Here is a 57,671-nt window from a genome sequence, read left to right as displayed (position 1 = left end):
GCTTGAAAATCCGGAAACTCCGAGCATACCTGACTTTTTATTTAATACATCTAATACTTCATCAACCGTCTTCCCTGTCTTCTCCATTACATAAGGAATTAAAGCCGGGTCAATATTTCCTGATCTAGTCCCCATTGTAACACCCGCTAATGGAGTAAAGCCCATAGATGTATCGATTGACTCTCCGCCTTTAATTGCAGCAATACTTGCTCCATTTCCAAGATGGCATGAAATTAAACGCAATTGAGAAAGTGGTCGTTCTAATAGTACAGCTGCTCTCTCTGACACATATTTATGAGAAGTACCATGGAATCCATATTTACGAATACCATATGTTTCATAATAGTCATAAGGAAGACTATATAGAAAAGAACTTTCCGGCATCGTTTGGTGGAATGCAGTATCAAAAACAGCAATAGCCGGAACATTCGGAAGTGCCTTTATAAATTCTTTAATTCCTGTAACGTTTGCTGGGTTATGAAGAGGAGCAAGTTCTGATAAACCTTCTATTTGTTCCAACACCTCAGCTGTAATCACAGCTGAATCATTAAAAATTTCTCCCCCGTGAACGACACGGTGGCCGACACCTTCTATTTCAGATAATGAATCGATAACTCCAAGAGATGTCAGACGATCTAGAAGTATTTCTACTGCTTCTGCATGGTTTGCAATATCAGAAACTTCCTTATGGCGTTCTCCATTTACAAAAATGGTAAATACGGAATCAGGTAAACCAATTCGTTCAAACATTCCTTTTGTAATAACTTCTTCACTAGGCATATTAAAGAGCTGGAATTTTATAGAAGAGCTTCCAGCATTTACTGCAAATATTTTAGACAAAAATAATCACCCTTTATTCTTTATTTTCTTTAAACCATTTTTCCATTCCGGCCAACATTTTATTTAAAGCATCTTTATTAGATAATTTCGGGAGTGAAGCAAGTAAGACTTCTTTTGGAGCTTTTAATCCCGGCATTTTCTTTTGTAGAATCATTAAGCTTTTCGCAGCTTGTTCATCTTTAAATAAAGAAAGTGGCAACTGAATAATTCCTTGAATATGAACATTTTTTTGTAAATATTCATGTAGCTTCGGTGCTTCTTTGGACTCAAATAAACCATTAGGTATTAGAAAAAACAAATATCCACCGTGTACCGTGTGTTTAATACTCTGTTCCATGATTAGGTGATGAGCATATGCATGTCCATCTGTAGAATTCAATTCATAAGATTTCGCCTGTTCATCATTAGGATAGTAACCTACTGGCAAATCACAAATAACAGCATCAACCGGATCAATAAATAGCGGCTCAAGTGCATCTTGATAGAAAAACTCTACTCGCTGTTCTTGAAGGCTTGCTCCTACATATGCAAGCTTTAGCAATAGATCATCTACTTCAACACCGTATGCTTGGATATTTATATTATCATTGTGCCCATTAATAATTGTCGATAGTAAATTTCCTGTGCCAACAGCTGGATCCATCATTGTCAAATCAGTTCGTTTATTTAAAAACTTCCCTGTAAAGTAACTAATCATATGACCGATCGAGTCTGGAGTCATTTGATGGTTCGGTTGTACATGATGTTTCGTTCCTTTTAAAAGGGCTAGTTGATAAGCTTTGCGGATTTCTTCTGGAGAGAATGAAGCTAAAGTAACTTCTTCATATTTTTTTCGTAGACGTTTTTTCGTTAGATCATTTACATTATCCTGTAATATTTCTGCTTGAAAAAGATTTTCGCCTGTTGCAGCTAGTGCTTCTAAATATGTACATCCCAGTTCTTCCTGTAATACCTCTGCTGATTCATCAAATATTGTAAACAGTTTCTCTATTGGAGTAATGGTCACTTTCGAACCTCCTATCAATATCCATATATACATTTTATCTTTCTGCGCGCTTGCAAACAAGAAATAAGCGTCACTACAAAATAAGCTGTGTTAAAAATGTGAAGTCTTAAGATCCTTAAAGATTTCCGACATAAAAACAGCCCCGGACAACATCCAGGGCATATATTCAACTCTTTTATTTTGCTTGTTTAGCTGCCTCAAGTGCTTTATCATAATCCGGATGATTTGTTCCTTCAGCAACATATTCAGCATACACAACTTTATCATTACTATCAATCACAAAAACACTGCGAGCTAATAGTCGCAATTCTTTCATAATCACACCGTAAGCTTCCCCAAAAGAAAGATCGCGATGATCGGAGAATATTTTTGCATCATTAAAACCATTTTCTTGCGCCCAACGAGCTTGTGCAAAAGGTAAATCAGCAGAAATTGTGAGAACTGAAACATCTCCTAATTTCCCTATTTCATCATTAAAGCGTTTTGTTTGAGCTGCACACACTCCCGTATCTACAGATGGAACAACACTAATAAGTCGAACTGTACCTTTATTATCACTTAACTTCACTTCGGACAAATCGTTTGCCAACACTGTAAAATCCGGTGCGCTTTCTCCTACTTTTACTTCATTACCAACTAGTGTCATTGGGTTTCCTTTAAACGTAACTGATGCCATAAATCCATTCCTCCTTAATAGTAAGTATATATCTATCATTGTCGATAATTGCCAATCTTGCAAGGATAACGCATTATATAGAAAAGCGGAAGCGTCCGTTTAGCGACGTACAAACTGGAGGGATTCTGACGAGATAAAGGAAACACGGTGAGCCTGTAAAGGCGAGCCGATGTTGACTTATCGTAGGAAGCATCCTGAAGTTTGCTAGTCGCTGGACGCTGGAGCTAGACATCATAGAAAAGCGGAAACGCCTTGCTCACCGACGTAGAAACTGAGCCCGCATGATGCGGGTCCCTCGACGCGGCCACAGGACGTGGCGGTTTTAGTCGAGGAACCTAGTTTCTCTGGCGAAATATAGGAAATACTAGGAACCAAAGGTAATTTAGTATTTCCTAATTATGGGGATTGGCTTAATGTTTTCTAGTCTTAGGATGCCAGACCACTTTTAACTTTTTATCCACGTCCCATGATAGTTTATATGTCCTGACATTAAAAAACTCGCTGAAATTAGCGAGTCTTTGTCAAATTTCTAAATATCAAAATCTAAGCCTTTTTCATCTCTTGTAGATTGTTGATGCTTATTTTTTAATTGATTATTATTACTAATCATTTTTTGAACTTTTTCAACTGCTCCTGGTGCAAGATCAATTAATTTTTCAATCAAGTGTGTGTTTTGTTCCAAATGAAGCATATTAACGCCTTCTTTATTGACAACAAGAAATGCAATCGGTGTTATCGATACACCACCACCGCTTCCTCCTCCAAAAGGTAGTTCCCCACCTTGATCTTGCTGGTCGTTACTGCCTCCACCATTAAATTCACTTCCACCCATTGCAAATCCAAAACCTACCTTGGAGACAGTGAGGATAACTCCTCCATCCGGTGTCTCGACCGGATCTCCGACAATTGTATTAACATCAATCATTTCTTTTAAATTTTCCATTGCAGTTGTCATTAACCCTTTAATTGGATGTTCGCTCATCGCTGCTCCTCCTATTAGCCATTTCGTGTCGGATTAAATATGTTATATTTAACTTTTTCCATGTTCGATACAACTTCCAAGCTACTTTTATAGTATCCCCTGCCCTAACAGATATCATACAATCAAGTTCTGTTGTTAATGAATACTGGTTAAAATCCGTTATTACATTTATAGAATGGGACTTTTTCATTTTGAAATGGCTATCAATAAAAGCTAATGCAACCCCTTTAAAAGACCAAATAATGCCACTTGTTACCGCTGTCGAAGCTGCATTCCCCAATCCTACTTTGGTTCGCCAATTTAGCTTTCGAATTGTAATTTTTCTAAAAAACGAGAAAAGAACCTGAATAAACGGCTTTATATCCATGTAAAGTTCGATTAGCTTTTCCTTTAGACCCCCGAAGTCATTAAGTGAAATAGGAGTTTGTTTTTCCACTTCTAAATCATCCGATTCTACGTTTTGTATATTTGATAGTGGAAACTTTTTCTTCACTTTGATCAAGTTAAATAATGTTTTAATCTGAATATCTATTTCATTCTGTTTAGATCCGATACACAACCTTAGTTCCACTTTCACTTTCATCGTTATTAAAATGACGGAAATCACTATTAATATAATGACTATACTGGAAAGAACCATATTATCCCTCCAGCTATGCAGTATTTCCTTTCATCAAAAAAAATAAACCCGCTTTAAGGTAGCGAGTTCATTTTTTTCATTTTCTTAAGTTCCTCAGCAACTAGCAAACCGCTTATCTATCTAAAATAGATAAGCGAATAAGATTCATGACTATAACTAGCCACGCCCTGACGGCATTGAGGGACCCGCATCATGCGGGCCCAGTTTGTACGTCGCTAACCAGTCGCTTTTGCTTTTCTTCAAGTACGCTCATGTATGACTGCTGTATCAGCAAACATGTCATGCAGTGCTTGCTTTTTCGGTGTAAACGCAGCAATGGCATATAAAAATTTCAATGTGACAGAGATATAGCGTCCTATACCTTCCCTAAATACCACTGTCCCCCACGATAATTGAGATTTTTTTAGCGATATAACTTTTAATCCAAACACCATCTTTCCAAGTGTTTGATCTAATAATTTTGTCATAAGAATAAAGTACAAATAAAATACTAAACCCGAAATAATAGCATATGCCGAAAATACTCCTACCTTAGATAATGAAATGTCTAGCATGCGAAACACCGGTTTAATAAACATACCATTTATGCCAAAAATAACTGCACAGTCAAGTAAATACGCCCAAAATCTCATCCAGAACCCAGCATAATATGGAGTGATAGCAGGTGTTAATGGTAATTCAATATGAGGGCTATTAGTGGATAAGGCCTGATTAAAAGTCTCATCCTCTGTCTTATTGTTTTCCATAGAATAATCCTTTGTCATTATTTCACCTCCATTATTCGGAATATAAATACATTAATCTCGGGGCATTTGGATGAGATAGCAACTTCAGAATGCCTGTCATTTCCGCTTCTTTCCCCCCAATTTTTTGTGCAGCAAGACCAAATAACGAACCGAAACTTCCAGCCCCTGAAGAATATCGCACTACTTGTGCATCTTTTAGATCATAATCACTTTTCATTTGAGCAATTACATCTTCCCGATAACCAAAATCATCAATTAATCCTACTTCTTTTGCTTGACGACCATCATAAATCCTTCCGTCAGCTAATTCGCGAACTTTAGAATCAGTCATTCCACGTCCCTCTGCGATTATCCTAACAAATTCATTATAAGAATTATCTAGCATTGACTGTAAGATTGCTTTTTCCTCTTTCGTCATTTCACGATAAGAACTCATAATATCCTTGTAGGGACCACTTTTAATCGTCATAAAATCAACACCAAACTTTTCTGCAAGTTCGCCAAAATTAACCCCTTGCATTATAACTCCTAAAGAGCCCGTTAGCGTTTCTGGACTAGCAAAAATTTTATCAGCTGGCGCTGAAATATAATATCCACCTGATGCTGCCATCGCACCCATCGATACATAAACTGGCTTTTTCGTCTCTTCTCTTATTTCGACTATCTTCTTATGAATTTCAGCCGATTCATTAGTGCCGCCCCCTGGTGAATTTACATATAACATAATTCCTTTTACTGAGTTATCATTTTTAACATGATCGAGCTTTTCCATAAATTCTCTGTGCATATAACCACTTGAAAAGATAGAAGGCGTCTCACCGGTGTCTTGAATCACGCCATCCACCTCAAGAACAGCAATTTTTTTCGCAGCATTTCCAGTCTCTACTGTTTCCTCAACAAATGTTCCGCCAGAAACTAGATTATCCTCTAACACCTTTGAAAAGTCGGTAAAGAAAAAAGCGCTAGCTGAATTAACGATAATCGAAACAAATAAAACACCAGCAGCAATAGCAAGGGCTGCCCATCGTTTCCCGTTCATAAAATCTCCTCCATTTTCATACTTTCTTACTTATAGTTACGTGTCATCCTTTTAAAAAGTTTCAAACTCATGTTAATATTAAAGACACAATTATCATTGTAGCAAATATCTGAAACTTTTCCGAGGAGGGCTTTTCATGGAATCACGTAAAAACATTTTCTTTTTTCACAAAAACGAACCAACTAATATTGAAAAGATCACTGCTTTACATGAATTAGCTGAAAGACATGAATTTACAGTTGTGGAAGATCATCAATCCGCAAATATTATTGCTAGCATCGGTGGAGATGGAACTTTTTTACAAGCTGTGAGGAAAACTGGTTTTAGACAGGACTGTCTATATGCAGGCATTGCCACTTCTGGAACTAAAGGACTTTACTGCGATTTCCACATAAATAACATGCATGAAATGGTCGATGCAATGACAATGGAGCAAATTGAAGTTAGAAAATATCCAATTATCAAAGTCGATATTGATGAAGAAGGATCCTTTTATTGTCTAAATGAGTTTACCATTCGTTCGGGCATCATCAAAACACTAGTTCTCGATGTGTTCATTGATGGTCTTCACTTCGAAACATTTCGTGGCGATGGAATGGTCATTTCCACACCGACAGGAAGTACTGCTTATAATAAATCGATCAATGGAGCAATCGTAGACCCAATGCTTCCGTGTATGCAGGTAGGCGAAATGGCATCATTAAATAATAATCTTTATCGTACTCTTGGTTCACCTTTCATTTTAGGTGAAGAACGAAAACTTCTATTAAAAGTTGTTCAAGATGGGAATGACTATCCGACAATGGGGATGGACAATGAAGCATTAAGCATCCAGCATGTTGAAAAAGTTGAGATTCAATTAACTGACAAACGTATCAAAACGATCAAACTAAAAAATAACTCATTCTGGGAAAAAGTAAAACGAACCTTTTTATAAAACGATTAAAACGAGCATTTATTTAGATGCTCGTTTTAATTTATCCCATTTTTCCTAATTGCTTATTCTTTTTTCTACTTGGCCAATTCACTGTTGATAAAGTAAATAAAGCCAAAGCTGTCCAAATGAACGAAAAGGCAATTATTCGAACGGTACCGAAAGGTTCACCATATAAAAACACACCTAAAAAAAGCATCAAAGTTGGTGCAATATATTGCATAAACCCCATTAAATATAGCGGGATTTTTTGAACACCTTTTGCAAAATAAAGCAATGGCACTGCTGTTACTACTCCGGAAACCATTAGTAAACCATCAGTTACTAACGATCCAGAAAATAATGATCCAGTTCCATCGAACATTTGAATCATTAAATATATGAAAGCTACAGGCATAATGACAAGTGTTTCAAGTACTAGCCCAATTGAAGAGTCCACTTTAATCAACTTTTTCACAAGTCCATACACACCAAAAGATAATGCTAATCCAAAGGAAACCCAAGGAAATTGACCGTATGTGATCGTCATGATTAATACGCCGCCTAAAGCAAGAAAAAAGGAAGCCACTTGAATAGCCGATAATTTTTCTTTTAATACGATGACACCCAGTAAAACACTTACCAATGGATTAATATAGTAGCCTAGACTTGTTTCTACAAGCATATTCATATTTACAGCCCAAATAAATAAAAACCAATTAATACTTATTAATATTGAAGCTACACCGAGGGCAATAAATGTTTTTGGGTGACGTCTTATTTGTTTTAGGTTCGCAAATAAACTTGGAAGTTGCCTACCTATAATTAAAACGAGAAGCATGAACCAAAAAGACCAAAATATCCGATTTGCTAATATTTCTCCAGCTGATATATGATTCAATTGCTTCCAAAAAAGTGCCAATATCCCCCATAAGGAATATGCAACCCCTGCATATACTATCCCTTTACGCTCATCTTGTGTCATTACATATGTCCCCTATTATTTACTTAGAATCTCGAAATAAAATCTATTATAATGGTTTCCCAATTGTGATGCTATAGAAATTTTACAAAGGAGCTAACATCAGTATCTAAAAAAACGACCCTAAAATTTAGAAAGCAAATTTTAAGGACGTTCTTTTAAAATGGGAAAGTTGAGTGTGAAACACATTGTTTACACTTCTATCCAATTTCGACTCCATAGATCGTAGTGAAAGATACGAAAATTAATAGCCTTATTCGAACAGTTATAAAAGATTCCGGCTTGCTTTTTCGCTTAGAGTTTTTTCATCCCGCTATTCATTTCATTGAATAGACGAATGTTTTTCAGTGTTTCCTCGAAAGCAGCATATTATTGTTATTTATTTTGTTCGCGTTTCCTTAGCTCTACTCGCATTATTTTTCCAGATGTCGTTTTTGGTAATTCCTCGACAAATTCAATTTTCCGCGGGTATTTATACGGAGCTGTTGTCGTCTTCACATGGTTTTGCAATTCCAAAACGAGATCTGCTTTGTTTTGGTTAACGCCAGGTTTTAAAATAACAAATGCTTTTACGATATTTCCTCGCACTTCATCGGGGCTTGCGACAACTGCACACTCTTGCACGAATGGATGTTTTACGAGTGCGTCTTCTACTTCGAAAGGCCCGATTGTGTAGCCGGAACTCACGATAATATCGTCCCCTCTCCCTTCAAACCAATAATAGCCTTCCTCATCCTTTTTCGCTTTATCACCAGTAACATAATATTCGCCCCTAAATTGCATCGCTGTTCGCTCCGGTTCTTTATGATACTTTTGAAATAGCGCAGGTGTCTCGATATGAACAGCAATATCCCCTACTTCACCAATTTCACATGGCTCACCAAATTCATTAATAATTTCTACCCTATTACCAGGTGTTGGCTTACCCATTGACCCTGGTTTCAATTTCATACCTTTCGTAATCCCGAGTAGCAACGTATTTTCCGTTTGTCCATACCCATCACGAACATCAATATTAAAATATTTTCTAAACGTATCAATGACTTCTCTATTTAATGGTTCACCCGCTGATACTGTACTATGTAGATGACTGAGTTTGAAATCTGCTAAATTGTCTGCCTTTGCCATAATACGATATTCTGTCGGTGTACAGCATAAAACATTTACTTCGTACTTTTCTAGTAAAGTTAAATACTTTTGCGCATCAAATCTCCCATGATAGACAAAGCCTGTGGCACCCGTCCCTAACACGGAAAGGAATGGGCTCCAAATCCACTTTTGCCACCCAGGGCCTGCAGTAGCCCAAACGATATCATTTTCACTAATACTAAGCCAATTAGGTGCGGCAGTCCGTAAATGGGCATACCCCCACCCATGTGTATGCACGACAGCTTTGGGATTTCCCGTCGTTCCTGATGTATATGGCAAAAATGCAGTATCCGAGCTCTTTGTATCGGCCATTTCAAGCTCATTTGAAGCAGCTTGTGCAAGTTCCTCAAGAACTTCCCATCCTTCAACAGATGCGCCTACTGAGAACTTCATTAATCCCTTTGTATTTTCCAATTCTTGAAACTGATCAATATATGGAAAATAGCATACAATACCTTTTACATCTCCGTGCGTAATTCTATATTCAAGATCCTTTGCCTTTAGCATTTCTGAACTTGGTATAACAATAAGCCCTAATTTTAAAGCGGCAGTATACACCTCATACGCTTCAATCAAGCGCGGAACCATCACTAAAATCGTATCACCTTTTTTAAGTCCCTTTGCTTTAAAAACATTCCCAATTTTATTTGCATTTTCGAGTAAGTTTTTATATGTAATTTCTTTCGTTTCACCTTGTTCATTTTCCCACTTAATTGCCAGTTTTTGAGGGTTTTGAGCAAACTTATCCATCTCTTGGATGATATTATAATCTTCAGGTGCTATTAAATCTTCTCGTTTCATCTTCATCCTCCTCCGAGTTGATTACTCCATTATACAAAAGGATGCATGCTTTGAACATGATTAGGTTTCAGGAAAATAAGTAAGCGCCCACATTGCTATCCTTATGAGAAGAGGATTTCGGCTCTTTTCTAAATAAGAAAGAAGCGGGTTGGCACCCGCTTCCTATATCCATATATATTAAATTATTAATGTGCTTGTCCGCCTAATTGTTGTTCAGCCATTTGAACTAGACGTTTAGTGATCTCTCCACCGACAGAACCGTTCGCACGTGAAGTTGTTTCTCCACCCAATTGAACACCGAATTCAGTAGCGATTTCGTATTTCATTTGGTCAAGAGCTTGTTCAACTCCAGGTACAACAAGATTATTACTGTTTGGCATGTGTTTTCACCTCCTTGTACAAATAGAATGTGCGAAAACACATGCCTTCATGCAAATTAAATGTTGGTAATTCTTCCTTTTCTTGCTTCCTATGTTTGTATTAAATGACTTGCTCTATATTCCCGTATTGTTAACATAGCTAATCGCTTAAAACAAATCTTCTTCAGATCCTTTTTTGTTTCGGCAACTTACCATCACGGTTTCCGTTTGATCTACTGCCTCATTTAATAACGAGGTCCAATCAAACTTACTCTCAAACATAATGATCTTATCTAATTTAGGTCGTGTTTTCGGAGCTGGTGGGGTAAATATAGTACAACAATCTTCATATGGCCGATTGGAAATTTCCATTGTATCAATGTCTTCAGCAATTTTTATGATATCTAACTTATCCATTGTAATAAGCGGACGAATAATCGGCGTGCTTGTTACATCATTGATCGCATACATACTATCCATCGTCTGACTTGCAACCTGCCCAAGGCTCTCTCCAGTAACAATTGCAAGGCCTTCCCGACTCTTTCTAATTTCATCGGTAATTCTCAGCATCATCCTTCTTGTTGCCGTCATGGAATATGCTTCTGGAATTTCCTTATGAATTGTTTCCTGAATGGCTGTAAATGGAACGATATGCACTTTTACACTCCCACTATATTGGCCAAGCTTTTCCGCCAAATCTAATACTTTTTGTTTAGCGCGTTCACTCGTAAATGGGGGACTATGAAAATGAACGGCTTCTACGTTAACGCCCCGCTTCATTGTTAAATAGCCGGCCACGGGGCTATCGATCCCTCCTGAAAGCATAAGCATCGCTTTGCCAGATGAGCCAACAGGAAATCCTCCTGCCCCTTGGATAACTTGTCCTGAAATATATGCCGCTTCTTCTCTTACTTCTACGATCAAATTAATATCAGGTTTTTTCACATCCACACGAATGTCTTCTGTATTAATAAGAATATGTGCGCCAACTGCATGGTTTAAAGCATTGGAATTATATTCAAACTTTTTATCTGATCTGCGTGCCGACACTTTAAAGGTATTTCCAGGTATATGAGCTTGATCAATAATATGCAGGGCAGCAGAACGGATAGCATCTATATCTTTTTCCGTTTTTATTGCCGGGCTAAATGATTGAATACCAAAAACTTTTTTTAACGCGGTCATAACCAGTTCGGCTTCTTCTCCATTTAAAAGTACATACATTCTATCCCAATCAGCTTCAATTTTAATTTTCGTAAAGTCTTGTAAAATAAATTTAATATTCTTCTTTAATTTTGTGACAAAGTGCTTTCTATTTCGTCCTTTTAAAGACATTTCTCCATACCTAATTAAAATTCGATCGTAATTCATCATATTCGCCTCATTACCTTATTTAATCTTTGTAAAATTATGTTTAGTGCTTTAATAAATGTCTCTGCTTCGGTCAGTGTATTATCATATGACATACTGATTCGAACTGCTCCCATAGCCAACTCATCAGAGACTTTCATCGCTTTTAAAGTACCGCTTGGAAGCTTGTCTTTCGATGAACAAGCACTTGTAGTAGATATAATAATCCCTTGTTCTTCCAAAGCATGAACAAGTACCTCACCCTTTAATCCTATCGCGGAGAAGTTTATAATATGTGGAGTCGAAGTTACAGGCGTGTGGACAATAATATTAGAATTAGCTGCTAGCTTTTCGCATAAATATGCTCGCACTAGCTGCAACTTTTTTTCATTGTTTTTCCTTTGTAATTCAGCCATTCGCAAAGCTTTTGCCATCGCAACAATACCACCAGTATTCTCTGTTCCACTTCTCATTTTATACTCTTGATTACCGCCAGTAATAAGCGGCGCTAAATTAACACCTTCTTTTTTATATAGAAAGCCCGTTCCCTTCAGGCCATGAAATTTATGCGCTGAAAAAGTACAAAGATCAATGAACCTTTCATGAATAGCTATAGGAAGTTTCCCTGCACCTTGCACATAATCTACATGAAATAGAATCTTAGGATATTGTTCCAAAAGTTTACCTATTTCACCTATTGGTTGAATCGTCCCTACCTCATTATTTACATACATAACCGACACAAGCGTTGTTTCGTCCGTTATCGCATCTCGTAAGTCGGTAATAGATACAACTCCATCCTTATTAACTGGTAAATATGTGATCTCAAAACCCATTGAGCGGAGCTGTTCACATGGTTCCTTAACAGAAGGATGTTCAACCGCAGTTGTGATTATATGATTACCCCGATTTCGATGCATCATAGCAGCACCTTTAATCGCCATATTGTTCCCTTCTGTCCCACCAGAAGTAAAATAAATTTCAGTTGGTTTGACCCCACATAAATTTGCAATCTGTTCACGAGCCCGAGTGATCAACTGCTCCGATTTCCCACCAAAATTATGAAGTGAAGATGCATTTCCATACATATCGCGATTCACTTTTATATACGCATCTAACACTTCATCATAAGGCTTCGTTGTTGCACTATTATCAAAATATATCAATATAAACACCTTCTAAGTGAAAATCTTTTTGCAAATTTATATCATATCATAAATATTTATCAACGAAAACAAGCAAATATTCAGATCACTAATTACTCCTATATGAACTGCACATTACTTCCCCGCAGAATCTAAAGTATCCTTTTCTCTTTTTATCTTTCTCCACCCCTTAATAGAAAAGCCACAAATAATAAGAAGAAAAGTAATTCCGCTAAACCACATTGGTAAAATGTCACGTATATATTTTGATATTGATAAATGAAATTTATTTGTTAAGTACATAACGATAATAGTATAAAGATATACATACACAAATAAGAGAAGGATATCTCTAACGTATGCCCCTAAATTCCATTGATTTTTATCCCAACGAATCCAAGCTAAAACTAAAGCAAGCGTGATAAACATACCCCAATTCATTTTACAGCACAACTCCTTTTCTTACTTATAGTAGTTTTCCTTGATTTTAGTGAGTAATATATTACTTTTAATAGTCTAAATAGTAAAAGCAGTGAATTTTCACAAATGAAATTCACTGCTTTTACAAATTGTCATATTCCTTTTTTTCTTCATCTAACCAGACCAACGAACAGAAAACGTTAGTGCATCCTACTTATCCTCATCGAGCAATTCTTCAATACGTTTTAATGCTCCAGGTTCTACCGCCTCCACTGCCGTGGCCGCTTGTTCAAGTGCGGATTTATACTCATAATTTCGAAATGCTTGCTCTGCCTGATCTAGGCTAGAACGCAATTCTTGATTACGCGTTCTATAACGATTACCATACTGAATAACTTTTTCTGCAAAATGGGCGTTTTCAATATGTTCTACTGTTCGTGTATGTAAGTGATCCACTGTATCTCTCGCATCTGTCAAATACTTTTGTACAGAACTCATATTAAGCGGCTTTTCATTTAAACTTTTATATACATCTTCAATTTGCTCCTCCGCTTGATCATATAACGATTCAAAGTCACTCGGGAGACCTGGCATCCTACTTTTTTGTACCATCCTAATAATCTCATTAATTTGTTTTTGTAGGGATTTGAGGCTTTCTCGAGCATCTAGCTCATCTTTTCGCAAACTTTGCAGACGCTCTGTAAATTCATTTTGCTCATCCTTCATCACACTTATCTGCTTCTCAATTCCTTTTAACTCTTCACTTAATAGTGAATAAGCAGAAGTTTCTTCAGATATTTTCGCATTCAATAGCTCATAACGCTTTATCATTTCATCTAAACCTTTTTCCAATGTGTAGGGAATATCAAGATCATTATTAAGCAATTGATAGCTATTCTTTACTGTATCCGTCTCAGCTGCAATTTCTGAATTCACCTCTTTTAGTTGATCAAGAATATAGCTGATTTTCTCATTTTCTTTCACCACATAATGCTTTTCATATACTTCCTTTTCAAGCATGTCGTAGAATAATTCAATCTTATCCTTCATTTCTTCGAGACCATTTTCGACCTCATCTACTTCGGCATTTTTGAGGAATTCTTTATATGCTTCCAATTGTGTATTTATTTTTTGTAATTCCTTCTCTAATTGAAGATGTTCCAATATAAAACCTTGTTGGAGCATTTCCCGATATCCATCTGCAAGATCGTTTTTCTGGGCTGGGATAACTGTTTGACATTCCGTCAATAAATCAGGGATTTTTTCCATCTTTTCTTTTAATTGAATCAGCTCATTAGATAATGTAAGCACTAACTCTCGTGCTATTAGATAGTCCCCTTGTTTAGTTAATTCTTCATAACTAGCAATCTTCTCTGCGGCCGAATTCAATAACTCATCCAATCTTTCAGCAGCTATACCATATGTATGTCGATGTGCTAATAAACTTTTCTTCAAATGTTGATATTGTCCAAGAATCTGTTCCATTTCCGTGCGATTTTTTTCCTCACTACCGACTAATTCTGAAACCTCTTCAAGGATTATATTTATTTGTTCTTCTATATCCTCTGCGAGAGCTTCAATTTTCTCATGTGTTTCTTTCGCTTTATTAAAACGGTATTTATCCGTATATTCTTCAGCATCAAATAGCATTTCATCAATATTTGGTAGCTTAACCGTGACAATATCATCCCAAGATTTCCGCCAACCCTCGAATAGTTTTTCTGTTTCACCTGTCATGTTTAATCTCTTGACACTTCCTAATTCTTCAATGACAGGGCGATGCATTAACTCCAACTTCCTCGCTTCTAGTCGATCGATCTCTTTATAATACCTTTTCCTATATATGTATCCCACTGCAAACACGATAAGTAAAAATACTATCGCAACAATGACGATTTCCACGCCGTATTTCATTGTAAGCCCCCTGTTCCACCCGTCATTCTTATCAGCTATTTATCATAAATTCATTAATTTAAAGTTATATTCTTCTATAATACCATGAGAGCGACATTTTTTGACCAATAAAAGCATTTTTCTCATGCTTTTTAAGATATTTTTTAATAAATGATAAAAACCGCCGTTATATATGGCGGTTTTTTTATATTATATCGTATGACGAATGGGTATTGAATTTAAGTGGCAAGTTGGTTTGGAGCTACTGACTGAAGCCTCTATCCAATCTTGAATGGCCAGTAAATATTTATCGGCAAAATATCGTTCTTGCGGAATAATCCCCCACACTTCTCTAATATATTGACTGTTTAAATATGGCATCATAAGCATTCCTTTTAATTGAATAACTAGCATATCCATTGGAAATATGGTTTTCTGATCTTGAAATGCCGCTTGAATCATCTTTTTAAAGTAAAAGCGTTCCTTCATTAAATAAGAAGAAATAACTTCTCTAGATAACTGCGAATCAATTGAAACTTCTCTCCATACAAACCGTGCGAGCAAATGATTGTCACTTTGAAAGTGCAGTATCCTTTTTAATGCTTTATTCAAACACAAACGAGCATTGTCCTTTTTTAACCTTTTCGCCTCTTCTTCTAGACAAGCCACATAAGGATCAAAAAAACTAACAAGACATGCCTCTAACAAACCTTGCTTTCCCTGAAAGTAATACGAAATGTTCGCGATATTCACATCAGCTTTCCCCGCAATATCCCTTATGGTTGTTCCTTGGAAACTTTTTGTATTGAATAATGCGATTGCCGCTTCAATAATAGCTTCCTTCGTTGTCCTACCTTGTACCGTCATCGGCCCTCTCCTTCTCTTGTCTTGAATATTTTGAAATTATGTGTAAAATTAATAATAATGATACTATATGATTTCTCCATAATGTGATGGATTCCTTTGATTAGTTCTCGACAGTTTTTTTAGAAAACTGAAAAACAATGTTTTATTTGTAGGAAAGGGTGGAATTATGTTTGAAGTTAAAAGTTATAGTAAAGATAGAGTTCAAAGTTATGACCTATTAATCAAACAATTAGATGCATTATTAGAAGGGGAAACAAATCGCATTGCCAATTTAAGTAATGCATCCGCTTTGCTCGGTCAATTTTTAGAGCGGATTAATTGGGTAGGTTTTTACCTACTTGAAGAAGACGAGCTTGTACTTGGACCATTTCAAGGATTGCCAGCATGTGTAAGAATTCCACTCGGTAAAGGTGTGTGTGGAACTTCCGCAGAGCAAAAAGCAACCTTCGTTGTTGCCGATGTCAATGCTTTCCCAGGTCACATTGCTTGTGACGCTGCATCCCAGTCGGAAATTGTTATTCCACTTATTAAAAATGGTCAAACAATTGGCGTTCTAGATATTGACAGCCCAGAAAAAGATCGATTTGATGAGGTAGATAAAGAAAAGTTGGAAGAATTCACCGAAACACTTTTAAAACATATATAAACAAAAACGGGCCGTTACTGGGCCCGTTTTTTGCTTTTCTAAATTTTGCTGCGTCAATAAGCAAAACGCTTTTCTATTTTTGAATCTCTTTTACAGCAATTCTGTTTTTTCCTGCTCGCTTCGCTTCATAAAGGGCGGTATCTGCTCGCTTAAATAAATATTTCACTTCATCTTTATAGCCATATACCCAGTGAGATATGCCACAGGTAACTGTCACTTTTGGTTTTGTTGATTTAGATATAATTTCACGTAGGCGTTGAGCAATTTGAATACCGATTGCTAGTTCAACATTAGGCAAATAAACTGCCAACTCTTCCCCACCCCAACGAGCACCTATATCAGTTAACCTAAGATGATCTTTAATTAGGTTGGCCACTTGAATCAATACTTCATCACCTACTTGATGACCATAGGTATCGTTAATATGCTTAAAATCATCGAGATCCATCAAAATAAATGTCCCTTCATGATCAGCCTGCATTGAAAGCTCAATCTCATCATTTAAATAATCCCTTGCAAATAATTGTGTTAAATGATCTGTCACTACCATTTTTTCTAATTTTTCTCTTAACATAGAATTAAAAATTGCCAAGGTCGACCTATGAATAATTGATTGAAATAATTTAAACATATCGAATGTAAAACTATACGGTTCAGCGGCAACTGCTATCACTATCCCTTTCATTGCTTCACCGGCAGTCATCGGTACTGCCATTATTGTCCCATAAGGACATGACATCTCCACTTTCAGTTGTTGAGTGTCACCTATAAATATTCCATCTTTTTCGACCTGTATTACTTCATATATGTAACCAATAAATACTTTGGCTATATCCTCATGAAAAAAGTCGGAACTTTCGGCTAGCACTTCCACCTCTTCTTTTTCCAAAAAAATAAACCCTATTGCTGATGCGGAAAAAAAGCTTGTCACCTTTGCAACCAAGAATTGAATCGTTTCCTTAAGACTAGATGTAGCATTTAATTCGTACGATGTCTCATTTATAAATCTTAAATCATCAATCAGTTTCCGCGATTGTTGATAGAGCTTAGCGTTTTCTAATGCGCTACCAGCGGTATTAGCTAATAAACGAATAAAATCAATTTCTTCATTTTTTATAGGTGCGGGAGCATCCGTTTGCACTTGCAAGACGCCATATACTCCTTGCTTTCCTTTCAATGGTGCGTATAAATGAAGACAATCACCATCATTTTCTATCTCTACAGTCCCGTTCACGTAAGAAGAGATAGCCGTAAGGTTTTCCGAGTTATATTCAAGCTCTTTAATTGGTAGATCATCCGAGTTATTATGGTCATTAGACATCAACAAGCAATACTCATACTGCGGAAATACCTTTTGAAGTGTTTGAATAATCTCTGCTAATACACTTGAGATATCCATGGTTGAATGGAATTTCTCCGTTACCTTAAATAGCTCTCTATATTTTACTTCTTCAACTGATTTATAATTTATAATGGGATTTGTCCGATTAATTTTCATTTATATCCCCCTAGTATATTTATGATCATTTATACATAAGACTAAATACCCATTTACTCACATTTATAATATATACACTACATTTACATGCTTATTTATAGTAAGTATTATAACATAACTAAAACTTTTTACCCATACTTTTTTATTATGTATTTATATATTAAACTTGACTTAAGCATTTAATAATTATACAATGAGCTTTGTGTAAAATAGTGCAGCCTTAATGAATACTAGTTGTTCGTATTTTATTCCTCTAATTGAGAGGTGCATCGCGTAACCCGTCGCTGCTAGGGCGATGGTGCATGAAAATAAAATACCCTACTATGTTATCTCATATTTGGTTTTTATTTTACAACAAAATAAAAACAGAGGAGGAGACTCTTTATGTCTCGATATACTGGCCCAAGCTGGAAAATCTCCCGCCGTCTCGGAATTTCTTTGAGCGGTACTGGGAAAGAATTAGAAAAGCGCCCTTACGCGCCTGGACAACATGGTCCAAATCAACGCAAAAAACTTTCTGAATACGGTCTTCAATTACAAGAAAAACAAAAACTCCGTCACATGTACGGTGTAAACGAACGCCAATTCAAAAACGCATTCGTTAGAGCAGGAAAAATGCAAGGTAAACACGGTGAAAACTTCATGATTCTTCTTGAACAACGCCTTGATAACATTGTTTATCGTCTCGGCCTAGCTCGTACTCGCCGTCAAGCTCGTCAACTTGTAAACCACGGTCACATTCTTGTAGACGGAAGTCGCGTTGACATTCCATCTTACCAAGTAGCACCTGGACAAGTAATCGGTGTTCGCGAAAAATCAAATAACCTTGCAATCATCAAAGAATCAGTTGAAGCTACAAACTTCGTACCTGAATATGTTTCTTTTGATGCTGAAAAACTTGAAGGAACTTTCACACGTTTACCTGAACGTTCTGAACTTCCTGCAGAAATTAACGAAGCATTTATCGTTGAGTTCTACTCACGTTAATTTTAGTTCTTTTTAGAACATAGTATTAAAAAAAAGGCCCTCCACCCTTGTAAAACAAGAGTGGGGGGGCCTTTTTTTGTAAACCATTGTTATTCTCAGTATGAGAAATATTATTACTACATTAATTCTTTTATACAAATTCATAATTTACGAATTCGAGGTATTTATCTAAAAAAATTAGAGACCCTGAGCGTGATATCCTAATTTTTTTAATTGTTTAATCATCTTCTCTTTTTCATTAGCATCCAATCCAGCACATATTTCTTGCATGGCTGCTCTATGTTTAGGAAAAACATCGTTCATTAATTCAGTTCCTGCCGCTGTCATTGCAGCATATGTGATACGGCGATCTTTCGGACAAGGTTTTCTCTCTATCAAATTCTTTTTCTCTAACTTGTCTACCACATAGGTAATACTACTACTTGCAATTAATACTTTATCTCCAATTTTTTGTATTGGTTGATCCCCTTTACTATAAATCAATTCAAGAACTGCAAATTCAGTTGGATTTAGTCCCAAACACTTTATGTCTTCCTCCACACGCTTTTTTATTGATTGTAAAGCTCGGGACAAAACAACAAATAACTTTAGAGACAAATCCTCTTGTTTTTTATCCTGATTATTCATGGTTACCATTCCTCTTTATTTATCTCGAATTCATTGTAATTATATAGTTAATCACTTTCTTTTGTCAACTCATTTTACAAAAGGGTCGTTTCAAAAAATACATTGGCTGTTCATTCATCAAGAGACGACCAAGAAATTTGAGCTTGTATGATAAGCTATTAAATTGTACTTTCCTTCTTTTCAGAAAGCAAAATTTTAAGCCCCTCGAATTTGATAATTTCAACTTCGAGGGGGTGCTTTCCCGAAAAATTTCTATATTAAGTTATTTATCCTTGAGTTTGTTTAATAATACTATGTTTTGAGCCGCTGTACCTTTATAGCCACTAATGCCGTACTTTTGAGCAAGTTTTGCACGATTGGTATAGCTCGAATCCATATGATTAGTTTTCATCCAATCTACAATTGAATTGGTTTTCACTTCATTTTTCGGCTTACTTACCGATTTACTATTTTTAAGCTTATTCAGAAGTGTTATATTTTGCGCGGCGGTACCTGAATAATTTTTGATACCATATTGACCCGCTAGCTTTTTCCGATTTGCAAAGCTCGAATTCATACCCTCGCTATTCATGTAATCAACCACACTGCCTGACTTTATCGTCTCAGATTTAGAAGTAGTCGTTTTAGGTTTATATTCTTTTTTTAACTTAGATAGTAGCGTAATATTTTGTGCCGCTGTACCTTTATAATCTTTTATCCCTTGCTGTGCCGCTAACGTAGCACGATTAGCATAACTTGAGTCCATTTTATTGGCTTTCATCCAGTCAACGATGCTTTCTGACTTCATAGTGGTCGTTTGTATTGGTTTACTAGCAGAAGGCTTACTTTGAGCAGGGCCCTTTTCAGTTGTAGAAGGCATCACAGTCACAGGTTTATTTCCGTTTGGTGCCCTTTTTACAAAATCAATAAATGTATTCCAATTGACACCTTTATAACCATTTCGCAAATTATGCGGGCAATCCTTCCCGCTCCAATGATTATGTTGAACGACCTTGTTTAGCGGAATATTATGTTTTATCATTAAGTTTTTAACGAGTTCTACTGCATTTTCTACAGCTTTTTTAAAATCACTATCAAGATTGACGCAAATTTCAATGGCAATAGATTCAAGGTTCCCTTTTCCTCTTCCATCCCCAGCATGCCAACATTGTACATTATCAGGAAAAGACTGTATAACCGCTTTATCGTCTACCTGGTAATGCCAAGATGCGGAATAGCCGTTTGATTGCAAATTAGCGTGCACTTGAGCTCCCGCGCCTTTGCTATAATTCGCTGTTTCATGGATAGTAATGTAATTACAGGGATTGCTCTCACCATATGTGTTTGAGCGCGTGGAGACTAATTGTTGTTTGATTGTCATATATTTCATCTCCTTACATTATAAAATGCAAGTCGATATCATTTCGTACAGGCATCAAACCTGATTTATCAGTGTATTTTTTTGAGAATAAAAAATAGCAACGATTAGTCGTTACTCAATAGTGTTTTTTTATATAAAAACCGCCAGTCTACTTCTCTTTGTCCTCCGATAGAGGGGTGTTTTGGTGGGACAAGCAGCATTCACCTTATTTTATTGCTACAATCACCCAAAATATCTACCTTTCAATTTCCCCTTAAATTGCTTATACTTTTTGCGTTCCTCCGTATATTTTAAATCTCTCTTTACAAGAAAAGCAAAATGGATGCCTGGCTTCACTGCTAGTAGTAAAAGCAAAAATCAGCTTCTCACAAAAAGAAGCTGATTTTTTCAGTTTATTTATATTCAATTAAATGATATTTTTTCTTTCCTCTACGAATAATCGTAAATGCGCTACCTAGTTTATCTTCTTCCACCAATTCATATTGAACATCTGTGATACGCTCACCATTAATGGAGATTGCACCATTCTGGATATCTTCTCGTGCTTGACGTTTGGACGATGAAATTTTTGCTGCAACGAGCAGATCTACTAGACCGTTTTCTTCACCATGTATATATGAAGGAACATCTTTAAAGCCTTGTTCTATTTCTTCAGCAGTTAAACTTTTAACGTCCCCGCTAAAAAGGGCTTGAGTGATGCGGATTGCCTGCTGTAAAGAATCTTCTCCATGGATAAGGCGCGTCATTTCTTCTGCTAATGCTTTCTGTGCTTTTCGTAAATGTGCTTCTTCCTCTACAGATACTGCTAATGCTTCAATTTCTTCCTTGTCAAGGAATGTAAAGATTTTCAAGTATTTAACAACATCCGCATCTGCAGTATTAATCCAGAATTGATAAAATTCATAAGGAGTTGTCTTTTTTGGATCGAGCCAAATCGCTCCACCTTCCGTTTTACCGAACTTCGTCCCATCTTCTTTTGTAACAAGTGGAATTGTCATTCCGTATGCTTTTGCACCCTCACCAGCCATTTTTCTAATGAACTCTAGACCGGTAGTAATATTTCCCCATTGATCACTTCCACCGATTTGCATTTTACAATTAAAGTTTGTATATAGGTGATAGAAGTCGATCGCTTGTAGAATTGTATACGAAAACTCAGTAAATGATATCCCACTATCCAAGCGTGATGAAACGATATCTTTTGCAAGCATATAATTAACCCCGATATGCTTTCCAAAATCACGTAAAAAAGTAATTACATTCATAGAGCTAACCCAATCATAATTATTCGTCATGATTGCGCCGTTTTCGCCTTCAAAAGTAAAAATTTGTTTCAATTGTTTCTTAATACCTTGTACGTTTAAATCTACCTGCTCCGTTGTTTGTAATTGACGCTCTTCTTTCTTTCCACTCGGATCACCAATTAACCCTGTAGCCCCACCTACTAAAACGATTGGTCTATGACCATGCTTTTGAAAACGTCTTAACGTCAAAAATGGTAATAAATGTCCAATATGCATGCTATCTGCAGTCGGATCTACTCCACAATATAATGATATTTTTTCTTTCTCTAACGTTTCCTTCATACCTTCAGCATCTGTTTCTTGATATATTATTCCACGCCATTTCAAATCTTCCATTAAGTTTACCATCTTAATTCCTCACCTTCTTTTTGAAAATAAAAAAACGCCCCTTCGTATATAACGAAGGGACGATGATTTACCGTGTTACCACCCAACTTGGGAAATGAATCCCCGCTCATTTTTGTTAACGATGAAGGCTCACCGTTTGCCGCTACTAAACGTTCACAGCAAAAGCTCAAGGAGGTAATTCATCACACTGTTTGTGTCGGTTTCCACCAACCACCGACTCTCTAAAAACAGGGACAGCTGATTACTTATTCCTATCCACGCCATTTATTTTCAAATTCCGTAATATATATGTATTTTACACTTAACAAAAAAGAAATGTCAAATATCACTAAAATTATCTATTCCAAGTCTACCAAACAAACGATTTGTGCTATAATAATAGAGATTTTGGAGGGATTTTAATATATGACAACTCAAGGAAATAATAAATGGAGCCAGGTAAAAACGGCCATTTCCGCTTTAAAATACAAGAAAATTATTAAAGGCGCGCGTATCACCTACGGGGTCGTTTGGAATTTAGTTCTTCTCCTACTCATCGTTCTACTAATCGGTGGAGCATTCGCTGGAGGAGTCGGAGCGGGCTATTTTGCTTCTCTCGTAAAAGATGAAGAAATTCGACCAGCAGAAAATATGATTAAAGATATCCATCAATATGAAGAAACTTCTAAACTATATTTTGACAATGATGTTTTCCTCGGAAAACTTCGCTCTGATATTGATCGTGAAGAAGTAAGTATCGATCAAGTTTCCGATTACTTAAAAAAGGCAGTCATCGCAACAGAAGATGAATATTTTTATGAACATCATGGTGTAGTGCCGAAAGCATTACTACGAGCTGTATTTCAAGAATTTACAAATTCAGCCGTACAAACCGGTGGTAGTACACTGACACAGCAACTAATTAAAAACCAGATATTAACAAATGAAGTATCGTTTGACCGTAAAGCCAAAGAAGTATTATTAGCACTTAGAATCGAACGAATCCTTGAAAAAGACGATATTTTAGAAGCCTATTTAAATGTTTCTACATTTGGTCGTAATTCATCAGGTCAAAATATTGGTGGTGTACAAGCAGCTGCCCAAGGAATTTTCGGTGTAGATGCAAAAGATTTAAACTTACCACAATCTGCATTTATTGCTGGATTACCGCAAAGTCCTTTCGGGTATACACCTTTTACAAATCAAGGTGAAAGAAAAAGTCCTGAATTGCTAGAACCTGGTTTGAAAAGGCTAAAAACAGTTCTGACTAGAATGCATCGAGAAGGTTATATCTCTGATAAAGAATATAAAGAAGCAGTAGATTATGATATTACTGCTGACTTCATTAAGAAACAACCTAGGTCATTTGAGCAATATCCCGCTCTTACGTTTGAAATCGAAGAGCGCGCAGTTAAAGTGATGACAGAAGTCCTTGCTGCAAAAGATGGTATTAAAAAAGAAGAGTTGGAGAAAGACGATAAACTTTATGGGAAATATTGGACTCTTGCCGATCGTGATATTCGACAAAATGGTTATCAAATCCATTCAACCATTAATAAAAAAATATACGATGCTTTTGATAAAGCAAAAGATGAATATCAAAATTATGGTTATACGAAAAAAAGAGAAAAAACAAATCCGGAAACTGGGAAAGTAGAAATTGTTGATGATCCTGTTCAAGTCGGTGCCTTCCTTATGGAAAACAAGACTGGTAAAATACTAAGTTTTGTTGGTGGGCGGGATTTTGAACTTGAACAAATGAATCACGCTACACAATCACTACGCCCTAATGGATCAACCATGAAGCCACTCTTAGTTTACGCTCCAGCAATAGAACTTGGTTTAAGTGCACCTGGATCAATTGTTGCAGATGTTCCAATAACAGTTGCAAATGGTAGTAGCGGAACACATACTTTTAAAAACTATTCAACAGGTCGTTATTATGGGCTCGTTACAGCCCGAGAAGCACTAGCAAACTCTTATAATGCTTCAGCCATCTATACGTACTTAAAAATTAAAGATCAAAATCCTACGCAATACTTAGATAAAATGGGCATCAGCTCTCTCACAACTGTGGACCGCGAGAGTTACTCTGCCGCACTTGGCGGCCTCCAAGAGGGAGTAACTGTAGAAGAAAACACAAATGCTTTCTCTACCTTTGCAAATGACGGGAAATTTATTGATGCATATATGATTGATAAAATAACTGACCGTGATGGAAATATCGTTTATGAACATAAGTCAAAGCCTGTTGATGTATTTAGCCCTCAAACAGCTTACCTAATGATCGATATGATGCGTGATGTAATTAAAAGCGGAACAGCACGCACCTTGCCTAATATGCTGAAGTTTTCTGCCGATTGGGCAGGTAAAACCGGTACAACCACGGGCCCTAATGATGCCTGGTTAATTGCGACTAATCCAAATGTTACGTTTGGTACTTGGATTGGTTATGATAAGCAAGCCCCTCTTTCAAGCGATGGAAGTGAAAGTAGACGTAATTATGGGATCTGGGCTAAGCTAATGAATGCTGCCTATGATGTAGAACCTGACATTATTAATCCTAAGAAGAGCTTTAAAATGCCTGGCGGGATTGTCAGCAGATCTTTCTGTGCTGTTTCAGGCTTACTGCCATCAGAGGCATGTTCAAAAGCAGGACTTGTACAAACTGATATTTTCAATGCAAAATTTGTACCTGGTAAACGCGATGATAGTTTAGGATCTGGACGCTATGTTATGGCTAACGGGAAAAAATATATGGCACTTGACTCCACTCCGAAAGAATTTACAGAACCAGGTATGTTAATTGATCCAGATTTCATCAAACGGATTACACAAGGGAGAGTAAACGACATTTCTCAACTCATCCCACAAAATGATGCTCGTTGGAAAAATGTACTTATCGCAAACGCAAAACTAAAAGATGATGGTTCTGCACCAAGCGCGGTCAAGGCATCTATTTCTGGCACTTCTATCAGTTGGTCAGCATCAGCAAATAATGATGTAGTTGGATATCGTGTTTATTCAGAAGATGGCAAGAAAATAGCATCCATTCGTTCTGGCGATACACTATCTTATAAGGCTGGCGATGCTGCGTATTATGTAGTAGCCGTTGATGTAGCGGGCCGTGAATCAGCTCCTTCCAATAAGGTAGGTAAGACAAAGGAAGAGAGAAAAAAAGAAGAAGAAGATAAGAAAAAAGTAGCAGAAGCGAAAGCGGAAGCAGAAAAGAAAAAAATAGCAGAAGAGAATACGAAGAAGCAAGAGGAAGCCCAAAAAAAAGCGGAAGCAGAGAAGATAAAGCAGGAACAAGAAAAGAAAAAGAAAGAACAAGAAGAAGCAGCTAAAGAAGAAAATAATAATTAATTAGGAAATCCCTCATCTGATCAATGATGAGGGATTTTTCCCTAATTATGTGATTTCTACATAGACACAAAAAGAGATCACTTTTATTATTTAGTGATCTCTTTACTTAAACATTTAAGGTGTAGCTCTCACAAACAGGTCTCTACTAGTCTTCCATTGTAGATAAATCACCTGTAGGAAGGTTTAGCTCCCAAGCTTTTAAGACACGGCGCATAATTTTGCCACTTCGTGTTTTGGGTAGTTTATCACGAAATTCGATTTCACGTGGAGCGGCATGGGCAGCAAGACCGGTTTTGACAAATTTGCGAATATCTTCTCTCAATTCGTCGGTCGGTTCATTACCATCTAGTAAGGCAATAAATGCTTTGATAATTTCCCCTCGAATTGGATCTGGTTTTCCAATTACTCCCGCTTCTGCAACAGCAGGATGCTCCAATAATTTACTTTCTACTTCGAATGGGCCAACACGTTCTCCTGCCGTCATAATTACATCATCTACTCGGCCTTGGAACCATAAGTATCCATCCTCATCCATATACGCAGAATCCCCCGACACATACCAATCACCTGGTAGAAAGTATGAATCGTATTTTTCTTTATTATTCCAAATCTCGTGCATCATGGAAGGCCAACCTTTTTTAATAGCGAGATTACCCATCCGATTTGGCGGAAGTACATTTCCGCGATCATCAACAATTGCGACTTCAACGCCTGGTATTCCTTTCCCCATTGATCCCGGACGAATCTCTAAACAAGGATAGTTAGCTATTAATAAGGCTCCTGTTTCTGTCATCCACCACGTGTCGTGAATACGCTTTCCAAACACTTCCATTCCCCAACGAATAACTTCAGGGTTCAGTGGTTCACCAACACTCACTATATGTCGCAATTGTGATAAATCGAACCGCTTAATGATTTCATCACCTGCGCTCATCAGCATTCTAAATGCAGTTGGTGCACTATACCATATGGTTACACCATAGTCTTCCAATACTTGATACCATGTCTCTGGCTTGAAGCGCCCTCCTACAATGACATTAGATGTACCTGTTAGCCATGGTCCAAATATTCCATATGAAGTCCCTGTCACCCAACCTGGGTCTGCCGTACACCAATAGACATCATCTTCTTGCATATCTAATATCCAACGGGCTGTTTGATAATGTTGAATCATTGCATTATGTACATGCAAAACTCCCTTGGGCCTCCCAGTTGAGCCAGATGTATAATGAAGAATCATCCCGTCTGTTCGATCAACCCATTCAATATCCAAGTTTTTGTCTGCTTCTACCATTCTTTTATTAAAATCAATATATAGATCAGACTCTTCTATATTTTCTCCGACTAAAAAAATATGCTTTAAATGGGGTAATTCATCTACTGGCACTCTATCAAGTAATTCTGGAGTAGTTACTAATACTTTCGCTTCGCTATCTTCAAGTCTATCTTTAACAGCACCTTCCATAAATGCTTCAAATAGTGGACCACTAATAGCACCAAGTTTAAGGGTGCCTAATATAGCAAAGTATAATTCAGGTGTTCTCGGCATAAAAACGAAAACTCTATCTCCTTTTTCAACTTCCCCAAGTTTTTTCAATACATTTCCAGCTTTATTTGTTAATTCTTTCATTTCTCGGAAAGTGTACTTTTCATCTCTAACAGTATCACGATAATATAGCGCTACTTTGTTTTTTCGAAAAGACTCTGCATGGCGGTCAATTGCTTCATATGCCATATTGACGCGGCCGGTTTGATGCCATGAAAATTGTTGCTCTGTTTGTGCCCAATCAAAGCTTGCATATGTTTTGTCATAGTCTTGCAGATTATATTCTCCATTGATGACTGGCAACGCTTCCAACTTCATGTTTACAACTCCCCTTTATTCTTCATCCTGCTTCCAAATTTGATCACAAAAAAGCTGATCAAGTCGCGGAAACTTTGAATATAGAAATCACATATTCTATTATAATATAGAATAATAATATTCTCAATTTTTTTATAATAAATGTGAAAACGTTTCATCCGTGAAAATTTGCATGTATAATAGAAGCAGCAATAAAGATATTTCTACCCTCTTAATAAATGGAGCAAATATAAAGGAGAGAGCCTGTGGAACATACTAAGACGTACAATTCCTTGGAATTGGATACACGTAACGGCAGTTTAATCATTGAAGGTCCTATCCCTTCAGCTGAATTAGCTTCTCTTGATTTCCATGAAGATTTAATCGCTTTTAGACCAGCTCAACAGCAACATGAAGCTTTAATAGAAATCGCGGAACTTCCCGAAGGTAGGATTATAGTTGCTCGGGAAAACAAAGTCGTTGTCGGTTATGTCACATACGTTTACCCAGATCCCCTTGAACGATGGTCAAAGGGAAATATGGAAAATCTTATTGAACTAGGAGCTATAGAAGTAATTCCTAAGTTTCGCAGTGGTGGAGTTGGAAAAAGTTTATTAAAAGTATCTATGATGGATGATACCATGGAAGATTATATCATCATTACAACAGAGTATTATTGGCATTGGGATTTGAAGGGAACAGGATTAGATATTTGGGAATATCGGAAAATAATGGAGAGAATGATGAATTCGGGAGGGTTAGAATGGTATGCAACAGATGATCCAGAAATTAGTTCCCATCCAGCTAATTGTTTAATGGTTCGGATTGGCAAACGTGTAAATTCCGCTTCGATTGAACAATTTGATAATCTTAGATTTATGAATCGTTGGTTATATTAACGAAACTTTCGTAGTATAAAGGAGTGAACATTGTGATCGTAGAACAAATTATGACAAAAGATGTAGCAACACTTTCGCCCTCTGATTCAATAAAATTAGCGTTACAATTAATGCGCGATCGAAAGATCCGTCATATTCCGCTTGTAAATAATGAAAAAGAAGTAATTGGCCTTGTTACTGACCGTGATATTAAAGTGGCAACACCAATTGTACTGGCAGAAGACGCATTAAAAGAAATAATTGATATGCCTCTCTCCTCTATCATGACAAGAAATATTATAACAGGCCATCCACTTGATTTTGTAGAAGAAATAACCGTTCTATTCTATGATCATAAAATTGGCTGTTTACCAATTGTCAGTGGTGGAAAACTCGTCGGAATTATTACAAGTACGGACTTACTTCATACAATGGTAGAATTAACTGGTGCAAATAAGCCTGGTTCTCAGATCGAAATTAAGGTAGAAAATCGAACTGGTCTTCTTTACGAAGTTGCAGCTGTTTTTCGCATGCACAAAATCAATATACATAGTGTACTCGTTTACCCTGATCCTACCAACGAGCATTATAAAATCCTAGTTTTTCGGGTTGCTACGATGAATCCTCTTCGTGTTGTGGAGAAATTAAATGATGATGGACTAAATGTATTATGGCCTAAATTGCCTGGGATGCACTCATGAAAAAAAATGCTGTCTTTATTTATTCCGATGAACTGCTTTCCTACCATTTTTCTCAAGAGCACCCATTTAATCAGCTGCGTTTAAAACTAACATTGGATTTGCTAACAGAATTGGGGGCAATCACTGATGTAGATATCGTGAAACCTCGAATTGCTTCAGATAAAGAACTGCTTCTAAATCACGAATCATCATATATTGAAGCAGTCAAACAAGCGAGTCGCGGGGAACTATTACCAGAAAAAACAATGAGTTTTGGTATCGGTACCGAAGATACTCCGATTTTTCCAAATATGCATGAAGCAAGTGCACGTTTAGTTGGAGGAACGCTAACCGCTGTTGATTATGTCATGCAAGATAAAGCTGAACATGCCCTCCATCTTGGTGGAGGACTACATCATGGTTTTAAAGGAAAAGCTTCAGGTTTTTGTGTCTATAACGATAGCGCTGTAGCCATTAAATACCTTCAAGAAAAGTATAATGCAAGGGTTTTGTATATAGATACAGATGCCCATCACGGTGATGGGGTACAATGGTCCTTTTATGATGATGATACAGCCTGTACTTTTTCTATGCATGAAACAGGAAGATACTTATTTCCAGGAACTGGTAATGTAAATGAATGGGGGCAAGGAAAAGGATATGGATATTCTTTTAATATCCCTCTTGATGCATTCACCGAAGATGAATCATTTTTAGAGGTATATACAACTGCACTAAGGGAGATTACCGAACAGTTTAAGCCTGATGTCATTGTTACGCAAAACGGGGCTGATGCTCATTATTATGACCCCCTAACACATTTATCTGTAACGATGGATACATATAAAGCTATACCAAAATTGGCCCATGAATTAGCACATGAATACTGTGGAGGTAAGTGGATTGCGGTCGGTGGCGGGGGATATGATATTTGGCGTGTTGTTCCAAGAGCTTGGTCACTCATTTGGTTAGAAATGATCGGCAAAGCAGATGTCTCCGGCCCTCTTCCGGTTGAATGGGTAAAACGCTGGCAACCGTCCTCTCCAGTAACAATTTCTGCTAATTGGGAGGATCCACAAGACATGTATGAACCTATCCCACGCAAAAAAGAAATTGAAGAAAAGAATCGACAAACAGTTGATCGCGCACTATATTTTGTTCGCCAGCAGCAGGAGCAGATAAGAAAAAAAAAATAAAAAAACGGGAGACGCTCGTTCATTAGTAACAAGCGTAAGAAACGGTGAAAAATTCTCTCCCTCCACTTCCTAACAGTTGGACTTAAAAACTCTTATCTGGAACCTCTATGGCTTAAAACAACAAAGCTGGACAGGCATGAATGCCTGTCCAGCTTTGTTGTTATTTCGTTGAACCTCTAAATTCAATTCGGTGAGGAAGTACAACTGATTGCTCTTCTACTTCTTCTTTGTTCATGAGCTTCGTTAATAACCTCATGGATACGGCACCTAAATCATATAAAGGCTGAGCGATTGTTGTCAGCGTAGGTCTTACCATTAATGATAATCGTGTATTTCCTGACGTAATTACCTCTAAATCCTTAGGAATAGTCAAACCTTGGTCCTGTGCTCCATGCATCACACCAAGCGCCATTTCATCATTACTAGCTAAAACAGCTGTAGGTCTTTCATCTAAACCATTTAACTTTTCCCAAGCTTCAATTCCTGAGTCATATGTGTCATCGCCTTCAGCAATTAAATTCTCGTCTAATGGGATATTTGCTTGTTTTAATGCAGCTTTATATCCTTCAAGCATGTATTCCCGATTGATTACATGATGGAGAGGACCAACGACAAAGGCAATTTTCTTATGCCCTTGCTCAATAAATGATGTTACAGCGTCATATGCAGCTTGCTGATAATCAATATTAATAGAAGGAATTTCATGTGATTGTTCGACTGAACCGGCCAAAACGATTGGCGCTGGAGATCTTTTAAATTCTACAACATGTTCTTCCGTAATATCTGCGCCCATAAACACAATACCATCAACTTGTTTTCCAAGCATTGTATTTAATAAATGTAATTCTTTATTTTTGTTTTGATCTGAGTTACTTAAAATGATGTTATATTTATACATCGTTGCAATATCTTCTATTCCTCGAGCTAATTCAGCATAGAAAATATTAGAAATATCGGGGATAATAACACCTACAGTTGTTGTTTTTTTACTTGCAAGACCACGAGCTACTGCATTTGGTCTATACTCTAAACGATCAATTACATCTAGAACTTTTTTACGTGTCGCTGGTTTTACATTTGGGTTGCCATTAACGACCCTTGATACTGTTGCCATGGACACATTTGCTTCTCGTGCCACATCATATATTGTTATATTCATCCAAGTCACTCCTATTCACAAGTTTATAAGAAAAGCGAAAGCCCCTTGCCTATCGATCCATGTATCAAATTTTAGAAGATTATAGCCTTCAACCAAATTGGAAGGGGGATGCACCTATGCTGATAGATGCAGGTAGACACAGCATAGCTTAATTAAAAAATATATTCTAAAAAAACATACACAATCTAGTCTTTCAAAAAAATCTGCTTTTCGATACTTCTCATAATCATACGACACTGATCCCTATCCCGCAAACGTTTCCTCTTGATTGTGAAAAAATTATCATATTTTTTTATAAAACTTCATCATTTTGTCGAATTTCCGATAATTAAGACCTCTTTAGCAGAAAATTCTTCAAATAAATAGCACGCCAGCTTCATTTAAATAGCAGATTATGATACATTTTTAATAATCATAAGATATATGTAGTTTATACATTTTCTGCATAATTATAGCATGAAAAATAAAGTAGGTGAAACATCTTGGTAGGTAAGAAAATATTTGCCCTTGACATCGGTACAAGATCTGTTGTCGGAATTATCCTTGAAGAAGAGAATGAAGAATATCAAGTTCTTGATTTAATTATGAAAGAACATAAAGATAGAGCGATGTTAGATGGACAAATTCATGATATTGTCGCTGTTGCGGACGTAATTATCGATATAAAAAAATGTCTTGAGCAAAAACATGGGACATTAAATAAAGTTTGCGTAGCAGCAGCTGGTCGTTCTTTAAAGACTGAAAAAGCTAATTCTACCATTCCTATTATAGGAAAACCGATACTTTCCAAAGAAGATATCCTTTATTTTGAACTTACCGCTGTTCAAAATGCGCAGTTAACAGTTGCGGAAAATCAAACTGAAGATGATCTCCATTCCTATTATTGCGTCGGCTACTCCGTACTCCACTATTTTTTAGATGGTGAAAGAATCGGGAATTTAATCGACCAACAAGGTAGCGAAGCAGCAGTTGATATCATTGCTACCTTTTTGCCAAGAATAGTCGTCGATTCATTAATAAAAACTATTCAACGCGCTGGGCTTGAGCTTGAGGCGCTCACACTGGAGCCAATTGCTGCAATCGATGTGCTTGTCCCACCTTCCATAAGAAGGCTAAATGTAGCGCTTGTAGACGTCGGAGCAGGAACATCAGATATCGCCATTACGGATGCAGGTACAGTTATCGCTTATGGCATGGTTCCACTCGCTGGAGATGAGATAACAGAAGCAATAAGCGATAAATTATTGCTTGACTTTCCCGAAGCTGAACGAATAAAAAGAAAACTATCGACAAACGATTCAATAGTAACCCAAGATATTCTTGGGTTTGAAAACACTGTTTCTAAAGTCCATGTCATCAATGAGATTGAGTCATCGATAGAGCGACTTACAACCGCCATCTATAAGGAGATTATCACTTTAAATAATAATAAGTCACCACGAGCTGTCATGCTTGTAGGAGGCGGAAGCATGACTCCTGAGCTCCCTCAACGTTTAGCAAAAAAACTCGAGCTGCCAGATAATCGGGTAGCAATCCGAGGGGCTGATGCTATTCAAGGATTAAAAATTGCAAAAAGCATCCCAGCAGGACCTGAAAATATTACTCCGATCGGGATCGCAATTTCAGCAACGAATGCTCCTATTCACTATGTCACTGCAACAGTCAATGAACGTACAATTCGGATGTTTGAGGCTAAACAGTTGACTGTTGGTGATTGTATTCTTGCTTCGGGAATATCAATCGGAAAACTATATGGTAAACCAGGAATGGCTAAAATGATTCATGTAAATAACCAATTAATCACAGTTCCAGGAAGTTATGGACAGCCGCCTATCATCGAAAAAAACGGAAGTGTGTGCAGTATTGAAGATTATATCGTGAACGGTGATAATATAGTCATTCAAAAAGGATTGGATGGTCATGAATCAGTCACTAAGATTGGAGACCTTCTCGAATTACATTCATCAATTGTAACAATTAATAAAGAATTATATGAAGTAACACCTTCTATATTAAACAATGGTAAACAAGCTAAGATAGACGACCTAGTGCAAGACAGAGATCGGATTTCTGTTTATTCACCTGAAACAATCGAAGAGTTACTTATGTCTCTTCATTTAAATGATTTGCTTCAGAACATTAGACCTTTTATCCTCACGCTTAATAACAAGGAAATTAACATTTCCGCTTTTTCTTCAAAAGTTATTGTTAATGGTAAAGTTGCTAAATATACAGATAACTTTCTTAATCAAGCCAATATTACTATTGAAAAAAATATGAATCCAACCGTGGCTAACTTAGTGGCTTTGGAGAAACAACAGCTTAAACAATCAATTACTGTAATGTTTAATGATGTTCCTGTAGAGATAGAAAAAAACATAATCGAACTAATCCGTAACAATAATTCATTAAATGAACATGATCTTTTATCTTCACATGATGTTATAGAATGGAAGACACAAGATACTTCTCCATTCATTTTCCAAGATATATTTAAATATATTGACATAGAAAAGCCAATAAATGCTACAGGTAACTTCAAGTTACTGATTAATAAAAAAGAGGCCACCTTTTATACACCAATAATTCAAGGTGATCACCTTGAATTATTGTGGACACTAGATACTACTATTTGACACATTAAATACGAAAGAAAGGCAGCCGGAGATTTCGGCTGCCTTTCTATTATAAATTTATTTCACTTTTGCTCCAGCTTCTTTTGCTGTTACTTTTGCTTCATCAGCTTTCTCTTGCGTTTGGTCTGCTAAGTGATCTGTTGTTTCATTCACAGTTTCTTTCCACTCATCAGCTTTTCCTTTTGTCGCTTCAGCAAGATTGTCTGTAGTTTCTTTTGCCGTTTCACGGAACTGATCCGCTTTATCTTTAACTGTATCCGCTAGATGACTACCTTTCTCGGCTGCAACTTGACGTAATTGGTCCGTTTTTTCCATTGCTGTGGATGTAAGCTCCGAACTTTTTTCCATTACAGTTTCAGTCCATTCCCCAGACTTTTCTTTTAAAGCGACTACTTGATCATTAATGTCATCACGGAGTTCTTTACCTGATTTCGGAGCCATTAATAAAGCAGTAGCAGCACCTACCAGACTACCTAATAATACACCAGTTAAAAAATTACCTGAATTATTATTACTATTACTCATAATTATCCTCCTCTATATTATTCAGTATTTTTATCCACGCCCGCGTTCTAATTGCTGAGTATGAATACTAACTTCTGTTTCGAGTGGTTTCTTTTTACGTTTATTATCTTTTTCTCCAAACCACTTATCTTTCATTTCTTTCATAACTGATGCCCATTGTACAACCTGAGCAACCTTGTCTTGATTTCTAACCATGCTAGATGAAACGGATGTGGAAACCTTTTGCAATGAATTATTCAATCCTTGAATCGTATTTCCGACATCTTGCACAGCATGAACAACAGTATCAAGCTTTTCTACTTTTCCTTGGATATCTTCTGCAAGGGCATTTGTTTTATGAAGAAGCATCGTTGTTTCTCCCGTTATCCCTTGCATCTGTGACTCAAGGCCATCCAGCGTCTTTGAAACACTTTCCAATGTTTTCGCCGTCGCTTTTAAAGTTTTGATTAGGCCTAAGACTAGAATTAAGAAAGCTATTGCAATAAGCGCAACACTTAAATAAAGAATTATTTTCACTATCTATAGCACCTCCTATGTATGCATTAACTATACCCCTGTTTATAACATCATAAACAGCTTTTAACTACTTCGTGATTGAATAGCACTTCTCCTTCTATTTTTATCATTAAATGAAAAATTTATCAGTTAAAATCGAATATTGTTTCACGAAAAGTGAATGGTGCTTACAGCTAAGTTCGCCACGTTTTGTTTCAACACCTCCCTTATGTGTACGCACCGCCCTGCAAATAGTATAAGACAAGATGGCTTATAAGTTCCATCAAGCTATCACCTAGAGCTAAACACAAATAAAAAACTGCCGAATGGCAGCTTTTTATTGTGCTTTCTTCAATTGCTGTAACAATAAGCTCTCGTACGCAGATTGAAACTTTTGGATATCTCCCGCCCCCATAAATATCAGGACTGAATCATGTAGTTTCAATAGAGGAGCAGTATTGTCTTCGTATAATATTTCCGCACCTTCAATTTTTTCTTGTAAATCTTCAATGGATAGTTTCCCATGATTTTCTCGCGCAGAACCAAATATTTCACATAAATAAACTTGATCTGCTTCTCCTAAACTCTCTCCAAATTCTTGCAAAAAGGTTTGGGTCCTTGTAAAAGTATGCGGCTGAAAAACGGCAATAATTGGTTTATCGGGATATTTTTGTCTTGCAGCACTAATTGTTGCTTGGATCTCAACAGGGTGATGTGCATAATCGTCTACAAGAATTTGATTGCCGATTTCTTTTTCAGTAAAGCGTCGTTTTACCCCTTCAAATGTTTGCAATTGCGCTTGAATAACAGAAGCATCAATTTCTTCATAATGACAAATCGCAATAACCGACAATGCATTTAAAATATTGTGATCCCCATATGTTGGAATTTCAAATGTAGCGTAAAAGTTATTTCTAACATACACATCAAATGTCGTTCCAGTTGTAGCTTTCACTATGTTACGTGCTTGAAAATCGTTTCCTTCATTAAAACCATAAAATAGAACCGGAACATCCGCACGTATTTTTTGCAGCTGCTCGTCATCTCCGTATGCAACGATCGCTTTTTTCACTTGCATCGCCATTTGTTGAAATGCCCCAAAAACATCATCCACATTCGCAAAATAGTCTGGATGGTCAAAGTCAATATTTGTCATAATGGCGTAATCGGGATAATACGAAAGAAAATGACGGCGATACTCACATGCTTCAAACACAAAACACTGCGCATCTTTATCACCTTTCCCCGTTCCATCCCCAATTAAGAATGAAGTAGGCTTCGCTCCCTCCATAACATGAGAAAGTAGGCCTGTCGTCGATGTTTTTCCATGGGACCCTGTCACAGCAATGCTAATAAACTTATTCGCGAAATCACCTAAAAATGCATGATACCTCACAACTGGGATACCTAGTTTTATCGCTTCTTCTATTTCTTCATGTGTATCGGGAAATGCATTACCAGCAATGACAGTCATCCCCGGTTTAATATTATCTCTTTGAAATGGCAATATGCTTATATTAGAATCTTCCAGAGCCTGTTGGGTAAAAAAATACTTTCCCACATCAGAACCCTGCACTTTATAACCCATATCGTGAAGGATTTGTGCAAGTGCGCTCATCCCCGAGCCTTTTATACCTACGAAATGGTACACAGTCATAGTTGAACCTCCAGCAATCTTCTATCTGCTTTTATTATATGTATGTCAACGAAGCTTTGCTCAATTCACTTGCTGAGCGCTTATAACAGTATTAATTAGTATAAGCAACGAAACGCTTTATATGTCAACGAAACATGAATTCTTTCACAGATAGTTTTTTTATATTTAGTCATTATAACATTTTTCGAATCTCTTGACTAATCACCAATTGACTATTTCAGCTTTCCTATAAGTCTAAGTTTTCAAATTAGACATTAAACCAAATATCTTCTTTTAAAAATTTCAACTAGCCCAAAATAGAATAACACTTTTTGGCTCATTGTACTAGAGATTCTTTATAGTGCTCAAGATCCGATCCATCTATCAATACATCACGCGCCTTACTTCCACGCGCTTCTGAAATGATACCACGTTGTTCCATCATAAGCATTAGACGGGAAGCACGGTTGTAACCGACGCGGAAATGTCTTTGCAATAAAGATGTCGAAGCTGAACCTTGATCCACAACAAATTCGCATGCCTCTAGAAACAATTCATCTTCCTCTTCTTGGACTTGAGCCTTTTTTAATAGTTCTTCCTGCTCGAACAAATAATCTGGTTTTCCTTGGCTACGTGCGTGTGCAATAACCCGATCAATTTCCTCATCTGAAACAAACGTACCTTGCAGTCGCACTGGTTTTGAAGTTCCACTATCTAGGAATAACATATCACCACGACCAAGTAATTTTTCCGCTCCGCTTATATCAATGATCGTGCGTGAATCAACTTGTGATGAAACTGAAAATGCAATCCGCGCTGGCACATTCGCTTTGATCAAGCCCGTAATAACATCAACCGATGGTCTTTGAGTTGCGATAATCAAATGAATACCACATGCTCTAGCTTTTTGAGCGATTCTACAAATAGATTCCTCAACATCTGTTGGCGCCATCATCATCAGATCTGCTAATTCATCAATCACGACAACAATAAACGGGAGCTTATCGGCATAACTCCCACTTTTCATTGCAAGTTCATTAAATCGAGTAATATCACGAACACTCGCATGTGCAAACAATTCATATCGGCGCTCCATCTCATCCACTGCCCATTTTAATGCAGCTGTAGCAGCTTTTACATCCGTAATCACTGGGCTAACGAGATGAGGAATTTCATTATATGGTGTGAGCTCCACCATTTTTGGATCGATCAAAAGAAGCTTAAGCTCATCAGGACGTGCTTTATATAACAAACTTACAAGTATTGAATTAATACATACACTTTTCCCAGAACCTGTCGCTCCAGCAATTAATCCATGTGGCATCCTACTTAAATCTGTCACTACAGGTAAACCTGAAATATCAAGCCCTAGCGCAGCCGTCAATGGAGATCTATGCCCTGTAAAAGTGTCATCTCCAATAATTTCACTGATCTGAACAGGTCTGCTTTCATGATTCGGTAACTCAATCCCGATTGAACGTTTCCCCGGAATTGGCGCTTCCATCCGAATATCTTTAGCCGCCATACTTAATTTAATATCATCTGTTAAGTTTTTTATTTTACTTACTTTTACTCCTCGATCTGGTTGTACTTCAAACCTTGTAACGGATGGACCTTGGCTCACTCTGACCACACTCGCATTCACATTAAAGTTCATAAGTGTTTCATCAAGTAGTGCGGTTTGCTCATCTAGCCATTCCTTATTTTCCGTCTTTACTACTGGAGGTTCAAGCAAGTCTAAATGAGGATATTGATATATATTTTGATTTATTGAATCTTCATATATCTCTATCTTTGCAGCTGATGGAACTGCCGCCTCTTTTTTTTCCCCCTTGTTTTCCTCACTTTTATTTTGCAACATTTGGCGATCTTTTTTTAGCATAAGTACATTAAATGGAATATGTTTCCGCGAATTTTCTTTTTTATCTTGTGAAGAATTTTGTTGTGTAGTTTCATTTTCAACTTCAACTTCTATTTCATCAACCATCTTTTCCGACATTGCTTTTGCTTCATGAACTGGGTTATCGATAACCGCTGCAACCTCGCTATGATGAACAATCTCATTCACCTTTTCTGCAAGATTTTCTTCATCATTAATCTCAGTTTCATCTATCAAATCAATCTCGTCGTTCCCGCTTTCTTCCAACAGGTTTTCTTCACTAATAATGATTGAGTCAGGATGGAGTTCTTCCTTGTTTGCGGGATTTTCAATATTGGTATTATACTCGTGCATATTCATAAATTTCATTTCTTCGTTGTTTTCTTCTGCCTTATTTTTTTCTAGTGAATTTTCTACCTTTAAGTTAGAAGCTAATTCATCCCATTGTGGTGGTTCTTCGACTGCTACTTTTTGCTCAATCATGTCTTCTGATTCTTTACTGTCCTCTTCAAGTACATATTCATCAGAATCGTTTATTGCTTCAATAGGTGTGGGGTTATCGAAAGCTACGTTATTTTCAAATGTAATTTCCTGTTTGTCGCTTTTTTCCAAATCGCCAGCTGACTTTGAAGCAATTTCAGTATTATTGAGATCTTCATGTATCCATTCATTTTCTCCATCTTTTACCACTGGTTCCAACTTTTCTACACGTTGATCATCCAAGTGTATTTGCTTGTTTACTTCTATACTTTCATTAGATATCCTTTCAGGCCGCTTAAAGCCGTGAACAGGCGATGGGATGACAGCCGGCTTAAATGGTTGTTTCATTTGAGGTTCTATTTTTTGATTAACTTTTTCCGTTTTTTCACGTTGCACATATGTATGTTCTCGCTTAATTTTTGATCGCTGTTTCACCGGAATCTCTTTCATATCAGTTACAGTCTTATCACTTACAATTTTTCCCCTTGGTCTTCTCTCATGTTCATTCGGAATAAGCGGAAAACGGAACGGTCCCTTTGGATACTCATATGTCATCCGGGTCTTTATTTCAACTTTATCCGTTTGTATTCTTTCTTGTTCTGGTGCTCGTTTTTCTTCCTCTTCTATATCATCTAAATTTATTTTTGAAATAATTTTTTTAAACCAATTCATCATTATCACTCTTTCTTTCATTTCAACTTTGCAACAAAAACTGTAATTGTTGGCATTAGCCTATTATATCAAAAATCGAAGCATAATAATTGAGCCATTTGGAACATTAATTGAGAACCACGATTTAAAAAGGAGGAAAAAAAATGAATGTTGTAAAACCGATTCTTTGTGTTGGGTTGATTTCTGTCATGCTCATGGGCTGTGGAACAAATGGTAATAACAATGACAATTTTACAAACAACGACAATGAGCCACTTGGTGTTCGTTACACACCGAATAATGATAGTACGACTAGAGACTTTATGGACAACAACCGTAATGTCTCAGATAACAACCGAGTTGGGATGAATAATAATAACCGTGACAACAATAGAAAAATTGATGTAGCAGAAAATGTGGCTGACCGAGTAGCTGATCTCAAAGAAGTGGAAAAAGCTCACGTACTCGTCACTGACCGAAATGCATACGTTGCCGTGAGATTGATTGACACAAATAATGATTTAACTAAAGATGTGGAAAAGAAAATTGATCACAAAGTTAGAGCTGCTGATAAAAATATCGAGCATATTTACATTTCCGAAAATCCGGACTTCTACTCCCGTATGGAAGGTTATCGAAATGATATTCAAGCCGGGCATCCGATAAGTGGGTTCTTTGAAGAATTTACAGAAACAGTCGAAAACATTTTCCCAAACCGAGCTCGATAGTACATCAACAGAGTATGACAAATTAATCTTAACAGCAAGACAAAAGGACTGAAGCGATATTAGTCCTTTTGTTTGTATACATATAAAATTATTTCAAATTGCCTAGTCCTATACCGATCCCCTTCCTCCTATAATACCCTTCTCCCTCTTCTAATTTCGTTCTTTGCCCTTTTTCATTAATTGCAGTACCTTAAAATAAAAACTAACGAAGTAAATTACAATCACTTCGTCAGCTTCCCCATGACTATCCTCTATGTTAGAATGGATATTCTCGTGCTACATCTTGAGTGGATATCCATTGGTATGTGGTAAACTCATCCAATGACCATCTCCCTCCGAATCTCCCTACTCCAGATTGTTTCTCTCCTCCGAAGGCAATTAGCGGTTCATCATTTACGCTTTGGTCATTCACATGCACCATGCCTGTTTCTAACTGAAGGCCTAGTTGAACCCCTTTTTCGATTGAGCCTGCATGGATAGCACCGCTTAATCCATACTGTGTATCATTGGCTATTTCAATGGCTTCCTCTTCCGTTTTAAAAGGAATTACTGTAACGACCGGGCCGAACATTTCATTTTTGGAAGTAGACACCTCGTTAGTATCTGACGTAAGGATAGTAGGATGCATCACATTGCCTTCTACTTTCCCCTCAAGTACCATTTTCGCTCCTTGTTGTTTTGCTTTTTCAATTTCTTTAAGAATTCTTTCCACGGCCTCTCGATTAATAAGCGGTCCGATCATATTTTTCTTGTTAAAAGGGTCACCTACAGGAATTTCTTTTGCCGCTTTTATAAATTTTTCTAAAAACTCATCGTGAATCTTCTCATGGACAATAATGCGATTAATTGCCATACATATTTGTCCGTTATGCATAAACTTTCCAAATATCGCCGAGTTTACAGCTTTTTCAAGATCTGCATCTTCAAGTACAATCAGTGGATTATTTCCACCAAGTTCCAATGCAACTTTTTTTACATTCTTTCCGCATAATGCCCCAATATGTTTGCCTACAGGCGTGGATCCAGTGAAAGATATCATCTGAGGAATAGGGTGATCAACAAACCCATCACCTACCTCCTCAATAGACGGTATGACAACATTTAATAAACCCTGTGGCAATCCTGCCTCCTCAAAAATCTTAGCTATTATGGTGCCCCCTGCCATAGCTGTTTGCTCATCCGGCTTCAATACAACTCCGTTTCCCGCCGCTAAGGCTGGCGCTACAGAACGCATGGATAAATACATCGGAAAGTTGAATGGACTAATAACACCCAATACACCTAAAGGCTTACGAAATAAACGATTTTCTTTACCGGGAACAAGGGATGGAACCATTTCCCCGCCCATTCTCATAGGAAAACTAGCAGCCTCTCTTATGATTGAAATACAAAAGTCCACTTCTACATTCGCTTTTATAAAAGATGAGCCTCCTTCAAGCATAAGTAATTCAACTACTTCTTCCCGTCGTTTCTTAATAATTTCAACAGCCTTTTCCATTATTTCGGATTTTTCAAACGCATTAACTTTTTCCCAATCTTTCTGCACTTTTTTTGAAGCTTCATATGCTTCGTCTATATCTTGCTGGCTAGCCATTTGAATGTCTGTAATGATTTCTTGGTTATAAGGATTTATATTTTGATATAGACTTTTACCATTACCTTCTCTCCATATACCAGAAATATATTGTTTATTTAAATTAGTATAATTCTCCACTATAGCCCTCCTAGAAGATTCTATTGTTTACTTTTCCTCAATAGGAATAAATTAAACACAACTTCTACAAAGTCTATTTATAGGAAAGGATATATTTAGCTTAAAAGATAAAGTTTTGAATAAAAGAACCTTCATTTTTTTCATACATACAATACAATATCATTTTTCAGGAGGGAAACAGCTATGACAAATAACTCGCGAGAAGAGTCCACACCAAAAAGAGCTCAAGAGCCAGTCAACCATATGATGAAAGCGATGAATGACTTCTTCCAACAGCGTCCAACAAAAGGATTTCTTGAAAGTATGGATCAACTATTCATTTCTTCACCGTTTAATGGAAGTTTTCCAATGGAACTTAATGAAAACGACAAGGCTTATATAGTGCAAGCAAAGTTACCAGGCATAAAAAAGGAAGATATTGAGATTGATGTCTTGCCGCAACATATAACTATTTCCATTAAACAAAGTAAAACATCTTTAAAAAATAATAAAGAAACATATCACCAGAAAGATACACTATCACGTACCATTCCATTTACAAAAGTGATTAACTCGCGAAGTGTAACAGCTATACATGAAAATGGGTTGTTAACTGTAACTATTCCAAAAATAAAAGGGAAGAAAATTGAGATTAAATAAATGAGTGATCCGCATCGTAAAACGACGCGGATTACCAACATACATCCATTTAAATAAAAAACGCTTCGATAGAATATATATCGAAACGATAGTATCTTTTTTATTTTACTGGATAAGCGTAAGTAACAAAACGTTCAGGGGCATTGCCTACATAGCGAAACGGATAACATGTAGTTACAACAAGTACTTCTTCCCCCATATTTCGTATAACACTTGTATCGTCTTCGGAGACAATTTCCGTCTCTCTAATTTCATAAGTATAGCTACCATATGGCATATTGACAGTAAATTGATCTCCAATTTCTATTTGGGCAAAATTGCGAAAAACTGTATCTCTATGACCAGATAAGACTATTTGCTCTCCTTCCCCAGGAAACACCGAATCCACTAAATGGCCAATTCCTTTATCGAGAGCATCCGCATCTGTCCCCTCAACAATGGGTAATGTCTTGTTTAATTTAGGAATTTCCAATGTAGCAAAAGCCTCATTTGTAGCCACTTGAAATGTTTGTCCTTCCTCATTTGACTCTTTCCCTTTGTATGACGAGATAAGTTCTTCTGCATTTGCTAATGAGTCTTTTTGAGATTGCTTGCTTTGAAAAAGCTGATAACCAAAAAAGGCAATAAATATAATTCCAAGCACGATAAATAAAGTGCTTACATACTTTAACACTGCATCATCTCCTTAGGTTGAAATTCTATTCAAATATACATTCACTTGTATTAGTCTGGCACGTCCAATCTAGCTCTCTTTATCCATAAGGATAAAAAGCTCTATTTAAAAGTTAAGTTTACAATTCAATTCGATATTTAAGCCGTATTCCCTCCTTTCATAAAAAACAATCCCATTGATACAATTTACTGGTCATAAAAGAGTTGAATTTTCTCTTCTTTAGAAAAAACACCTTCAAGTTGTTATTAGGAAATGAATAACCATTTTTCAACTTGAAAGTGTTTTTATTTATCTATTTTTATCCTATTTTCCTGTCAATAGTAATTGATTCGATAAGCATTTCAATTAAATACTGGTAATGTCACAATAATCATCAAAAGAAACAATACCATTAAATAATTTACCGAATAAAGAAAAACCATGTGCGCCCATTTCATATCATCTTTCGTAAAGAAGCCGCGTACACTCAAAACGATCCAACCGATGTTTAGTAATGTAGCGATAATAATAAATCCAAAACCGAGCGACTCCAGAAAAATAGGAAATGGTAATAAACAAGTAACATACACAAGTATTTGTCGCTTTGTCACGTCAAATCCATGAACAACTGGTAGCATCGCAACGTTAGCTGCTTTATAATCATCATATTTTTTCATTGCTATAGCAAAAGTATGTGGCATTTGCCATATGAATATGATTAGAGCCAATACAATTGGAATAATATGTAACCCAGATGCTATCACGGTCCATCCAATTAAAGGTGTTACAGCACCGGAAATACTTCCAATTACAGTATTCAGCGTATATTTTCGTTTTGACCACATTGTATATAATACAACATAGGTAAACCAACCGATAAAAGCATAAATGGTTGCTTCAATCGTTGTAAACAGCAGAAATATGAAACCAAGTACACTAAGTGAAATACCCAGCCACAAAACAAATTTTAATGAAAAATTACCAGTAACAGTTGGACGTTCTTTTGTTCTTTCCATTACCGTATCAATATCTACATCATACCAGTTATTAAGAACAAGAGCCCCTGCCATTACAAGCGTACTTCCAATCATCGTAAGCCAAAATAGATCCCAATGTGCCCCAATGGAAGTATGATTAAAATATAACGCTAACCAATAACCACAAAAAACAGGCAACACATTAAGAATTAAAACTTTGGCCTTAAAAAGTGCTTTTAGATCAGTAATAATTGAAGATGAGTTTTGCTGTTCCGATAAAACAGACTTCTGAACCATCTGTGGGGATGGCGTCCCATATTTACTCACTAATATCCACTCCTATAAAATTACACCAAATATGCAATAATATTAATATAGCACTATTGCTCATCAAAGATAAATACTTTTAGCTAATCCCTTCTCAAAATACAAAAAACTGTCGATATTTCCGACAGTTTTTTGTCACAAAGATTATAGGTCTAAATCAGTAACTGCTCCTTTTGAGGCCGACGAAACAAGATGAGCATATTTTGCGAGCGTACCAGTCTTATGTTTCGATGCAGGTCTTATCCACTTTTCAGCTCGGCTCTTCAATTCTTCCTTCTTCACATTGAAATTAATTTCTTGGGTTTCACTATCTATAGAAATGATATCTTCATTTTGCAACAAGGCGATCGGTCCACCTGTATGGGCTTCTGGTGAGACATGTCCGATAACAAAACCATGTGAACCACCTGAAAAACGTCCATCTGTAATGAGTGCTACTTTTCCACCAAGTCCTTTTCCGACGATCATTGCGGTAATCGAAAGCATCTCAGGCATTCCAGGTCCACCTTTTGGTCCAAGGTATCGAAGGACGACGACATCTCCAGCTTTTATCCGATTTTCCATAATTGCTGTAGTAGCTTCCTCTTCACTGTCGAAAACGCGTGCCGGACCTTCAAAGCGACTAATTTTCTGTCCAGACATCTTCGCAACAGCCCCCTCCGGAGCAAGATTACCACGTAATACGACAAGTGGCCCTGTTTTCTTCAAAGGGTCATCTAGTGATCTAATAATTTTCTGTCCTTCTTTTAGACTAGGTACGTTTGCTAAGTTTTCTGCGATGGTATTACCGGTGACAGTCAAGCAATCTCCATGCAGTAACCCTTGTTCAAGCAACATCTTCATCACAGCTGGCACGCCACCTACCTCATATAAATCTTGCATGACATATTTGCCACTCGGCTTCATATCTGCAATGTGAGGAACTTTTAAACGTATGCGTTCAAAATCCTCTAAATCCAATTCAACACCAGCTGAATGGGACATTGCTAATAAGTGCAAAAATGCATTTGTTGAACCACCAAGCGCCATCACAACTGTAATTGCATTTTCAAATGCTTTTTTTGTCATAATATCGCGGGGATAGATTTCCTTTTCCAATAGGTCAATGACCATCTCCCCTGCTTGCCTGCATTCCTGCTGCTTATAATCTGCAATGGCTGGAGTCGATGATGAACCCGGGATACTCATCCCTAAAGCTTCAACTGCAGATGCCATCGTGTTCGCTGTGTACATGCCACCACATGCACCTGCTCCAGGACATGCGTGACATTCGACATCATACAGCCTCTCATCATCAATTAACCCTTCCTGATATTGACCAACTGCTTCAAATGAAGAAACAATATCGAGATCTTCCTCATTTAATTTTCCGGGTTGAATCGTTCCGCCATACACATACACCCCAGGTACGTTCAGACGCGCCATTGCCATCACACAACCAGGCGTTGTCTTATCACAACCACCAATGGCAACAATTCCATCCAATCTTTCCCCGTTCATCACGGTTTCGATCGAGTCTGCAATGATTTCTCGGCTAGGAAGAGAGTAAAACATTCCTTCATGCCCCATTGCAATACCATCAGCAACGGTAATCGTATTGAAAATCATTGGAGCTCCACCGTTTTCAGCCGCTCCCGCTTTTGCTTCTCGTGCAAGTTCATCAATATGTACATTACAAGGAGTTACCTCCGTCCATGTACTCGCAACTCCAATCATTGGTTTTTTAAAATCTTCATCCGTAAAACCAACTGCTCTCAACATGGAACGATTCGGTACGCGATTAACCCCTTCGCTAATCACTTTACTACGAATACGCAAATCTTTATTGGTCACATTCTTCACCCTTTTTATATTGATTAAGAATATATACAGTCTACCTTCTCTCATCATTCAATACTTGGCTGACTTTTTCAAGTATTCCATCTTTTAGAATAGTATGTAATTTATTGTTTGATACTTAACTAACGGATTAATAGCATAACCTTCATAAATAGATTATGATTAAGTAAATATAGACAAGGGAGATGGATGTCGTGGAATCATTGAAACAATTTCAATTTTCTCGTTTTGCAACTTTACAATCACTAGAAAATATCGTTGTGGATAAATGGAATGTGCAGCCTATTGGATATGCGAATACAGTCCAATGGAATGCTGGTCATATTTATATTTCTGCAGAATTTTTTTTACATAAGGCTGACAATAACTATGAAATGAAACATGCTGAATGGAGTGCGCTTTTTGCTACAGGAACTCGCCCATCAGAGTGGAAAGGAGAAACTCCTGCTCCTGCTGATATTATGCTTGCTTTAATGGAACAAAAAGATCGTATCATGAACCATTTTGATGGAAATTTGCAAAATGAAGCATCCGAAGCTATTTCTATCGCTTCACATGAGATGAATAATGTAGATGCTTTTCTCCAATTCGTTACTTGGCACGAAGGAATTCACACTGGAATAATTAAATCTTTAAATAATGCAATAAAATAATGTTAAAAATAGAGCTGCCCAAGAAGTCACAATAGTTGACTTTTTGGACAGCCCCTCTCTTTCATATCTTATTCCCCAGTTTCTCCAAAACGCTTAATACGTTCTCCAATTTCATCGCGCACACGTTGGAAAAATGCCCATCTCTCTTCGGCGGTTCCTTCTGCTTTTGCAGGATCATCAAATCCCCAATGATCTCGTTTTACATGAGATGGTGTTATCGGGCATTTGTCAGCAGCATCCCCGCAAAGCGTAACCACAAAGTCTGCATTATTTAAAATTTGCGGGTCATTAATATCAGAAGTTTGACTGGAAATGTCAACACTCACCTCATTCATTGCTTTTAATGCATGCGGATTTACCCCATGGGCTTCCATTCCTGCACTTAGAACTCGCTAAGATACTTTTTACCCCAACCTTCCGCCATTTGACTACGGCAGGAGTTACCAGTACATAAGAAATATAATATTTTTTTTGACATGAAAATTCCCCCTTCTGTGTTTTTTAGATGATTATAAGCCAAACATATAGACCTATAAGTGTAATAAGAAGTGTAGGCACTGTTAGGGTGATACCGATTTTAAAATAGGTTCCCCAAGAAATTTTGACTCCTTTTTGAGAAAGGACATGCAGCCACAATAAAGTAGCTAAAGAACCGATCGGAGTGATTTTTGGTCCTAGATCCGAACCGATGATATTTGCATAAATCAAAGCCTCATGCATAGTTCCAGTTGTATTTGTATCTGCAATGGCCAAAGCATTGATCATGACTGTAGGCATATTATTCATGACCGATGATAATATTGCTGCAATAAAGCCCATCGAAACTGTAGCAACAAACAATCCTTGATTTGCAGCTATTTGGATTAGATCAGCCAACACACCTGTCAAACCAACATTCCGTAATCCGTAAACAACCACATACATACCGATAGAGAAGAAGACGATGGCCCAAGGCGCTCCCTTAAGCACTTGTTTCGTTTGGACAGCTGAGCTTCTTTGTGCCATGATCATAAAGAGTATCGCCATGATTCCTGCGACAATAGAAACGGGAAGTCCTGTAAACTCACTGGAGAAATATCCGATGAGTAATACACTTAATACTACCCAAGATATCCGAAACATCTTTACATCCTTTACAGCATCCTTGGGTTGTTTTAAATCTGATATTTTATAGTCTTTAGATATACTTTTTCGAAAAAATAGCAGCAATACTAAAATGCTCGCAACTAAAGAAAACAAATTAGGTACAATCATTCGAGAAGCATATTCAACAAATCCAATGCTAAAAAAATCAGCTGACACTATATTCACTAAATTACTAACAACTAATGGTAATGAAGTTGTATCTGCAATAAATCCACTTGCAATAATGAAAGGGAAAATCATTTTCTCACTAAAATTTAAATTTCGAACCATGGCAAGTACAATTGGGGTTAGTATTAGTGCTGCCCCATCGTTTGCGAACAAAGCAGCAACGACAGCTCCTAAAATACTCACGTAAATAAACATGCGAATACCGCTACCTTTAGCTAATTTAGCCATATGTAGGGCAGCCCACTCAAAAAAGCCGATTTCATCTAAAATCAATGAGATGATAATGATAGCAACGAATGCAAGTGTCGCATTCCATACGATACCTGTAACATCCATCACATCTTGAAAATCGACTACTCCGACTAACAAAGCAACGATTGCACCAATACATGCAGACCATCCAATAGATAAATTCTTAGGCTGCCAAATAACAAAAATAAGCGTTATTAGAAAAATCAATGACGCTGTAATAACTGAAACCAACGCTCCTTCTCCTCCTTAACAACAAGAAATGCGCAAACCCTGCGCTTCCAGTTCTGTTACTAATCCATCTTGTTCTGGGAGATGTTCAAGGATACTTTGAATCAATGGATAATCTTCGTGTCCTTCATTAATAGAATAAAAAATCCATTGCCCTTTGCGCGTTTCTTTCACTAACTCTATATCTCTAAGTTTACGCAAATGCTGGCTGATCGCCGGCTGACTCATTTTAAATATCTCTACAAATTCACATACACAGCAATCATGTGATTGGAGCAACTTCATCATCGTTAAACGAGTCTTATCTCCAAGTAACTTTAATATTTGTGATGCTCGCTGCAAATCAATAATAGATATTCCTTCCATATATCATCTCTCCTCTTTCATCACTATATAAGCATATTCTTATATAAGCAAGTTAATTTTCAAGAAATATGCAATACAAAAAAGCCGACTTCATGGTTCCCCAAAAGCCAGCCTTTCTTTCATCCTTATTTCACAATTAATACTGGGCAGTTCACCCGTTTCGCCACTTTATGGCTGACACTTCCAAGTACCATTTCTTGAAGCGTATTTAATCCCCTACTGCCAATAATCATCATACTACAAGACATTTTATTCGCATATTCAACAAGAGTTGGGCCAGGATCACCATGAAGCATCGTCAACTTGTATGTCACATTCACCTCACGCAACAACACTTCAATTGGAAATAAATTTTTACGACGCTCTAGTTCTAGTGTCTCAGAACTTTGGCTATGAAGCACTTCTCGTTTAGATTTAGAATAGTCCATCACATATACAATTTCTACAGTGGCATCTTCTGATAAAGAAGCAATTTTTGCCGCCTGTTCCGCTGCTCGGATCGAGTTATCGGATCCGTCAGCTGCTAATAATATTTTAGAATACATTCCAATCCCCCCTAGTCTTCTCAAAGATTATTATCTTTCTGATTTACTATAAAGAGCCAAACGATTAACTAAATGGGAACTCGGTTTATTTAAACCAGTAATATAAACAGCTGCACCATTATCCCTTAGTTTCAATACAATTTTATCAATTGCTGCAACTCCCGAATCATCCCACACATGCGCTTCACTAAAATCGATTTCTACTTCTTTTTCGTTTGCATTCAAATCAATTGCCTCGATCAAATTTTCAACAGAGGCGAAAAATACTTGACCACGCACCATATATACCCGCTTTTTTCCATTAATATGCGATACAACTCTAATTTTTGAGATTTTAACAACAAAGAAAACCGCACTTAATAACACACCTGCTAATACTCCTTTAGACAGATCCCCTGTAGCAAGTACAGTAATAACTGTCACTATCATGACGATCGAATCAGTCAGTGGCGCTTTACGTAACACTCTTAACGTTGACCAATCAAATGTACTAACACAAACCATAAACATCACACCAACAAGGGCTGCCATCGGTATTTTAAATACGACATCCCGCAAAACAATAATGAGCACCATCAAAAAAGCCCCTGCAACAAAAGTTGATAATCTGCCACGACCACCTGATTTAGCATTGATAACAGATTGTCCAATCATACCGCAACCGGCCATCCCGCCAAAAAATCCAGATACTATGTTAGCAATTCCTTGCCCTCGGGTTTCTGTATTTTTATTACTAGCTGTGTCTGTCATATCATCCACTACAGAAGCAGTCAAAAGAGATTCTAATAACCCGACAATTGCTAAAGAAATAGCATACGGAAATATAATCCTCAATGTTTCAAAGTTGAAAGGTACATCAGGTATAAAAAATGATGGTAAAGTGGACGGCAGGTTTCCTATATCACCAACTGTTTTTACATCACTTTTCGTCAAAACTGCAATAATTGTAATGACGATAATTGCCACAAGTGACGATGGAACTACTTTCGACACCCGCGGGAACAAATATATAATTGCAAGAGACCCAGCAACCATGGCATACATTGGCCACTTTTCCCCAACGAAATGATTTAGTTGGGCGATAAAAATAAGAATCGCTAATGCGTTCACAAACCCGATCATAACTGAGCGTGGAATAAATTTCATAATACGCGCCAACTTACACAATCCGATCATTACTTGGATAATTCCTGTCAATATCGTCGCGGCAAACATATATTGAATTCCATGATCAGCAACAAGCGTCACTAGTATAAGTGCCATCGCTCCCGTAGCTGCCGAAATCATTCCTGGCCTCCCACCAACAATTGCAATAATCACTGCAATGGAAAACGATGCATACAACCCGACCATTGGATCCACACCAACAATAAAGGAGAAAGCAATCGATTCTGGAATCAAAGCTAGCGCTACAACTATCCCCGATAGAATATCCGCCCTAATATTACCAAACCATTGTTCTTTTAATGATAAAACTTGCAAAAAAACACCCCTCATCAATAAAAATAGACTTCGAACTCTCATCGAAGTCTAGATGGAAAAAATTATATCATATTATCTGAATACTTTCTAGATTGTATAATTCCTAAGTTAGACACAATTTCCTCTTACTAATAACAAATGCGGATGGAAATCCATTCGCAACCATTAATAGCTTAAAAAGTAAATGCTTGTCCTACTTCATACTTTTCATCTTCCAAAACAAGAATTCCTTTTTCTTGTGGTGCATTTGGAAGCTCCAGCTCACGTGCTGCACAAATCATTCCACTGGATGGTACACCTCTTAGCTCTGCATCCTTAATTAACATTCCGCTTGGCATTACTGCGCCCACTTTTGCAACGACCACTTTTTGTCCTGCTTCTACATTTGGTGCGCCACAAACGATTTGCAATTCCTCCGAGCCCACATCAACTGTACAAATGCTTAGTTTATCCGCATTTGGATGCTTGTCTTTTCCCTTTACATAACCCACAACAAATTTCGGCGTGAAATCAGCTTCTAGTTTTTCTTCGAAACCATTTTTAGCAATGGTCTCATTGATTTTTTCAATGAGGTCTTCATTCAATTCGACTAATCCTTTTGCTTTCACTTGTAGGTAGCTTGATGCGTTAAAAATATTGAATCCACCAGTTTCATTAGTTTCTTCATCATAAATACGAGCTACGTCACCCTTACGGTCAAATGTTTTATTTTCAATTTCTTTTAATGTAATGATCAGCGTATCGCCAATTCCCTCTTCATTATAAAATACGTTCATGTTTCTTTCCCCTTTCACTTATCCGCTTTGCGATTTTTTCCTAAAATAAAAATAGGTTCAAGTTTTCCATTCTCATAAATAAATGACAATGCTGTGATTGGCACATTACCATCAGCGAAAAAATTCATCGTCATTTGCGCTAAAATATCATATCCAGTTTCATTCCGAATATCTGCTATGATGAGTACATCTTGATGCGGTACCGCTACAGCCATATCGCCCTCAATCTGATCTGCCTTCTCCTGCATAAATTTTTCATTCAAAATTCGGCTAGCATCATATCCATCATTCGTGTTTAAAAAATAAAAATCATTTCCTGCTACTGTATCCTTTTTCATGTTGGCAGGTAGTGAACGAACATTAAACCGAGCCATTTCTCGAATTTCCTTCGTATCAAGGCCTTCGTTTTCTATTAATGTTTCATCAAGTAATCGATATGTATTTCCTAAATCAAGTGCATAATAGATCCTTGTTTCTGCCGTATGCTCATCCGTCATGAATGTAATGCCCTCTTCAGATTCAGTTGGAAAAGAGGTTGAACGAATAACAGGATAAACTTTCCTTTCACTTCCTTCAACTTTTTGATCCTTGCCCATCACTTCAATCGCTTCTTCTACATAATAGACAACTTCATCGATCGCTTTTTCCTTCCTGACATGCCACTTCGCAACAATGTCCGATAACGCCACATCAATCCCTTTACCAGTTTCTTCATTTTCAATGCGCAAACTTTCTTTTTCACGATCATATGTGAACGCTCTGCCAGTTTTTTGCAAGCGACTCTCAAGCTCTTTTCTTAATTTACTCTCCGTCAATTTTTTCATTATTCACCCTCCTTGGGCGCAAAATAAGCTATATTACATTTTACAACAAACTCCTTTAGGTCTCAAAGAATCAGATACAATATTAACATCATTTATGCAACTTTAATTTTAATTCTCTTTTTTTAAAACTTTTCCTACCCCAATATCGTTCAACTAGACGAGGTGACAAAATTGATTCCTGACATTGACTTAGTTAAAGAAATAAAAGCGGGAAGTCATTCCGCTATGGAGGTGCTTGTGAAACGCTACTATAAACAAATATATGCTTTTATTTATCGCAGAACAGGAAATAAAGATATTGCCTATGATCTAACCCAAGAAGTATTCATGAAAATGTTGAAAAGCATCCATACCTACAAGGAAAAGGCACAATTTAAATCCTGGCTTTATACACTAGCTGTCAATCATAGCAATGATTATTTTCGTTCTAAAGCATTTCAAGCGACACAAATGACAGACGAACTTAGTGACAGCCATTCTTCTAATGAAAATGTTCCTTATATTTTCGAGAAAAAAGAGAGACGACGAGAAATCATCGATGCCATTAAATCATTACCGGAATTTCAAAGCACAACCATTCTACTCAGATTTTATCATGATTTTAAGATCAAAGAAATTGCTACTATTATGCAGACGAATGATTCGACTGTAAAATCACGCTTGCGGCAAGGAATGGAAAAACTGAAATCTACTTTACAAAGAGGTGACGACAATGAAAAAGCTAAACGATCATGAACTAGAAGAGTGGTTATCCGAATTTGATATTGAATATCCAGACGAAGAAAAAGTCGAAAAAACAATTATGCAATTGCATTCTTATGTACCTAGAAAGAAACCACAACCATTGGCTTATGTAATTCCTGCACCTTTGCGAAATGCCTTTCTAGAATCATTACAATTTTCTCAGACATTTTGGATAAGCAATCTCCTTTATTTATTATTAGGCTTAAGCATTGTTTTTTTGATTGAGGGAGATCCCTATTTAACTTTATTTTCTTTATCCCCCATTCCAATCATTATCAGCCTTTACGAAATATTCCGTAGTAGAGACCAAGGTATGATGGAGCTAGAACTTTCGTTCAAATTTTCAGTATCTAATTTGATCCTTTCGAAACTGACATTGGTGGGGCTCTTTAACCTTGCTTGCACGCTATTGCTGATCTTTATATTTAGCTTCTTTGCAACACCGCTCGTATTGATGGACTTACTGCAATATTGGGCTGCTCCCTACTCAGCAATCGTATCAATTAGTTTGTTGCTATCTATTAAATTTAGAACATTATTCGTAATGCCCATTTCATTGGCCATCATGATTTTTTTAGGCTTGATTGTCGGCAATGTCATTGACATCCATCTAATAGTATCAGAAAAGTTATCCATCGCCGTTCTTTCTTGTGCCATTATCGGAATTGGCTTGGCAATTAGAATGATTAAAAGAGGGGTTTACCATGAATTTAACCATTAATAATTTATCAAAGAAATTTGGAAAACACGTAGCAGTAAATGAACTATCATGCCAATTTACAAATGGCGTATATGGAATTTTAGGTGCAAATGGCTCAGGGAAAACGACGTTAATGAGGATGTTAGCAACAGTCGTCTCCCCTACGGAAGGTACAATCGAGCTCAACGGAGCAAACATTTTCAAGCTGGGGGATCAATATCGGGACCTGATCGGCTATCTCCCCCAACATATTGGGTTATATAAAAATTTCACTGCGGAGAAATTCCTTCTTTATATTGCTGCTTTAAAAGGCTTGGAGAAAAAATATGCCTTGTTGAAGGTAGAAGAATTATTGGAACTTGTCAACCTCACGCATGTCCGTAAAAAGAAAGTCGGATCGTTTTCTGGCGGGATGAAACAGCGGATTGGGATCGCACAAGCACTTTTGAATGACCCGAAAATATTAATTGTCGATGAGCCGACAGCAGGACTTGATCCAAAGGAAAGAATTCGCTTCCGGAATCTATTGTCCACCATAAGTGGGGATAGAATCGTTTTACTATCAACTCATATCGTGTCAGATATAGAATTTATCGCTAAGGAAATCTTAATTTTAAAATCCGGCAAATTGCTGCATAAACGAGATTCACAAGAGCTATTGAAAGAAATAGAGGGAAAGGTTTGGCTTGTTCAAGCTTCAGAGCGAGAAATTCCGACGTACCAAACTGATTTTAAGGTTGGCAATATTATCCGCACAGAGAAAGGTGTGGAACTACGGATCATAAACGATGAACAACCATCGGCTAATGCTATTATTGCCAAAGCAAATTTAGAAGATTTATATTTATATTTTTTCGAGGAGGACCAAGATGCGGCAATTGCTCAAGTTTGAATTATATAAAATATATCGGCAGAAAAGTATTTACATATTGTTTGGTGTTTTAATGTTAATTATTTCGCTAGGACTGTACATGGATAGGGAGAGTGAACAAGCGAATTATCTCGTTTACAAACAATGGGAGGGAGAAATAACGGCAGATAAACTTGCCTATCTGGATAAGGAGATAATAGAAATTGAGAAGAAAATGGAGTCAGGTATTGAAACACCACAAGAAAGATTGTTATACGGCATTTCAGAATCATTTGCTTATCAACTTGGTAATGCGCATAAGCATGAAAAGCGAATAGCAGATTTGACTGCGATAATCAATACTGACTCAACTTCTTATAAAGAAAGGGCAGCAGAATTAGAAAAAAACATGCTGTCTAAAATTAATATGTCCAAGTTTTATTATGATGCCGGTCCGGCTCAAATAATTGATATGATCTACACTTTTGGATTTGTTATTACCGCCTTTTTAATCATTATTGGGATTGCTCCGATCCTTTCTAATGAATATAGTTCTGGCATGGACCAATTTTTACTTAGCTCAAAATATGGTCGATCTAAAGCAATTACTTCTAAAATAATTGCTTCTGTGATTTTCACATTGTCAGTCATCACCGGATGGGTTGCACTAAATACAGCCGTCTCTGTCTATACATATGGATTCCACGGGTGGAAAGCACCATTGCAATCGATGTTTCAACATTATTTTGCACCTTATCCTATCACTTTAGGTGAGGCCTATCCTATCATGATATCGATGCATCTTCTTGCAGCTCTAGGATTTACTTTAATAGTCATCTGTGTATCGGCTATATGTAAAAGGGGATTACTCTCCCTGCTCGTCTCTGGATTCATTTTCGGGGTACCATTTGCAATAGATGTTGTATTTGAGGATTTGGAAAATATCGTTTGGCTCAACAAACTCTTAAAACTTTCCATCTATCAATGTATGAAAGTAAAAGAACAGTTTGTTGATTTTAGCACGTATAATGTCTTCGGTTTTCCTGTCCTTTATCCGGTCGTAACAGTCCTATTATCTGTGATTACCGCAATCATTTTCTCTTATTTAACAAAATGGATAATGAAGAGGAAACAGGTAACTATTTAATTGCATCACATCAGTAAAAACTGGCAATCTTTTTCGGGGCATCCCCTACAGAAAATCCACACTAGCCCTTGCGATGATAGATTATGGCTGCTCGCTAAGGCTTCTAGTCGATTTAAAACAAGCCCTACGAGAGATCTCATAGGGCTTGTTTTTCATTTCATGCTGATAATCCATTAATAAAATCTTCAATTTCTTCTAATGTTTTGCGATCTTTACTGACAAAGCGACCAGCTTCTTTTCCATTATGGAATGCGATAAAACTTGGGATTCCGAAAATATCAAGTTCTCCGCAAAGATCGATAAATTGGTCACGATCAACTTCCATAAAAGTATATTCAGGATAATCTGCTTCAAGCCTTGGCAATATGGGCTCAATTACTCTGCAGTCTGGACACCAGTCTGCAGAAAACATGAAGATCGTTCTCTCTTCTTTTTTCAATTTCTCGTATTGTTCCATTGATTGCAATTTTTCCAACTTATTTCCCTCCAGTGTTAATTAGCATTTGGCCAGGTTTAATCCAGCCACGCTTTCTCATAAATTCGGATATGATTAAGCTTATCACAGCTGGGCCTATAAGATGGAGTACAATGACTTGCAAAAGCACTTGAACAGAAAAACCCATCGTAGTAAATGTCATGATTTGGCCTACAAAACCACTTGTTCCCATACCAGCCCCTGCTGCATTGCTCGTCATTTTCCATACTGTTGTTCCAATCGGCGCTAAAATTATACCAGCAATAGTCGGTGGAATAAGTATGGCTGGGTATCGAATAATATTTGGCACTTGGAGCATGGAGGTACCAATACCAATTGCAAGCAATCCACCGACCTTATTTTCTCGATAACTCGCAACCGCGAAACCGACCATTTGCGCACTGCATCCAATCGTTGCCACTCCCGCTGCTATTCCATTCAAATCTAACATAAAGGCA

52 protein-coding genes, 1 pseudogene and 1 other annotated feature (2 of these 54 cut by a window edge) are annotated in these 57,671 nt (G+C 37.1%); of the genes and pseudogenes, 15 read left to right on the top strand and 38 right to left on the bottom strand.

The features are described from left to right. From BLE01S_RS02285 to sppA, 7 genes are all read right to left on the bottom strand, one after another. Positions 1-840 carry the 5' portion of an acetate kinase gene (locus BLE01S_RS02285; protein WP_066136891.1) on the bottom strand. 354 nt of this gene lie to the left of the window's left edge, so 840 of the gene's 1,194 nt are visible here — the first part of the coding sequence; its start codon is at positions 838-840; the stop codon falls past the left edge of the window. Between the two features lie 13 nt (positions 841-853). Then, on the bottom strand, positions 854-1,846 hold the full coding sequence (locus BLE01S_RS02280) for a class I SAM-dependent methyltransferase (RefSeq protein WP_066136889.1): 993 nt from the start codon (positions 1,844-1,846) through the stop codon (positions 854-856). Positions 1,847-2,021: 175 nt separating this feature from the next. Continuing rightward, entirely contained in the window at positions 2,022-2,522 is a 501-nt protein-coding gene (gene tpx, locus BLE01S_RS02275) for a thiol peroxidase (protein WP_066136887.1), read from the bottom strand. Between the two features lie 529 nt (positions 2,523-3,051). Continuing rightward, the gene (gene ytfJ, locus BLE01S_RS02270; protein WP_066136885.1) at positions 3,052-3,504 is read right to left on the bottom strand and encodes a GerW family sporulation protein; all 453 of its coding nucleotides are present in this window, start codon (positions 3,502-3,504) and stop codon (positions 3,052-3,054) included. After that, a complete protein-coding gene (locus BLE01S_RS02265; RefSeq protein ID WP_066136883.1) occupies positions 3,485-4,144 on the bottom strand; it encodes a DUF2953 domain-containing protein in 660 nt (219 codons plus the stop codon). Before BLE01S_RS02265 ends, ytfJ begins: the two co-directional genes overlap by 20 nt. Positions 4,145-4,383: 239 nt before the next feature. Then, a complete protein-coding gene (locus tag BLE01S_RS02260) occupies positions 4,384-4,908 on the bottom strand; it encodes an RDD family protein (RefSeq protein ID WP_066136881.1) in 525 nt (174 codons plus the stop codon). Between the two features lie 13 nt (positions 4,909-4,921). Beyond that, positions 4,922-5,929 (bottom strand): signal peptide peptidase SppA, encoded by a 1,008-nt coding sequence (gene sppA, locus BLE01S_RS02255; protein WP_066136879.1) that lies wholly within the window; start codon positions 5,927-5,929, stop codon positions 4,922-4,924. 136 nt (positions 5,930-6,065) lie between these two features. Between sppA and BLE01S_RS02250 the strand changes: the two genes are divergently transcribed. Next, positions 6,066-6,866: an NAD kinase gene (locus BLE01S_RS02250; RefSeq protein WP_066136876.1), complete on the top strand. Its 801-nt coding sequence runs from the start codon at positions 6,066-6,068 to the stop codon at positions 6,864-6,866. 40 nt (positions 6,867-6,906) lie between these two features. Here the strand turns inward: BLE01S_RS02250 and rarD are convergent, their stop codons facing one another. The 8 genes from rarD to refZ all read right to left on the bottom strand — a co-directional run bounded on the left by rarD (position 6,907) and on the right by refZ (position 15,808). After that, positions 6,907-7,827, bottom strand: a complete 921-nt coding sequence (gene rarD, locus BLE01S_RS02245; RefSeq protein WP_066136874.1) for an EamA family transporter RarD — start codon at positions 7,825-7,827, stop codon at positions 6,907-6,909. 372 nt (positions 7,828-8,199) lie between these two features. Continuing rightward, positions 8,200-9,774, bottom strand: a complete 1,575-nt coding sequence (gene mbcS / locus BLE01S_RS02240; RefSeq protein WP_066136872.1) for an acyl-CoA synthetase MbcS — start codon at positions 9,772-9,774, stop codon at positions 8,200-8,202. Positions 9,775-9,959: 185 nt separating this feature from the next. Further along, positions 9,960-10,154 carry an alpha/beta-type small acid-soluble spore protein gene (locus tag BLE01S_RS02235; RefSeq protein WP_066136870.1) on the bottom strand — a complete coding sequence of 65 codons (195 nt, stop codon included), beginning with the start codon at positions 10,152-10,154 and terminating at the stop codon, positions 9,960-9,962. A 147-nt stretch (positions 10,155-10,301) separates the two neighbouring features. After that, positions 10,302-11,504, bottom strand: a complete 1,203-nt coding sequence (thiI, locus tag BLE01S_RS02230) for a tRNA uracil 4-sulfurtransferase ThiI (protein WP_145981945.1) — start codon at positions 11,502-11,504, stop codon at positions 10,302-10,304. Then, positions 11,504-12,649, bottom strand: a complete 1,146-nt coding sequence (locus BLE01S_RS02225; protein ID WP_066136866.1) for a cysteine desulfurase family protein — start codon at positions 12,647-12,649, stop codon at positions 11,504-11,506. The genes thiI and BLE01S_RS02225 overlap by 1 nt, the downstream gene beginning before the upstream one ends. A gap of 114 nt (positions 12,650-12,763) precedes the next feature. Continuing rightward, complete coding sequence (locus tag BLE01S_RS02220) at positions 12,764-13,069, bottom strand: hypothetical protein (protein ID WP_066136863.1); 306 nt, start codon at positions 13,067-13,069, stop codon at positions 12,764-12,766. A 189-nt stretch (positions 13,070-13,258) separates the two neighbouring features. Continuing rightward, positions 13,259-14,962: a septation ring formation regulator EzrA gene (ezrA, locus tag BLE01S_RS02215; protein ID WP_066136861.1), complete on the bottom strand. Its 1,704-nt coding sequence runs from the start codon at positions 14,960-14,962 to the stop codon at positions 13,259-13,261. Between the two features lie 189 nt (positions 14,963-15,151). Then, positions 15,152-15,808, bottom strand: a complete 657-nt coding sequence (refZ, locus tag BLE01S_RS02210; RefSeq protein ID WP_066136859.1) for a forespore capture DNA-binding protein RefZ — start codon at positions 15,806-15,808, stop codon at positions 15,152-15,154. A 166-nt stretch (positions 15,809-15,974) separates the two neighbouring features. On the opposite strand from refZ, the gene msrC reads away from it, so the two are divergent. Beyond that, complete coding sequence (gene msrC / locus BLE01S_RS02205) at positions 15,975-16,454, top strand: free L-methionine (R)-S-oxide reductase MsrC (RefSeq protein WP_066136857.1); 480 nt, start codon at positions 15,975-15,977, stop codon at positions 16,452-16,454. Between the two features lie 73 nt (positions 16,455-16,527). On the opposite strand, the gene BLE01S_RS02200 is transcribed toward msrC, so the two are convergent. After that, positions 16,528-17,952 (bottom strand): diguanylate cyclase domain-containing protein, encoded by a 1,425-nt coding sequence (locus BLE01S_RS02200; protein ID WP_066136854.1) that lies wholly within the window; start codon positions 17,950-17,952, stop codon positions 16,528-16,530. 384 nt (positions 17,953-18,336) lie between these two features. Here BLE01S_RS02200 and rpsD point away from each other — a divergent pair, with 384 nt between their 5' ends. Then, complete coding sequence (rpsD, locus tag BLE01S_RS02195; RefSeq protein ID WP_066136851.1) at positions 18,337-18,939, top strand: 30S ribosomal protein S4; 603 nt, start codon at positions 18,337-18,339, stop codon at positions 18,937-18,939. A 177-nt stretch (positions 18,940-19,116) separates the two neighbouring features. On the opposite strand, the gene BLE01S_RS02190 is transcribed toward rpsD, so the two are convergent. From BLE01S_RS02190 to tyrS, 3 genes are all read right to left on the bottom strand, one after another. Beyond that, positions 19,117-19,566, bottom strand: coding sequence for a MarR family winged helix-turn-helix transcriptional regulator (locus BLE01S_RS02190; protein WP_066136849.1), 450 nt, complete (start codon positions 19,564-19,566; stop codon positions 19,117-19,119). A 262-nt stretch (positions 19,567-19,828) separates the two neighbouring features. Then, positions 19,829-20,926, bottom strand: a complete 1,098-nt coding sequence (locus BLE01S_RS02185) for a DUF3597 family protein (RefSeq protein WP_082788552.1) — start codon at positions 20,924-20,926, stop codon at positions 19,829-19,831. Between the two features lie 392 nt (positions 20,927-21,318). Then, complete coding sequence (tyrS, locus tag BLE01S_RS02180) at positions 21,319-22,578, bottom strand: tyrosine--tRNA ligase (RefSeq protein WP_066136847.1); 1,260 nt, start codon at positions 22,576-22,578, stop codon at positions 21,319-21,321. 52 nt (positions 22,579-22,630) lie between these two features. Next, positions 22,631-22,845, bottom strand: a binding site (T-box leader). A gap of 138 nt (positions 22,846-22,983) precedes the next feature. Between tyrS and BLE01S_RS02175 the strand changes: the two genes are divergently transcribed. After that, a complete protein-coding gene (locus tag BLE01S_RS02175) occupies positions 22,984-25,923 on the top strand; it encodes a transglycosylase domain-containing protein (protein WP_066136843.1) in 2,940 nt (979 codons plus the stop codon). A gap of 145 nt (positions 25,924-26,068) precedes the next feature. Here the strand turns inward: BLE01S_RS02175 and acsA are convergent, their stop codons facing one another. After that, positions 26,069-27,787, bottom strand: a complete 1,719-nt coding sequence (acsA, locus tag BLE01S_RS02170) for an acetate--CoA ligase (RefSeq protein ID WP_066136841.1) — start codon at positions 27,785-27,787, stop codon at positions 26,069-26,071. 245 nt (positions 27,788-28,032) lie between these two features. Here acsA and BLE01S_RS02165 point away from each other — a divergent pair, with 245 nt between their 5' ends. From BLE01S_RS02165 to BLE01S_RS02155, 3 genes are read left to right on the top strand one after another with little or no spacing between them, the layout of a single operon-like run. Beyond that, a complete protein-coding gene (locus BLE01S_RS02165; protein WP_066136839.1) occupies positions 28,033-28,665 on the top strand; it encodes a GNAT family N-acetyltransferase in 633 nt (210 codons plus the stop codon). A 32-nt stretch (positions 28,666-28,697) separates the two neighbouring features. Next, positions 28,698-29,345, top strand: a complete 648-nt coding sequence (locus BLE01S_RS02160; RefSeq protein WP_066136837.1) for an acetoin utilization AcuB family protein — start codon at positions 28,698-28,700, stop codon at positions 29,343-29,345. Continuing rightward, positions 29,342-30,520 carry an acetoin utilization protein AcuC gene (locus BLE01S_RS02155; RefSeq protein ID WP_066136834.1) on the top strand — a complete coding sequence of 393 codons (1,179 nt, stop codon included), beginning with the start codon at positions 29,342-29,344 and terminating at the stop codon, positions 30,518-30,520. Before BLE01S_RS02160 ends, BLE01S_RS02155 begins: the two co-directional genes overlap by 4 nt. A gap of 160 nt (positions 30,521-30,680) precedes the next feature. On the opposite strand, the gene ccpA is transcribed toward BLE01S_RS02155, so the two are convergent. Next, the gene (gene ccpA, locus BLE01S_RS02150) at positions 30,681-31,679 is read right to left on the bottom strand and encodes a catabolite control protein A (protein ID WP_066136832.1); all 999 of its coding nucleotides are present in this window, start codon (positions 31,677-31,679) and stop codon (positions 30,681-30,683) included. A gap of 482 nt (positions 31,680-32,161) precedes the next feature. On the opposite strand from ccpA, the gene BLE01S_RS02145 reads away from it, so the two are divergent. Further along, positions 32,162-34,315, top strand: coding sequence for a cell division protein FtsA (locus tag BLE01S_RS02145; protein ID WP_066136830.1), 2,154 nt, complete (start codon positions 32,162-32,164; stop codon positions 34,313-34,315). A 57-nt stretch (positions 34,316-34,372) separates the two neighbouring features. Here the strand turns inward: BLE01S_RS02145 and BLE01S_RS02140 are convergent, their stop codons facing one another. The 4 genes from BLE01S_RS02140 to BLE01S_RS02125 form a co-directional block, all read right to left on the bottom strand. Next, positions 34,373-34,840, bottom strand: a complete 468-nt coding sequence (locus BLE01S_RS02140) for a YtxH domain-containing protein (protein WP_066136828.1) — start codon at positions 34,838-34,840, stop codon at positions 34,373-34,375. Positions 34,841-34,870: 30 nt separating this feature from the next. Next, positions 34,871-35,356: a DUF948 domain-containing protein gene (locus tag BLE01S_RS02135; RefSeq protein WP_066136826.1), complete on the bottom strand. Its 486-nt coding sequence runs from the start codon at positions 35,354-35,356 to the stop codon at positions 34,871-34,873. 316 nt (positions 35,357-35,672) lie between these two features. Next, entirely contained in the window at positions 35,673-36,992 is a 1,320-nt protein-coding gene (murC, locus tag BLE01S_RS02130; protein WP_066136822.1) for a UDP-N-acetylmuramate--L-alanine ligase, read from the bottom strand. Positions 36,993-37,308: 316 nt separating this feature from the next. After that, positions 37,309-40,005, bottom strand: a complete 2,697-nt coding sequence (locus BLE01S_RS02125) for a DNA translocase FtsK (RefSeq protein ID WP_420812688.1) — start codon at positions 40,003-40,005, stop codon at positions 37,309-37,311. A 140-nt stretch (positions 40,006-40,145) separates the two neighbouring features. On the opposite strand from BLE01S_RS02125, the gene BLE01S_RS02120 reads away from it, so the two are divergent. Next, positions 40,146-40,709: a YhcN/YlaJ family sporulation lipoprotein gene (locus BLE01S_RS02120; RefSeq protein WP_066136818.1), complete on the top strand. Its 564-nt coding sequence runs from the start codon at positions 40,146-40,148 to the stop codon at positions 40,707-40,709. Between the two features lie 256 nt (positions 40,710-40,965). Here BLE01S_RS02120 and BLE01S_RS02115 read toward each other — a convergent pair whose 3' ends face one another. Continuing rightward, complete coding sequence (locus BLE01S_RS02115) at positions 40,966-42,423, bottom strand: aldehyde dehydrogenase family protein (RefSeq protein WP_066136815.1); 1,458 nt, start codon at positions 42,421-42,423, stop codon at positions 40,966-40,968. Positions 42,424-42,606: 183 nt separating this feature from the next. On the opposite strand from BLE01S_RS02115, the gene BLE01S_RS02110 reads away from it, so the two are divergent. Then, positions 42,607-43,062 carry an Hsp20/alpha crystallin family protein gene (locus tag BLE01S_RS02110; protein ID WP_066136813.1) on the top strand — a complete coding sequence of 152 codons (456 nt, stop codon included), beginning with the start codon at positions 42,607-42,609 and terminating at the stop codon, positions 43,060-43,062. Positions 43,063-43,162: 100 nt separating this feature from the next. On the opposite strand, the gene srtD is transcribed toward BLE01S_RS02110, so the two are convergent. The 3 genes from srtD to ilvD form a co-directional block, all read right to left on the bottom strand. After that, positions 43,163-43,735, bottom strand: a complete 573-nt coding sequence (srtD, locus tag BLE01S_RS02105) for a class D sortase, LPxTATN-specific (protein ID WP_066136811.1) — start codon at positions 43,733-43,735, stop codon at positions 43,163-43,165. 341 nt (positions 43,736-44,076) lie between these two features. Beyond that, on the bottom strand, positions 44,077-44,988 hold the full coding sequence (gene cyoE, locus BLE01S_RS02100) for a heme o synthase (protein WP_066140776.1): 912 nt from the start codon (positions 44,986-44,988) through the stop codon (positions 44,077-44,079). A gap of 174 nt (positions 44,989-45,162) precedes the next feature. Further along, on the bottom strand, positions 45,163-46,905 hold the full coding sequence (gene ilvD, locus BLE01S_RS02095; RefSeq protein WP_066136810.1) for a dihydroxy-acid dehydratase: 1,743 nt from the start codon (positions 46,903-46,905) through the stop codon (positions 45,163-45,165). 146 nt (positions 46,906-47,051) lie between these two features. Here ilvD and BLE01S_RS02090 point away from each other — a divergent pair, with 146 nt between their 5' ends. Next, complete coding sequence (locus BLE01S_RS02090) at positions 47,052-47,510, top strand: DinB family protein (RefSeq protein ID WP_066136806.1); 459 nt, start codon at positions 47,052-47,054, stop codon at positions 47,508-47,510. Between the two features lie 68 nt (positions 47,511-47,578). Here BLE01S_RS02090 and arsC read toward each other — a convergent pair. The 7 genes and pseudogenes from arsC to BLE01S_RS02055 all read right to left on the bottom strand — a co-directional run bounded on the left by arsC (position 47,579) and on the right by BLE01S_RS02055 (position 53,297). After that, positions 47,579-47,988, bottom strand: a pseudogene (gene arsC, locus BLE01S_RS02085) (arsenate reductase (thioredoxin)). A 23-nt stretch (positions 47,989-48,011) separates the two neighbouring features. After that, entirely contained in the window at positions 48,012-49,307 is a 1,296-nt protein-coding gene (locus tag BLE01S_RS02080) for an arsenic transporter (RefSeq protein WP_066136804.1), read from the bottom strand. A 15-nt stretch (positions 49,308-49,322) separates the two neighbouring features. After that, the gene (locus tag BLE01S_RS02075) at positions 49,323-49,670 is read right to left on the bottom strand and encodes an ArsR/SmtB family transcription factor (protein ID WP_066136801.1); all 348 of its coding nucleotides are present in this window, start codon (positions 49,668-49,670) and stop codon (positions 49,323-49,325) included. A 125-nt stretch (positions 49,671-49,795) separates the two neighbouring features. Then, positions 49,796-50,215 (bottom strand): universal stress protein, encoded by a 420-nt coding sequence (locus BLE01S_RS02070; protein WP_066136799.1) that lies wholly within the window; start codon positions 50,213-50,215, stop codon positions 49,796-49,798. A 30-nt stretch (positions 50,216-50,245) separates the two neighbouring features. Then, positions 50,246-51,697: a SulP family inorganic anion transporter gene (locus BLE01S_RS02065; RefSeq protein WP_066136796.1), complete on the bottom strand. Its 1,452-nt coding sequence runs from the start codon at positions 51,695-51,697 to the stop codon at positions 50,246-50,248. A 173-nt stretch (positions 51,698-51,870) separates the two neighbouring features. Then, a complete protein-coding gene (gene ytpR, locus BLE01S_RS02060; RefSeq protein WP_066136794.1) occupies positions 51,871-52,473 on the bottom strand; it encodes a YtpR family tRNA-binding protein in 603 nt (200 codons plus the stop codon). A 14-nt stretch (positions 52,474-52,487) separates the two neighbouring features. Next, a complete protein-coding gene (locus BLE01S_RS02055) occupies positions 52,488-53,297 on the bottom strand; it encodes a DUF1444 domain-containing protein (protein ID WP_066136792.1) in 810 nt (269 codons plus the stop codon). Between the two features lie 171 nt (positions 53,298-53,468). Here BLE01S_RS02055 and BLE01S_RS02050 point away from each other — a divergent pair, with 171 nt between their 5' ends. From BLE01S_RS02050 to BLE01S_RS02035, 4 genes are read left to right on the top strand one after another with little or no spacing between them, the layout of a single operon-like run. Then, positions 53,469-54,032 carry an RNA polymerase sigma factor gene (locus tag BLE01S_RS02050; protein WP_111703422.1) on the top strand — a complete coding sequence of 188 codons (564 nt, stop codon included), beginning with the start codon at positions 53,469-53,471 and terminating at the stop codon, positions 54,030-54,032. Beyond that, a complete protein-coding gene (locus tag BLE01S_RS02045; protein WP_066136790.1) occupies positions 54,010-54,762 on the top strand; it encodes a hypothetical protein in 753 nt (250 codons plus the stop codon). Before BLE01S_RS02050 ends, BLE01S_RS02045 begins: the two co-directional genes overlap by 23 nt. Next, positions 54,746-55,633, top strand: coding sequence for an ABC transporter ATP-binding protein (locus tag BLE01S_RS02040; protein WP_066136787.1), 888 nt, complete (start codon positions 54,746-54,748; stop codon positions 55,631-55,633). Before BLE01S_RS02045 ends, BLE01S_RS02040 begins: the two co-directional genes overlap by 17 nt. Beyond that, on the top strand, positions 55,611-56,738 hold the full coding sequence (locus tag BLE01S_RS02035) for an ABC transporter permease subunit (protein ID WP_066136785.1): 1,128 nt from the start codon (positions 55,611-55,613) through the stop codon (positions 56,736-56,738). Before BLE01S_RS02040 ends, BLE01S_RS02035 begins: the two co-directional genes overlap by 23 nt. Positions 56,739-56,895: 157 nt before the next feature. Here BLE01S_RS02035 and BLE01S_RS02030 read toward each other — a convergent pair whose 3' ends face one another. Beyond that, a complete protein-coding gene (locus BLE01S_RS02030; protein WP_066136783.1) occupies positions 56,896-57,213 on the bottom strand; it encodes a thioredoxin family protein in 318 nt (105 codons plus the stop codon). A 1-nt stretch (position 57,214) separates the two neighbouring features. Then, positions 57,215-57,671, bottom strand: partial view of a PTS sugar transporter subunit IIC gene (locus tag BLE01S_RS02025; RefSeq protein ID WP_066136781.1) — the end only. 560 nt of this gene lie beyond the right edge of the window; only the last 457 of its 1,017 coding nucleotides appear in the window; its start codon lies beyond the right edge, outside the window; it ends in the stop codon at positions 57,215-57,217.

This window comes from Lederbergia lenta NBRC 16444 (genome assembly GCF_001591545.1).
Taxonomy (GTDB): domain Bacteria; phylum Bacillota; class Bacilli; order Bacillales; family Bacillaceae_C; genus Lederbergia; species Lederbergia lenta.
The sequence above is the reverse complement of the archived record's forward strand: the minus strand, read 5'-3'. Positions and strand labels throughout refer to the sequence as shown.

Coding starts and splice junctions, on each gene's coding strand:
- tpx (WP_066136887.1), bottom strand. CDS start 2,522: ATGGCATCAGTTACGTTTAAAGGAAACCCAATGACACTAGTTGGTAAT.
- ytfJ (WP_066136885.1), bottom strand. CDS start 3,504: ATGAGCGAACATCCAATTAAAGGGTTAATGACAACTGCAATGGAAAAT.
- BLE01S_RS02265 (WP_066136883.1), bottom strand. CDS start 4,144: ATGGTTCTTTCCAGTATAGTCATTATATTAATAGTGATTTCCGTCATT.
- BLE01S_RS02260 (WP_066136881.1), bottom strand. CDS start 4,908: ATGACAAAGGATTATTCTATGGAAAACAATAAGACAGAGGATGAGACT.
- sppA (WP_066136879.1), bottom strand. CDS start 5,929: ATGAACGGGAAACGATGGGCAGCCCTTGCTATTGCTGCTGGTGTTTTA.
- BLE01S_RS02250 (WP_066136876.1), top strand. CDS start 6,066: ATGGAATCACGTAAAAACATTTTCTTTTTTCACAAAAACGAACCAACT.
- rarD (WP_066136874.1), bottom strand. CDS start 7,827: ATGACACAAGATGAGCGTAAAGGGATAGTATATGCAGGGGTTGCATAT.
- mbcS (WP_066136872.1), bottom strand. CDS start 9,774: ATGAAACGAGAAGATTTAATAGCACCTGAAGATTATAATATCATCCAA.
- BLE01S_RS02235 (WP_066136870.1), bottom strand. CDS start 10,154: ATGCCAAACAGTAATAATCTTGTTGTACCTGGAGTTGAACAAGCTCTT.
- thiI (WP_145981945.1), bottom strand. CDS start 11,504: ATGAATTACGATCGAATTTTAATTAGGTATGGAGAAATGTCTTTAAAA.
- BLE01S_RS02220 (WP_066136863.1), bottom strand. CDS start 13,069: ATGAATTGGGGTATGTTTATCACGCTTGCTTTAGTTTTAGCTTGGATT.
- ezrA (WP_066136861.1), bottom strand. CDS start 14,962: ATGAAATACGGCGTGGAAATCGTCATTGTTGCGATAGTATTTTTACTT.
- refZ (WP_066136859.1), bottom strand. CDS start 15,808: ATGACGGTACAAGGTAGGACAACGAAGGAAGCTATTATTGAAGCGGCA.
- msrC (WP_066136857.1), top strand. CDS start 15,975: ATGTTTGAAGTTAAAAGTTATAGTAAAGATAGAGTTCAAAGTTATGAC.
- BLE01S_RS02200 (WP_066136854.1), bottom strand. CDS start 17,952: ATGAAAATTAATCGGACAAATCCCATTATAAATTATAAATCAGTTGAA.
- rpsD (WP_066136851.1), top strand. CDS start 18,337: ATGTCTCGATATACTGGCCCAAGCTGGAAAATCTCCCGCCGTCTCGGA.
- BLE01S_RS02190 (WP_066136849.1), bottom strand. CDS start 19,566: ATGAATAATCAGGATAAAAAACAAGAGGATTTGTCTCTAAAGTTATTT.
- BLE01S_RS02185 (WP_082788552.1), bottom strand. CDS start 20,926: ATGACAATCAAACAACAATTAGTCTCCACGCGCTCAAACACATATGGT.
- tyrS (WP_066136847.1), bottom strand. CDS start 22,578: ATGGTAAACTTAATGGAAGATTTGAAATGGCGTGGAATAATATATCAA.
- BLE01S_RS02175 (WP_066136843.1), top strand. CDS start 22,984: ATGACAACTCAAGGAAATAATAAATGGAGCCAGGTAAAAACGGCCATT.
- acsA (WP_066136841.1), bottom strand. CDS start 27,787: ATGAAGTTGGAAGCGTTGCCAGTCATCAATGGAGAATATAATCTGCAA.
- BLE01S_RS02155 (WP_066136834.1), top strand. CDS start 29,342: ATGAAAAAAAATGCTGTCTTTATTTATTCCGATGAACTGCTTTCCTAC.
- ccpA (WP_066136832.1), bottom strand. CDS start 31,679: ATGAATATAACAATATATGATGTGGCACGAGAAGCAAATGTGTCCATG.
- BLE01S_RS02140 (WP_066136828.1), bottom strand. CDS start 34,840: ATGAGTAATAGTAATAATAATTCAGGTAATTTTTTAACTGGTGTATTA.
- murC (WP_066136822.1), bottom strand. CDS start 36,992: ATGACTGTGTACCATTTCGTAGGTATAAAAGGCTCGGGGATGAGCGCA.
- BLE01S_RS02125 (WP_420812688.1), bottom strand. CDS start 40,005: ATGATGAATTGGTTTAAAAAAATTATTTCAAAAATAAATTTAGATGAT.
- BLE01S_RS02120 (WP_066136818.1), top strand. CDS start 40,146: ATGAATGTTGTAAAACCGATTCTTTGTGTTGGGTTGATTTCTGTCATG.
- BLE01S_RS02110 (WP_066136813.1), top strand. CDS start 42,607: ATGACAAATAACTCGCGAGAAGAGTCCACACCAAAAAGAGCTCAAGAG.
- cyoE (WP_066140776.1), bottom strand. CDS start 44,988: ATGGTTCAGAAGTCTGTTTTATCGGAACAGCAAAACTCATCTTCAATT.
- ilvD (WP_066136810.1), bottom strand. CDS start 46,905: ATGAGAGAAGGTAGACTGTATATATTCTTAATCAATATAAAAAGGGTG.
- BLE01S_RS02075 (WP_066136801.1), bottom strand. CDS start 49,670: ATGGAAGGAATATCTATTATTGATTTGCAGCGAGCATCACAAATATTA.
- BLE01S_RS02070 (WP_066136799.1), bottom strand. CDS start 50,215: ATGTATTCTAAAATATTATTAGCAGCTGACGGATCCGATAACTCGATC.
- ytpR (WP_066136794.1), bottom strand. CDS start 52,473: ATGAACGTATTTTATAATGAAGAGGGAATTGGCGATACGCTGATCATT.
- BLE01S_RS02055 (WP_066136792.1), bottom strand. CDS start 53,297: ATGAAAAAATTGACGGAGAGTAAATTAAGAAAAGAGCTTGAGAGTCGC.
- BLE01S_RS02045 (WP_066136790.1), top strand. CDS start 54,010: ATGAAAAAGCTAAACGATCATGAACTAGAAGAGTGGTTATCCGAATTT.
- BLE01S_RS02040 (WP_066136787.1), top strand. CDS start 54,746: ATGAATTTAACCATTAATAATTTATCAAAGAAATTTGGAAAACACGTA.
- BLE01S_RS02035 (WP_066136785.1), top strand. CDS start 55,611: ATGCGGCAATTGCTCAAGTTTGAATTATATAAAATATATCGGCAGAAA.